The sequence below is a fragment of the Streptomyces lasalocidi genome (assembly GCF_005280215.1).
In the GTDB taxonomy this organism is placed as follows: Bacteria; Actinomycetota; Actinomycetes; order Streptomycetales; family Streptomycetaceae; genus Streptomyces; species Streptomyces longwoodensis.
In genome coordinates this window covers 2,209,706-2,265,152 of record NZ_SZNQ01000001.1, presented here as the reverse complement: position 1 = coordinate 2,265,152, position 55,447 = coordinate 2,209,706, and the positions used below count along the sequence as shown (strand labels likewise).

The 55,447-nt window shown below is 74.0% G+C and carries 54 protein-coding genes (2 of these 54 cut by a window edge); 14 read left to right on the top strand and 40 right to left on the bottom strand.

Annotated features, from left to right (window positions below):
- Together E4U91_RS10170 and E4U91_RS10165 are read right to left on the bottom strand one after the other, a co-directional pair.
- On the bottom strand, positions 1-1,829 hold the 5' portion of the coding sequence (locus E4U91_RS10170; RefSeq protein ID WP_137306552.1) for a hypothetical protein. Its footprint begins 94 nt before the window's first position; the window shows 1,829 of its 1,923 coding nt (coding positions 1-1,829); its start codon is at positions 1,827-1,829; its stop codon lies off the left edge, out of view.
- Between the two features lie 49 nt (positions 1,830-1,878).
- Positions 1,879-2,412, bottom strand: a complete 534-nt coding sequence (locus E4U91_RS10165; protein WP_404765658.1) for a tetratricopeptide repeat protein — start codon at positions 2,410-2,412, stop codon at positions 1,879-1,881.
- 97 nt (positions 2,413-2,509) lie between these two features.
- Between E4U91_RS10165 and E4U91_RS10160 the strand changes: the two genes are divergently transcribed.
- Complete coding sequence (locus E4U91_RS10160) at positions 2,510-2,938, top strand: hypothetical protein (RefSeq protein ID WP_174867783.1); 429 nt, start codon at positions 2,510-2,512, stop codon at positions 2,936-2,938.
- Positions 2,939-3,049: 111 nt separating this feature from the next.
- Here the strand turns inward: E4U91_RS10160 and E4U91_RS10155 are convergent, their stop codons facing one another.
- From E4U91_RS10155 to E4U91_RS10125, 7 genes are all read right to left on the bottom strand, one after another.
- A complete protein-coding gene (locus tag E4U91_RS10155) occupies positions 3,050-4,618 on the bottom strand; it encodes a DUF1996 domain-containing protein (protein WP_137306550.1) in 1,569 nt (522 codons plus the stop codon).
- Between the two features lie 170 nt (positions 4,619-4,788).
- Positions 4,789-5,442: a response regulator gene (locus E4U91_RS10150; RefSeq protein WP_137306549.1), complete on the bottom strand. Its 654-nt coding sequence runs from the start codon at positions 5,440-5,442 to the stop codon at positions 4,789-4,791.
- Complete coding sequence (locus E4U91_RS10145) at positions 5,427-6,704, bottom strand: sensor histidine kinase (RefSeq protein WP_137306548.1); 1,278 nt, start codon at positions 6,702-6,704, stop codon at positions 5,427-5,429. The genes E4U91_RS10150 and E4U91_RS10145 overlap by 16 nt, the downstream gene beginning before the upstream one ends.
- Before the next feature lie 52 nt (positions 6,705-6,756).
- Complete coding sequence (locus E4U91_RS10140; RefSeq protein WP_137306547.1) at positions 6,757-7,794, bottom strand: SDR family oxidoreductase; 1,038 nt, start codon at positions 7,792-7,794, stop codon at positions 6,757-6,759.
- Between the two features lie 60 nt (positions 7,795-7,854).
- A complete protein-coding gene (locus E4U91_RS10135) occupies positions 7,855-8,451 on the bottom strand; it encodes a winged helix-turn-helix domain-containing protein (RefSeq protein ID WP_137306546.1) in 597 nt (198 codons plus the stop codon).
- Between the two features lie 404 nt (positions 8,452-8,855).
- Positions 8,856-9,893: a glutamine synthetase gene (glnII, locus tag E4U91_RS10130; protein ID WP_137306545.1), complete on the bottom strand. Its 1,038-nt coding sequence runs from the start codon at positions 9,891-9,893 to the stop codon at positions 8,856-8,858.
- Positions 9,894-10,254: 361 nt separating this feature from the next.
- Positions 10,255-10,716 carry a MarR family transcriptional regulator gene (locus E4U91_RS10125; RefSeq protein ID WP_137306544.1) on the bottom strand — a complete coding sequence of 154 codons (462 nt, stop codon included), beginning with the start codon at positions 10,714-10,716 and terminating at the stop codon, positions 10,255-10,257.
- A gap of 106 nt (positions 10,717-10,822) precedes the next feature.
- Between E4U91_RS10125 and E4U91_RS10120 the strand changes: the two genes are divergently transcribed.
- The gene (locus tag E4U91_RS10120; protein ID WP_137306543.1) at positions 10,823-11,776 is read left to right on the top strand and encodes an alpha/beta fold hydrolase; all 954 of its coding nucleotides are present in this window, start codon (positions 10,823-10,825) and stop codon (positions 11,774-11,776) included.
- 3 nt (positions 11,777-11,779) lie between these two features.
- On the opposite strand, the gene E4U91_RS10115 is transcribed toward E4U91_RS10120, so the two are convergent.
- On the bottom strand, positions 11,780-12,532 hold the full coding sequence (locus E4U91_RS10115) for an RlpA-like double-psi beta-barrel domain-containing protein (RefSeq protein WP_137306542.1): 753 nt from the start codon (positions 12,530-12,532) through the stop codon (positions 11,780-11,782).
- 112 nt (positions 12,533-12,644) lie between these two features.
- The gene (locus tag E4U91_RS10110; protein ID WP_137306541.1) at positions 12,645-13,004 is read right to left on the bottom strand and encodes an arsenate reductase family protein; all 360 of its coding nucleotides are present in this window, start codon (positions 13,002-13,004) and stop codon (positions 12,645-12,647) included.
- 143 nt (positions 13,005-13,147) lie between these two features.
- On the opposite strand from E4U91_RS10110, the gene E4U91_RS10105 reads away from it, so the two are divergent.
- Positions 13,148-13,462: a hypothetical protein gene (locus tag E4U91_RS10105; RefSeq protein ID WP_137306540.1), complete on the top strand. Its 315-nt coding sequence runs from the start codon at positions 13,148-13,150 to the stop codon at positions 13,460-13,462.
- A gap of 187 nt (positions 13,463-13,649) precedes the next feature.
- On the opposite strand, the gene E4U91_RS10100 is transcribed toward E4U91_RS10105, so the two are convergent.
- A complete protein-coding gene (locus E4U91_RS10100) occupies positions 13,650-14,834 on the bottom strand; it encodes a winged helix DNA-binding domain-containing protein (RefSeq protein WP_137306539.1) in 1,185 nt (394 codons plus the stop codon).
- Positions 14,835-15,062: 228 nt separating this feature from the next.
- On the opposite strand from E4U91_RS10100, the gene E4U91_RS10095 reads away from it, so the two are divergent.
- Positions 15,063-15,344: a hypothetical protein gene (locus E4U91_RS10095; protein ID WP_137306538.1), complete on the top strand. Its 282-nt coding sequence runs from the start codon at positions 15,063-15,065 to the stop codon at positions 15,342-15,344.
- A gap of 4 nt (positions 15,345-15,348) precedes the next feature.
- On the opposite strand, the gene pspAB is transcribed toward E4U91_RS10095, so the two are convergent.
- The 6 genes from pspAB to glnA form a co-directional block, all read right to left on the bottom strand.
- Positions 15,349-15,942, bottom strand: a complete 594-nt coding sequence (gene pspAB, locus E4U91_RS10090; protein ID WP_137306537.1) for a PspA-associated protein PspAB — start codon at positions 15,940-15,942, stop codon at positions 15,349-15,351.
- Positions 15,943-16,038: 96 nt separating this feature from the next.
- Positions 16,039-16,953: a zinc metalloprotease HtpX gene (gene htpX, locus E4U91_RS10085; protein WP_137306536.1), complete on the bottom strand. Its 915-nt coding sequence runs from the start codon at positions 16,951-16,953 to the stop codon at positions 16,039-16,041.
- Between the two features lie 101 nt (positions 16,954-17,054).
- Entirely contained in the window at positions 17,055-17,672 is a 618-nt protein-coding gene (locus E4U91_RS38915) for a hypothetical protein (protein ID WP_241678544.1), read from the bottom strand.
- A complete protein-coding gene (locus E4U91_RS38910; protein ID WP_241678543.1) occupies positions 17,621-18,388 on the bottom strand; it encodes a hypothetical protein in 768 nt (255 codons plus the stop codon). The genes E4U91_RS38915 and E4U91_RS38910 overlap by 52 nt, the downstream gene beginning before the upstream one ends.
- Positions 18,389-18,390: 2 nt before the next feature.
- Positions 18,391-18,648 (bottom strand): SCO2583/SCO2584 N-terminal domain-containing protein, encoded by a 258-nt coding sequence (locus tag E4U91_RS10075; RefSeq protein ID WP_137306535.1) that lies wholly within the window; start codon positions 18,646-18,648, stop codon positions 18,391-18,393.
- Between the two features lie 132 nt (positions 18,649-18,780).
- Positions 18,781-20,190 carry a type I glutamate--ammonia ligase gene (gene glnA / locus E4U91_RS10070; RefSeq protein WP_137306534.1) on the bottom strand — a complete coding sequence of 470 codons (1,410 nt, stop codon included), beginning with the start codon at positions 20,188-20,190 and terminating at the stop codon, positions 18,781-18,783.
- Between the two features lie 207 nt (positions 20,191-20,397).
- On the opposite strand from glnA, the gene E4U91_RS10065 reads away from it, so the two are divergent.
- Positions 20,398-20,865, top strand: coding sequence for an RDD family protein (locus E4U91_RS10065; protein ID WP_137306533.1), 468 nt, complete (start codon positions 20,398-20,400; stop codon positions 20,863-20,865).
- A gap of 188 nt (positions 20,866-21,053) precedes the next feature.
- On the opposite strand, the gene E4U91_RS10060 is transcribed toward E4U91_RS10065, so the two are convergent.
- From E4U91_RS10060 to lipB, 4 genes are all read right to left on the bottom strand, one after another.
- On the bottom strand, positions 21,054-21,755 hold the full coding sequence (locus E4U91_RS10060) for a DUF4191 domain-containing protein (RefSeq protein ID WP_137306532.1): 702 nt from the start codon (positions 21,753-21,755) through the stop codon (positions 21,054-21,056).
- Positions 21,756-21,873: 118 nt separating this feature from the next.
- Positions 21,874-22,077, bottom strand: coding sequence for an SCO2195 family GlnR-regulated protein (locus E4U91_RS10055; RefSeq protein WP_137306531.1), 204 nt, complete (start codon positions 22,075-22,077; stop codon positions 21,874-21,876).
- Positions 22,078-22,347: 270 nt separating this feature from the next.
- A complete protein-coding gene (gene lipA, locus E4U91_RS10050; protein ID WP_137306530.1) occupies positions 22,348-23,313 on the bottom strand; it encodes a lipoyl synthase in 966 nt (321 codons plus the stop codon).
- Positions 23,314-23,448: 135 nt separating this feature from the next.
- Positions 23,449-24,246, bottom strand: a complete 798-nt coding sequence (lipB, locus tag E4U91_RS10045; protein WP_137306529.1) for a lipoyl(octanoyl) transferase LipB — start codon at positions 24,244-24,246, stop codon at positions 23,449-23,451.
- Positions 24,247-24,513: 267 nt separating this feature from the next.
- Between lipB and E4U91_RS10040 the strand changes: the two genes are divergently transcribed.
- A complete protein-coding gene (locus tag E4U91_RS10040; RefSeq protein ID WP_137306528.1) occupies positions 24,514-25,953 on the top strand; it encodes an NsdA family TPR-like regulatory protein in 1,440 nt (479 codons plus the stop codon).
- A gap of 19 nt (positions 25,954-25,972) precedes the next feature.
- On the opposite strand, the gene E4U91_RS10035 is transcribed toward E4U91_RS10040, so the two are convergent.
- Together E4U91_RS10035 and E4U91_RS10030 are read right to left on the bottom strand one after the other, a co-directional pair.
- Positions 25,973-27,421 carry an NAD(P)/FAD-dependent oxidoreductase gene (locus tag E4U91_RS10035; protein ID WP_137306527.1) on the bottom strand — a complete coding sequence of 483 codons (1,449 nt, stop codon included), beginning with the start codon at positions 27,419-27,421 and terminating at the stop codon, positions 25,973-25,975.
- Between the two features lie 180 nt (positions 27,422-27,601).
- The gene (locus E4U91_RS10030; protein ID WP_137306526.1) at positions 27,602-28,495 is read right to left on the bottom strand and encodes a TIGR01777 family oxidoreductase; all 894 of its coding nucleotides are present in this window, start codon (positions 28,493-28,495) and stop codon (positions 27,602-27,604) included.
- A gap of 73 nt (positions 28,496-28,568) precedes the next feature.
- Between E4U91_RS10030 and E4U91_RS10025 the strand changes: the two genes are divergently transcribed.
- Positions 28,569-29,066 (top strand): GNAT family N-acetyltransferase, encoded by a 498-nt coding sequence (locus E4U91_RS10025; protein ID WP_137306525.1) that lies wholly within the window; start codon positions 28,569-28,571, stop codon positions 29,064-29,066.
- A gap of 40 nt (positions 29,067-29,106) precedes the next feature.
- Here the strand turns inward: E4U91_RS10025 and E4U91_RS10020 are convergent, their stop codons facing one another.
- Complete coding sequence (locus tag E4U91_RS10020; RefSeq protein ID WP_137306524.1) at positions 29,107-30,291, bottom strand: MarP family serine protease; 1,185 nt, start codon at positions 30,289-30,291, stop codon at positions 29,107-29,109.
- 208 nt (positions 30,292-30,499) lie between these two features.
- On the opposite strand from E4U91_RS10020, the gene E4U91_RS10015 reads away from it, so the two are divergent.
- Positions 30,500-31,372, top strand: coding sequence for a peptidoglycan recognition protein family protein (locus E4U91_RS10015; protein WP_137306523.1), 873 nt, complete (start codon positions 30,500-30,502; stop codon positions 31,370-31,372).
- A gap of 22 nt (positions 31,373-31,394) precedes the next feature.
- Here the strand turns inward: E4U91_RS10015 and E4U91_RS10010 are convergent, their stop codons facing one another.
- The 8 genes from E4U91_RS10010 to E4U91_RS09975 form a co-directional block, all read right to left on the bottom strand.
- Positions 31,395-31,913, bottom strand: a complete 519-nt coding sequence (locus E4U91_RS10010) for a DUF4240 domain-containing protein (protein ID WP_137310749.1) — start codon at positions 31,911-31,913, stop codon at positions 31,395-31,397.
- A gap of 79 nt (positions 31,914-31,992) precedes the next feature.
- Positions 31,993-32,967: a helix-turn-helix transcriptional regulator gene (locus tag E4U91_RS10005; RefSeq protein WP_137306522.1), complete on the bottom strand. Its 975-nt coding sequence runs from the start codon at positions 32,965-32,967 to the stop codon at positions 31,993-31,995.
- 93 nt (positions 32,968-33,060) lie between these two features.
- Positions 33,061-35,763, bottom strand: coding sequence for a pyruvate dehydrogenase (acetyl-transferring), homodimeric type (gene aceE / locus E4U91_RS10000; protein WP_137306521.1), 2,703 nt, complete (start codon positions 35,761-35,763; stop codon positions 33,061-33,063).
- A gap of 350 nt (positions 35,764-36,113) precedes the next feature.
- Positions 36,114-36,737: a GntR family transcriptional regulator gene (locus tag E4U91_RS09995; protein WP_137306520.1), complete on the bottom strand. Its 624-nt coding sequence runs from the start codon at positions 36,735-36,737 to the stop codon at positions 36,114-36,116.
- Between the two features lie 186 nt (positions 36,738-36,923).
- A complete protein-coding gene (gene sucB / locus E4U91_RS09990) occupies positions 36,924-38,783 on the bottom strand; it encodes a 2-oxoglutarate dehydrogenase, E2 component, dihydrolipoamide succinyltransferase (protein WP_137306519.1) in 1,860 nt (619 codons plus the stop codon).
- 67 nt (positions 38,784-38,850) lie between these two features.
- Complete coding sequence (lpdA, locus tag E4U91_RS09985; protein ID WP_168218093.1) at positions 38,851-40,239, bottom strand: dihydrolipoyl dehydrogenase; 1,389 nt, start codon at positions 40,237-40,239, stop codon at positions 38,851-38,853.
- 343 nt (positions 40,240-40,582) lie between these two features.
- Positions 40,583-42,106, bottom strand: coding sequence for a leucyl aminopeptidase (locus E4U91_RS09980; protein WP_137306517.1), 1,524 nt, complete (start codon positions 42,104-42,106; stop codon positions 40,583-40,585).
- Between the two features lie 304 nt (positions 42,107-42,410).
- Complete coding sequence (locus E4U91_RS09975) at positions 42,411-43,205, bottom strand: adenosylcobinamide-GDP ribazoletransferase (RefSeq protein WP_137306516.1); 795 nt, start codon at positions 43,203-43,205, stop codon at positions 42,411-42,413.
- A gap of 60 nt (positions 43,206-43,265) precedes the next feature.
- Between E4U91_RS09975 and E4U91_RS09970 the strand changes: the two genes are divergently transcribed.
- Positions 43,266-44,036 (top strand): hypothetical protein, encoded by a 771-nt coding sequence (locus E4U91_RS09970; protein WP_137306515.1) that lies wholly within the window; start codon positions 43,266-43,268, stop codon positions 44,034-44,036.
- On the opposite strand, the gene E4U91_RS38425 is transcribed toward E4U91_RS09970, so the two are convergent.
- From E4U91_RS38425 to cobT, 3 genes are all read right to left on the bottom strand, one after another.
- Positions 43,928-44,728 (bottom strand): hypothetical protein, encoded by an 801-nt coding sequence (locus tag E4U91_RS38425; RefSeq protein ID WP_174867781.1) that lies wholly within the window; start codon positions 44,726-44,728, stop codon positions 43,928-43,930. The two genes, E4U91_RS09970 and E4U91_RS38425, sit on opposite strands and share 109 nt — an antisense overlap.
- Entirely contained in the window at positions 44,725-46,509 is a 1,785-nt protein-coding gene (locus E4U91_RS09960) for a phosphatidylglycerol lysyltransferase domain-containing protein (RefSeq protein WP_137306514.1), read from the bottom strand. The genes E4U91_RS38425 and E4U91_RS09960 overlap by 4 nt, the downstream gene beginning before the upstream one ends.
- Positions 46,510-46,632: 123 nt before the next feature.
- The gene (gene cobT, locus E4U91_RS09955) at positions 46,633-47,763 is read right to left on the bottom strand and encodes a nicotinate-nucleotide--dimethylbenzimidazole phosphoribosyltransferase (RefSeq protein WP_241678541.1); all 1,131 of its coding nucleotides are present in this window, start codon (positions 47,761-47,763) and stop codon (positions 46,633-46,635) included.
- Between the two features lie 186 nt (positions 47,764-47,949).
- On the opposite strand from cobT, the gene E4U91_RS09950 reads away from it, so the two are divergent.
- Complete coding sequence (locus E4U91_RS09950; protein WP_137306513.1) at positions 47,950-48,864, top strand: class I SAM-dependent methyltransferase; 915 nt, start codon at positions 47,950-47,952, stop codon at positions 48,862-48,864.
- Between the two features lie 52 nt (positions 48,865-48,916).
- On the opposite strand, the gene E4U91_RS09945 is transcribed toward E4U91_RS09950, so the two are convergent.
- Positions 48,917-50,134, bottom strand: a complete 1,218-nt coding sequence (locus E4U91_RS09945) for a bifunctional adenosylcobinamide kinase/adenosylcobinamide-phosphate guanylyltransferase (RefSeq protein WP_168218092.1) — start codon at positions 50,132-50,134, stop codon at positions 48,917-48,919.
- Positions 50,135-50,246: 112 nt separating this feature from the next.
- On the opposite strand from E4U91_RS09945, the gene E4U91_RS09940 reads away from it, so the two are divergent.
- A complete protein-coding gene (locus E4U91_RS09940) occupies positions 50,247-50,459 on the top strand; it encodes a hypothetical protein (protein ID WP_067231645.1) in 213 nt (70 codons plus the stop codon).
- A gap of 68 nt (positions 50,460-50,527) precedes the next feature.
- Here E4U91_RS09940 and E4U91_RS09935 read toward each other — a convergent pair whose 3' ends face one another.
- The 3 genes from E4U91_RS09935 to E4U91_RS09920 all read right to left on the bottom strand — a co-directional run bounded on the left by E4U91_RS09935 (position 50,528) and on the right by E4U91_RS09920 (position 53,536).
- The gene (locus E4U91_RS09935; RefSeq protein WP_137306512.1) at positions 50,528-51,622 is read right to left on the bottom strand and encodes a S1C family serine protease; all 1,095 of its coding nucleotides are present in this window, start codon (positions 51,620-51,622) and stop codon (positions 50,528-50,530) included.
- A 529-nt stretch (positions 51,623-52,151) separates the two neighbouring features.
- Positions 52,152-52,853, bottom strand: coding sequence for a class I SAM-dependent methyltransferase (locus tag E4U91_RS09925; protein WP_137306510.1), 702 nt, complete (start codon positions 52,851-52,853; stop codon positions 52,152-52,154).
- A gap of 83 nt (positions 52,854-52,936) precedes the next feature.
- Positions 52,937-53,536: a DUF3043 domain-containing protein gene (locus E4U91_RS09920; RefSeq protein WP_137306509.1), complete on the bottom strand. Its 600-nt coding sequence runs from the start codon at positions 53,534-53,536 to the stop codon at positions 52,937-52,939.
- Positions 53,537-53,847: 311 nt separating this feature from the next.
- Between E4U91_RS09920 and E4U91_RS09915 the strand changes: the two genes are divergently transcribed.
- The 3 genes in view from E4U91_RS09915 to E4U91_RS09905 are tightly spaced (at most 57 nt apart) and all read left to right on the top strand, a layout consistent with a single transcriptional unit that may run on beyond the window.
- A complete protein-coding gene (locus E4U91_RS09915) occupies positions 53,848-54,624 on the top strand; it encodes a PspA/IM30 family protein (protein ID WP_079083962.1) in 777 nt (258 codons plus the stop codon).
- 57 nt (positions 54,625-54,681) lie between these two features.
- Complete coding sequence (gene pspAA, locus E4U91_RS09910; protein WP_137306508.1) at positions 54,682-54,960, top strand: PspA-associated protein PspAA; 279 nt, start codon at positions 54,682-54,684, stop codon at positions 54,958-54,960.
- 41 nt (positions 54,961-55,001) lie between these two features.
- Positions 55,002-55,447: the 5' end (the start) of a sensor histidine kinase gene (locus E4U91_RS09905; protein WP_137306507.1), read on the top strand. The gene runs 784 nt beyond the window's last position; the window shows 446 of its 1,230 coding nt (coding positions 1-446); its start codon is at positions 55,002-55,004; its stop codon lies beyond the right edge, outside the window.

Sequence of the window (55,447 nt, the reverse complement as noted above, 5' to 3'; positions counted from 1 at the left end):
TCGCCGGAGCCGGTCACCCCGCCCGTCGCGCGGATCGACTCGGTGCCCTTGGCGCCCGCCGCGAGCAGGTACCAGGTGCCGCCCTGCGACTTCCACAGCACCCCGGCCAGCACGTGCGGGTCGCGCGGCCCGCAGGCCGGCACGTCCCCGGCCGTCGCCACCGCCGCCCCGAACAGCCCGCCCGGCGTGCGGAACTGGGCCAGCACCCGGCTGCCGTCGCCGCGCCAGGTGTCCGCCCGGGTGCACACCCAGGCCGCCGTGCCGCTCCCGTCGGGCAGCGGCTGGCGCGCGTACTGCCAGGCGTTCACCGTGCGCACGCCCTGTCCGCGCACCTCGCCCAGCGAGCAGGCGAACGGCGCCCAGGTGCGCAGTCCCTGCGCGCCCGTCGGGTCGTGCTCGGCGGTCGGCCGCCCGGACGTGAGCAGCGCCGGCACCAGTTCGCCGAGGTCGCTCAGCAGGTGCGCGCCGGAGGCGTCGGTCACCTCCAGCACGTTCCACGTCGTGCACGCCCCGCTGCGGGTCGCCGGGCTCGCCAGCGGGGAGGTGATCCCGTCGGTGAGCGTCAGGGCCATCTCCCCGGCGCCCGGCTTGGACAGGTCCCGCTCGGTCGCCTTCGTCACCCATGGCGCGGTCAGGTAGCGGACGTTGTCGTCGGACCGGCCCAGCACCACCGCGCTCGCCGCGGCACCGCTCGCGCCGTCGACCCGCGCGAAGTCCAGCGCCGCCCCGGCCGTGCCGTCCTTCGGCTCGGCGTAACGGGCGATGCGCAGCCCGTCGTAGAGGATCACCACCCGGGCACTGTCGACGCCGCCCGCGTACAGCAGCTGGGGCGGTCCGGCCGGGCCGCCCGACGGGGTCCCGGGGGTCGCCGAGACCCGCACCGACCCGCCGGGCCGCGCCCACACCGCGAGCGCCCGCCGCAACAGCTTCTTGTCGCCGGTCAGTTCGCCGCGCGCGGGCCACACCGAGAAGTCGGTGCGCGGGGACGTCCGCCAGGCCGCGGGGGAGACCTTCACCAGCCGGCCCGGGTCGAGCGCGGCCTCGGCGGCGGGGTTGCGCGCGTACGACGGGGCGGCCGCGCCGTCGGGTCCCCAGCCGTCGCCGGGCAGCGCGAGGAGCGTCCCGCACACGGCGAGCGCGGCGGCCGCGACCAGGGCCGCCCGGGCGTGCTGGCGGCGGCGCATCAGATCGGTGGGCCGCGCCTGGAGCGAGCACGGGTCGAACTCGGGCGACTCCAGCAGCGCGTACCGGGCGGCCACCGTGTCCGCCTCGCGCAGCGCCTCGTCCGGCTGCTCGACGCCGCACTCGGTGAGGATCCTGCGCACCTCGCCGTCGGTCAGCCGCTCCAGGCCGCGCAGCACGTACGCCGCGCGGGCCGGGCCGGACAGCGCGGACAGCTCCTGGTCCAGGGCGAGTTCGTCGGCGCCGCCGGAGCGCGGGAACAGCTTCAGCCCCCGCACCTGCGGCAGCAGCGGCGGCAGCTGCGCCCGCTTCGGCCAGGCCCGGCGGCGCAGCGGCAGGCCCGCCTCCAGCGCCGTGCGCACCACGCGCTGGCGGACGTAGGCGTACCCGGGGTCGCCGTCCCGGCCCGTCGACTGCGCCGGGATCACCGGGGCCGCCGCGCGGCTGCGGGGCAGGGCGCGCTGGGCGAGGGCGTGCGCGGTCAGGACCCGCCGGCTGCGGCCGAGCCCCGAGGGCAGCAGCAGATGGGCGAGCCGGACGAGGCGCGGGTAGTGCTCGACGAGCGCGGCCTCGGCCTGCTCGACGTCGACGACCCGGTCCGCGGGGGAGCCGGGGGCGGGGCGCTGGGCGACATCCTGTGACTGCACGTCCGGGAGAACGAGCGACCCGGGGCGCGGTCACCGCCGGGCGGACCAGTCACCCGTCCGTGTGCCCCGCTCCGGCGGCGGGCGGTTCCACCAGGGCGCGGGCGTAGCGGGCCATCGACCGCTGGTAGCGCGGCAGATGGGCGGCCAGCGCCTCCAGGACCAGGGCCAGGCCCTCGCGGTCGCGGCCCAGGCCCGACAGGCACAGCGCCAGCGTGGCGCGCACGGCGTCGTCCAACTCGTCCGACCGCGCGCTCAGTTCCGGCGTCAGCAGCGCGACGCCCTCTTCGGGCCTGCCGATGTTGCGCAGCGAGCTGGACAGCTGGATCTTGGCGCGCCGGCCCTTGTAGCCGCTCACCTCGGACAGGCCGCGCTCCAGGGCCTCGCGGTACAGCGGGACCGCCCGGTCGGAGTGCCCGGTGGAGTCCCAGGCGCACGCCTGCTCGAACGGCCCGAGCGGACTGTCCCCGGGCAGTTCGGCGACGAGCCGGTCGATCATCGCCCGGAAGGCCGGGGCGTCCTCCTCCGCGTAGTCGTCGAAGGTGTCCCAGGCGGCCGCCACCCGCTTCTCCCAGTCATCGTCCACCGGGGCACCTTCGCACACCCGTGCCGTCCCGCGCCGGTATTTTGAGCGCTCCGGACCCGGGAGCCGTATCGAGGGCGAGGCCCTCAGGGAGGAACAGATGAAGGTGACCCGACCGATGCTCGCGGTGGCCGGCGCCGTCGCGGTACTGACGCTGGCGGGGTGCGCGTCCGGGACCGAACAGCGGGCGACGGTGCCCGTGACGGCGACCGGCAGCCTGGAGCACCTGGCCGCCGAGGTGAAGTGCACGCCGAACATCCAGATCGACGCCGACGAGATCCGCCAGGCCGTCTGCAAGGACGCCAAGGGCGCCGGGGGCGCGGCCGCGGGGAAGTTCATCCTCGCCACGTTCGCCACGGACCGCGGCCAGCGCGAGTGGATCAACGGCGCCAAGGACTACGGCGGTCACTACCTCGTCGGCCGCAAGTGGGTGGCCGTGGGCGAGACCGGCACGGTCACGGCGCTGCGCCGGACCCTCGGCGGGGACCTCGAGGAGGGCACCGACCACTCGGCGCACTCCGGTCACTGAGGGGTCGCTGCGCCCACCGACGCGCAGGCGTGGGGAGAAAAGAAGCCGGCGGCGAGGTGTCCTCGCCGCCGGCTTCCCGCGCGGGCCTCCCGAGCGGGCCCGCTCAGTGGATCACTGGCACTTCCTGCCGCCGTTGATGCAGCTGACCATCTTGTTCATCAGGTTCGCGGAGAAGAAGTTGATGAAGTCGTTGTGGTCGGTCACCGGCTTGTGCAGCTGCTCCGGGAAGGTGTCCACCGCGTAGGGGCTGACCACCTGGCCGTTCTGGAGCTTGGGCGCCGGGACGTTGTAGACCAGCCGGACCTGGAGCTGCGGGATCGCCTTGAAGCCGTTGGCGCAGGTGCCGTCGGCCTGGACGAACGCCACGTGGGTGCGGTGGTTGGCGCTGTCGATGTTCTGGCCGTCCCAGCAGCTCTGGAAGTTGGTCGTGCGCACCACCTGGCTGCCCTGGGGGCAGATCGGGTACTTGTCGTGCAGCTGGACCTTGTTCTCGAAGCCGGTGCAGCTCCAGTTGACGTTGGCGTTGCCGAGGCCGTTGACGAAGGACTTGGCGTCACCGGTGATGATCCGCAGGGCCTGCGGCATCGCGACGACCTTGCCCCGCTTGTTGCCGACGAACTTCAGCTGGGCCTGGGCCGGCTGGAGGATCTTGCCGACGTTGCCCTCCTTGCCGCCGCCGTCGTTGTTCTGGTCGAAGTCCTTCGACCCGTCCTGGACACGCAGCACCGGCCAGAAGTACGACGACTTGTCGCCCTGGTTCTGGCAGCTGGTCTCGGCCCCGGCCAGCTCCTGGTCGTTCGCGAAGGCGTCGTTGCTCTGGTTGCCGACGTAGTCGTGCAGGTGGTGGGCGCCGTTGGTGACACCGGGCGCGACGATCACGTTGTCCGTGTTGTGGTTGTCGTTGCCGTTGGTGCCGCACCGGGTGGTGAAGGTGCCCGTGGAGCCCGACCGGCCGTTCGCGCGCAGGCCGTTGGTGCCCACGCCGAGCCGGGCGCTGCCGCCCTGGACCTTGGTGATGTCCACGAAGTCCGACGCCACCGGGCCGTTGCCGCCCTGCCCGCCGTTGCCCTGCTGCTGGCCGCCGTTGTTCTGGCCGCCGGTGTTGTTCTGCTGCCCGCCGGTGTTCTGCTGGCCACCGGTGTTGTTCTGCTGCCCGCCGGTGTTCTGCTGCCCGCCGGTGTTGCCGCCGGCGTTGGTCTGCGGCTGGGCGGACTGCGTGGTGCAGGCGGCGAGCTGCTTGAGCGCGTCGTCGAAGTTCCCGCCGACGCGCTGGATGCCGATGCGGATCCGGTCGATCGTCGCGGACCGCTTCTCCTTCAGGGGGCCGACGATCGCGTTCTGCACGAAGCTCGCGTCGTTGGTCTGCGCCTGGCGCGTGGAGGCGAGCCGGTTGTAGGCCTCGGTGATCTGCTTGTCGAGGTTCGCCAGCTCCCTGTCCACGCCGTAGCGCGCCGCCCGCGGCACATTGGTCAGCTTCTGGCCGACGTCCGGGCAGGAGATGGTCGCCACCTGCGCGGCGGCGGCCTTCGTCCGGTTCTGCTGCCACGGGTTGTTCGACTCGTGCGCAGAGGCGTAGAAGTTCGCCCAGATCAGCCCGCCCCCACCGAGCGCTAGGGCCGCCGACGCGGCTATGGCCTTGGTGGCCATCGACGAACGGCGTTTACGTGTGTTGCGTCCCATGGAACTCCTCTGACTTCCTTGCGGGGCAGCATCGAGGCGCCCGACAGGAGTGAAGCGGCGCCCTTCCATACGGACGCCGCCCCACGTGTGTTCAGCGGTCTCAGGAATTCCTCAGGGACCCACGGGCCAGGAGCGACCCAACTCGGCTGCTTCGCAGGCCGGTTGGCGCGTCACCGGTCCCGGTCGAGGTGGGCGAGCACGGCGAGGACCCGGCGGTTGTCGTCGTCCGACACCTCCAGGCCCAGCTTGATGAAGATGTTGGCGGTGTGCTTGGCGATCGCCCGCTCCGTCACCACCAGCTTCCCGGCGATCGCCGCGTTGGACCGGCCCTGCGCCATCAGCTCCAGCACCTCCCGCTCGCGCGGCGTGAGCCGGTCCAGCGGCCGGTCCTTGCCGCCGCCCCGGGCCAGCAACTGCTGGATCACCTGCGGGTCCATCGCCGTACCGCCCGCCGCGACCCGGCGCACCGCGTCCACGAACTGCTCCGCGTCGAACACCCGGTCCTTCAGCAGGTACCCCACCCCGCCCTGCCCGTCGGCCAGCAACTCCCGCGCGTACAGCTGCTCGACGTGCTGCGAGAGCACCAGCACCGGCATGCCCGGCCGCTCCCGGCGCGCCCGCAGCGCGCACTGCAGCCCCTCGTCGGTGTGGGTCGGCGGGAGCCGGACGTCGACCACCGCGACGTCCGGCTCCAGTTCCGCGAGGGCCCGCTCCAGCTCCGGGCCGGATTCGACGGCGGCGGCGATCTCGAAGTCGTAGGCCTCCAGCAGCCGCACGAGCCCGTCCCGCAGCAGGAACAGGTCTTCGGCTAGGACAACGCGCACGGAATCTCCAGGGTCACCAGCGTGGGACCGCCCGCCGGGGAGCTGACGGCCAGGACGCCGTCGAACGTACCAAGCCGGCGCTCCACCCCGGCCAGTCCGGACCCCGCCCCGACCGTCGCCCCGCCCCGCCCGTTGTCGGTCACGGTGGCGTGCAGCATGCCGTCGGTGTGGTGCAGGTCGACCCAGATCCGGTCGGCGCCGGAGTGCTTGACCGCGTTGGTCAGCACCTCGCTCACCGCGAAGTACGCCGCCGACTCCACCGGCGCCTCCGGCCGGCCCGCGAGGTCCACGGACACCTCGGTGGGCACCGGCAGCCGCAGCGCCAACGCCCGTACGGCGTCGCCCAGTCCGCGCTCGGCCAGCACCGGCGGATGGATGCCCCGCACCAGGTCGCGCAGCTCCGACAGGGCCTCGGCCGAGGACTGCCGGGCCTGCGCCAGCAGTGCCCTGGCCCGGTCCGGGTCCTTGTCGATCAGCACCTCGACGGTGCCCAGGTCCATGCCCATCGCCACCAGCCGGGCCTGCGCCCCGTCGTGCAGGTCGCGTTCGATCCGGCGCAGTTCGGCGGCCGAGGCGTCCACCGCGTCGCGCCGCGTCTCGGTCAGCACCCGTACCCGCTCGGCGAGTTCGGCCTGGCTCGGGGTGAGCACCGCCCCCGTCAGCCGGAAGTGCGCGGTCAGCAGGCGCGGGCCGTAGAGGTAGCCCAGGAACAGGAACCCGCAGGCGAGCGGGACCGCCCCGAGCGCCGAGAGCGGGCCGGACACCGGCACGAACGCGTACCAGTACGTGCCGTCCGGCGACTCGGCGTACGCCCGCCACAGGCCGAGCGCGAGCGCGAACCCCTCGACCGCGTAGAACACCAGCACCGCCGGGAGCAGCGCGGTGAAGAAGCCGGCCGTCATGTCCACCGGCAGCCACAGCACGTCCCGCCAGGTCTGCCGGTCGCGCAGCAGCGCGAAGGTGCGCGTCCACGGGTTGGCGCCCTCGGGGAGCGGACGGTACGCCGTCTCGATGCGCACCCCGCACCACTCGGCGGCGAGCCTGCGCCGGACGTCGGCGAAGGCCCGTACCGCCGCCAGCACCGCGGGGGTGGTGACGAGGCCGACGCCGATCGGGATCAGGGCGATGGACAGCAGGGTCAGCACCAGGCACAGGATGCTCACCGGCAGCATCGCCACGGCCAGCGTGAGCCCCCGGACGCCGGCCAGCACCATGGCCCGGGTGCGTGCCCGGACCTCGTCGCTCCTCGAGTGGGTGTTCATGACGCCAGTCTGCCGACCCGCCGGATTCCGGTCACGGGGCCGAGGTCCCCGGTCAGGAGGTGGTGCCAGGTACACCGCCGGGCACGTGCCCGGCCGTCGCGAGGACCTCGGCCTCGCGGTCCGGGTCCAGCCCCTTCACCGTGCGGTCCGGCCGCATCGGCGCCGTGCCGCCGATCTCCCGCAGCCACGCCCAGGTGTCGGCGACGGTCTCCTCGACGGGGCGGCAGCGCAGGCCCGCCGCGAGCGCCCGCGACACGTCCGCGGCGTGCAGGTGGTCGTGCAGCTCGCTGTCCGGCGGCACCCACACCGGCAGCTGGGTCCACGGCTCGACGCCCGCGTCGAGGATCACCCGCGGGTCGGTCCAGCACAGCTCGGCCGGCCCGCCGGTGACCGCGGCGCACGCCTCAAGGAGGGTGCCCATGGTGGCGTGCCCCGACGGCCCGGCCAGCGTGTACGGCCCGCTCAGCTCCCGCTCGGCCGCCCCGAGCGTCCACGCGGCGAGGTCCCGCACGTCGACGTACTGCAGGGGCAGGTCCCGCGGGCCCGGGGCGAGGACCCGGCCGCCGCGGGCGATCCGGGTCAACCACCAGGGCAGCCGGCCGACGTTCTCGTACGGGCCGAGGATCAGCCCGCACCGCACCAGCAGGGAACGGTCCTCGCCGAACTCCTCGACGACGGCGATCTCGGCGCCCCGCTTGTCGCGCGCGTAGTCCGTGAGGTCCGCGTCCGGGTCGGCGCCCTCCACCAGCGGCGCGTCCTCGGTGTGGCCGGCCGGGGCGGGCCAGGCGTACACCGAGCAGCTCGACACGTACACGTACCGTCCGGCGCGGCCCCGCAGCAGCCGCGCCGACGCCCGCACCGCGCGGGGCGCCGCCGACCAGGTGTCGACCACGACGTCCCAGGTGTCCGCCGTCCCGGCGAGGGCGGCCGGCCCGTCGGGCGCGGTGCGGTCACCCCGCAACGCCCGGACCCCGGCCGGCTGGTGGTGCCGACCCCGGTTGAGGACGGTCACCTCCCAGCCGCGCCCGAGGGCCGCCTCCACGACGGCCCGTCCCACGAACTCCGTACCGCCCAGCACCAGAAGTCTCATGGTGCCGACTGTGCCGGGTGCGGGCGCGGGACGGAACGGCGCTCTGCCGTCAGCAGACGCTCAGCGCCCGGCCGGCGGCACGAACTTGTAGCCGACCCGGCGCACCGTCTGGATCGACGCGCGGTGCCCGGCGCCGAGCTTGCGGCGCAGCCGCGCCACGTGCACGTCGACGGTCCGGCCGTCCCCGACGTGCCCGTAGCCCCACACCGTGGTGACCAGCTGGTCGCGGGTGTGCACTCGGTGCGGGTGGGCGACGAGGTGGGCCAGCAGCTCGAACTCCAGGTACGTCAGGTCGAGTTCGCGCCCGTCGACCCACGCGATGCGCTGCACGGGGTCGATCCGCACGAACGGCTCGGCCCCCGTCTCCGCGCCGGGAGCCCCGGGCGCGCCGGGCGCCTCCGGGGCGTCGGGGACCGCCACCGGCAGGAACGGCGGCTGCTGGTCGGCCGGGACCAGCACCAGGTAGCCGATCATCGGCGGCTGCCCCGGCAGGGTGGGCAGGGTGTGCGGGGGAGCGGGCAGCCAGGTGGCGCCCGGCGGCAGGAAGTCCGTCACGTCCACGACCTCGTCCCGGTCGACGGCGCGCAACCGGTGCCGGGCGGGGGACGGGGCGGAGGGGAGCGTGGCGGCGGAGGACAGGGTACGGGTGGTCGCCATGAGAGGTCAGCTTTCGCGCGAGAAGGTCGTCAGGGACGGACGTTCACTGCGCGCGGGCCGAAGGCCGGGCGTACGGCGTCGGAGGCCGTGGGCGGCGTTAGAGGGCCGGCGCGTTCGTCGCGCGGCAACACACCCGGTCGAAGTCGTGGTGCTGACGGGACGGCCAGAAGGGCTCGAGGTCAGCACGACGCCCCGTCGCGCTGCACCCCTGGTATCCGGTCATGGCCCCATTGAAGCAGACACCGGTGCCGGTGAGGAGCCTCCTTCCACACCCTGGACGCCGGGGGTCACCATTCGGACACCGGTCGGGAGCGGTGGGGCGCCGCCGGCCTCCACGGGCCGGACGGGACGGCGAAGGGGCGCCCGTCGTGCGGTGGGCGCCCCTGCTCGTGCGTGGTCGTGGGTCAGACCTGGCCGGCCTTCTCCAGGGCGGAGCAGCACGTGTCGACCAGGAGGCGGGTCACCACGTACGGGTCGACGTTGGCGTTGGGGCGGCGGTCCTCGATGTAGCCCTTGCCGTCCTTCTCGACCTGCCACGGGATGCGCACCGAGGCACCGCGGTCCGAGACGCCGTAGGAGTACTGGTCCCACGGGGCCGTCTCGTGCAGGCCGGTCAGCCGGTCGTCGATGCCGGCGCCGTAGTTCTTGACGTGGTCGAGCGGCTTGGAGCCCTCGCCCAGCGACTCGCACGCGGTGATGATCGCGGCGTACCCGTCGGGGCCCTCGCGCATCGCCTTGGTGGAGAAGTTGGTGTGCGCGCCCGCGCCGTTCCAGTCGCCCTTCACCGGCTTCGGGTCGAGCGTCGCGGCGACGCCGAAGTCCTCGGCGGTGCGGTACAGCAGCCAACGGGCCACCCACAGCTGGTCGGAGACCTCCAGCGGGGCCAGCGGGCCGACCTGGAACTCCCACTGGCCGGGCATGACCTCGGCGTTGATGCCGGAGATGCCGAGGCCCGCCTCCAGGCAGTTGTCCAGGTGCGCCTCGACGATGTCCCGGCCGAAGATCTCGTCGGCGCCCACACCGCAGTAGTAGCCGCCCTGCGGCGCGGGGAAGCCGCCCTTGGGGAAGCCGAGGGGGTGGCCGTCCTTGAAGAACGTGTACTCCTGCTCGATGCCGAAGATCGGCTCCTGCGCGGCGAACGTCCCGGCGACCTCGGCCAGCGCGGCACGGGTGTTGGTGGGGTGCGGGGTGAGGTCGATGTTCAGGACCTCGCACAGCACCAGGATGTCGTCGCCGCCGCGGATCGGGTCCGGACAGGTGAACACCGGCTTGAGCACGCAGTCCGAGGCGTGGCCCTCGGCCTGGTTCGTGGAGGACCCGTCGAAGCCCCAGATCGGCAGCTCGGCACCCTTGGCGTCGTCGGCCAGGATCTTGGTCTTTGAACGCAGCTTGGCCGTCGGTGCGGTGCCGTCGATCCAGATGTACTCAGCCTTGAAGCTCACGGGACACATCCTTCGGGGGTGGTCTGGGCGCGTCGTGCGGGTGCTGCGGCGCTGCGGCACCGCCCGGTGTTGCCCGTGAGCCTGTCAACAGGCGGTTTCCCGGCCATTGCCCGAGTGTGAACCCCGTGTTACCGGGGGGTGCTGTGGCGCGGCTCACCCGGTGAGGACACCGGCGGCGCGGGAACCGGCCGTCCGCACTCCGGTGACGGGGGCGGGGGCGCGCGGGCCGAACGGCTCGTATGCGATGGGGTTGGGGACCGAGCGGCCCAGGGGCCGGAGGGCCGAGGGGCCGGGCTGCGGGGCCGGCTGGGGGCTGGGGGTCGGCGGCTGGGGTGGTGGGACACGGGCTCCGGCCCGCCGCTCAGTCGGCCTCCGCCGCGGCCGCCTCCCGTACGGCCTCCAGGAACCCCTGGATCGCCGCCCGCTCCCGCTCGTCGTAGCCCTCGAACAGCTCCGCCACCCGCTGGATCAGCGGCCCGAAGTGGGCCCGGCCCAGCTCGACGGCCCGCTCCTCCACCTCGACGACCACCGTCCTGCGGTCCCCGCGTCCCCGCACCCGCCGCACGAGCCCGCTCCGCTCCAGCCGGTCGATCACCGCGGTCGTCCCGGCCGAGTTCAGCCCCAGCGCGGTCCCGAGCCGCCCGGCGGTCAGCTCCTCGTCCGCCCGGGCCGCGTCCATCAGCGCGATCAGGGCCCGCACGTCGGTGGCGTGCATCCCGTGATGATCGGCGAACCGGGCGCTGTGCAGGGCCAGTTCGGCCGTCGTCGCGCGCAGCAGGTGCACGATCCCGGTCCCCGGCCGCGTGCCGTCCCCCTCGGTCATACGACCGCCTCCTCCCTGGCCGATGTCTCGCTCACCGAGTACCTTGGCACAAAGAATCTCGCTGAGCGAGAGACCTGGACGTCGGAGCGCGGTTCGAGGGGGACTCATGGGTGGGTACGACGGCGACGCCTTCCGCACGGCGTACGACGAGGTCATGGCCCGGTGGCCGGACGACCGGCAAGTCCTGCGCGTTCCCACCGAGTTCGGCACCACGTACGTCAACGCCTGCGGCCCCCGCGACGCGCCGCCGCTCCTGCTCCTGCCCGGCGGCGGGGGAGCCACCTCCGCCTCCTGGTACGCGCAGGCGGCCCTGTTGGCGAGCGCCCACCGGGTGTACGCCGCCGACCTGTTCGGCGCGCCGGGGCGCAGCGAAGCGGCCCCCGGCCGTCCTCCCCGTACCGCCGCCGACCTCGACAGCTGGCTGGACGCCCTCCTGGACGGCCTCGACGAACTCGACGGACGCACAGGGCTCGATGGGCGCGCACGGCTCGACGGACCGGAAGGGCTGCGCGGTCCCGACGGCGGCGACGGCACCGGCGGGGCGCATCCCATCAGCCTCGGCGGTCATTCGTACGGCGGGTGGATCGCCCTGCGCTACGCCCTGCACGCCCCCGCGCGCGTCCGCCGTCTGTTCCTGCTCGACCCGACCCAGTGCTTCGCCGGGTACCGGCCGGCCTACCTGCTGCGCGCCCTGCCGATGCTGGTGCGGCCCACCCGGCGCCGGGTGCGGGCGTTCCTGGAGTGGGAGACCGGGGGAGCGGGGCTCGACCCCGGTGCGCTGCGCCTTCAGGAGGCGGCGGCGGGCTTCCCGGCGCCGAGGCCGGTGACCGGGCCGCGCCCCGACGCGCGGGCGCTGCGGGCCCTCGACGTACCGGTGCTGCTCGCCGTGGCCGCGCGGAGCCGGACGCACGACGCCCGCGCGGTGGCGGCCAGGGCGGAGGAGGCACTGCGCGACGTGGAGACGGTCGTGGTCGCCGACGTCTCCCACCACGCGTTGCCCCCTGCCGCTTCCCCCGCCCTGGACCGCCGCCTGAGCGACTTCCTGGCCGTCAGCGGCTGAGCGTCACCCCACCTTCTGGATCAGGGCCCGGCGGATCAGGAACTTGCCGGGCTCACGGACCTGTTCGAAGGCCGCGTTGTTCAACAGGACGCAGCTGCCGGAGACCGAGGTCACCTCGACCGTGGTGGACTTGTTGTTGTCCAGGTTGGTCACCTTCAGCTTGGTCCCGGCCGGGAACTGGTTGCTCGAGGCCGCGGGGGCACCGGCCTCGCCGGAGAGCGTGACGGTCGAGCCGTTGCAGACCTGCTGACCCGCGGCGGCACCGTTGTTGCCGGCGTTTCCCGCGGCGTTGCCGCCGTTGCCGGCCGGCGCGGTCTGGGCGGGCGGGGTGGTGGCCTGCTGGTTGCCCTGGCCTTGGCCCTGGCCCTTGCCGTTGCCGTTGCCGTTGGCATTCCCGTTGGCGTTGCCGTTGCCCTGCTGGCCGTTCTGCGCCGCTTGGGAGCCCTGAGCCGACTCCCCCACGACACAGCCCGACGCCTTCTGCTGGACCTTGATCTGCTCGATGACCGCCTGGCGGTTGGCGATCCGGGCCTGCGACTGGGCGTCGGGGGCGGACCGTTGGCCCTCGATGAACCGCTCGTTGTTGCCGAGGGCCGTGGCCAGCCCCTGGCAGACCGACGACTGGGCGGCCGTCTGCGGGGGCTGGGCGGCGTTGGAGGTGGACGCCATGACGAAGGCGCCGCCTCCCGCCACCGTCGCGGCGCTCACCAGCAGCGCGACCTTCTTCTTCGTGCTGAGAGTTCTCCTGCGCGACATGCGCGCCTCCTGAAGAGGTAGGGGAGCGTACGCCGCTATGTACGAGATACCGAACGCGGTGACTCAGCCGGGAGCGCGAGTCGTCGGAGTGACCTGTGTCACGCCGGCTGGGCTACCGGGACAGGGCGTCCCGCACCGCCTCCTCCGTACGGCCCACCACCGCCGTGCCGTCCTCGGCGGTGATGATCGGACGCTGGATGAGCTTGGGGTGCTCGGCGAGCGCGGTGATCCAGCGGTCGCGGGCGGCCTCGTCGCGCGGCCAGTCCTTGAGCCCCAGCTCCTTGGCGGCGGGCTCCTGGGTGCGGGTGATGTCCCACGGTTCGAGGCCGAGCCGGCCGAGGACCTCCCGGATCTCGTCCTCGGTCGGGACGTCCTCCAGGTAGCGGCGGACGGTGTAGTCGGCACCCTCCGCGTCGAGCAGGGTGAGCGCGCTGCGGCACTTGGAACAGGCCGGGTTGATCCAGATCTCCATGGGGCTCACGGTAGCGCGCGTGCGGCCTGAATGCGCCTGTGGCCAGGGGCTTTTGTCAGTGGGGGGCGGTAAAATAGAAGCAGTGTTCGAGGACCGGATCCGGGGCGTCCGGGTCCGGTCCTGACCGCGACAGGAGGATGCCTGTGCCCGCTGCCGCCATGAAGTCCACGCCGCTGCCGACCCAGTCCACCGCGAAGCGTCCCGTCCTGCTCGACCTGCCCTACGAGCCGGTGGAGAAGCGCCCGCTGCCGCCCGGCCGCCCCCGCGAGTGGTACGTCGGCCACAACCGCCGCCTGAAGGCGATGCGTCTGGCCATCGCCCTGCTCGACTCGGGCGTGTACCTGCCCCACCAGGCCCGCAACGACACGATCCGCACCACCGCCGAGATGATCGGCGTGCACCCGCCGTCCGACACCACGTGCCACATGGTGCGGGCGCTGATGAAGTACACCCGCTAGACGCTGTCGCTGTGACGGGGCCCGGTGTCGGGGGGAGCCGGGTCCTGTCCGTGTGCGGCTGCGGGCCGGCGGGGGCTGGTCGCGCAGTTCCCCGCGCCCCTGGGGGTGGGTGCGCGCGCCTGGGCTGGAATGCGCAGTGCCCTGCGCCCCTGAGGTCGGCACGCGCGTCCGTGTTCGGTCGGTGCCCTCACGCCCGGCCGCGCAGTTCCTTCTCCAGTGGGGTCGGGAAACGGGGGGTCACCCTCGTGTCGTTCAGCCATGCCCGCAGGGTCGCCGCGGCCTCCTCCACCGCGGTCTCCGCCTCCCGGCCCACCGGCTCCAGCAGCCGCCACACCACCTCGCCGGACGGACGCTGGGCCCAACTCCCCACCACCCGGCCGTCCCACCACACCGTCGGCCCCACGTTGCCGCTCCGGTCGAACAGGGCGTCCCGCAACTCCGGTGCCAGGTACCAGTCCCGCTGCTGCCAGCCCATCGCCGTCGGATCCAGCGCGGGCAGCAGCGCCGCCCAGGGCTCCCCGGCCTCCGGCACCGCCTCCTCGTCGTCCTCCGTGACGTACGCCGGTCCCTCGTCGACCATGACCTCCCGCGCCCCGATCGCCGCGAGCGCCCGCCGCACCTCCGTGACCCGCCACCCCGTCCACCACTTGAGGTCCGCCTCGGTGGCCGGTCCGCACACCGTGAGCCAGCGCCGCAGCAACTCCGCCTGCGCCACGGACGCGTCCAGCTCCGGGTGCGCGGGCGCGAGCGCCCACCGGAACTGGCTCGACGTCCAGGAACCCAGCGGCCGGCCCCGCACCACCTTGCCCTCGACGCCCAGCACCTTCAGCAGGCGCGTGCCGACGGTGTGCACGCCCTCGTAGCTCTTCCCGGCCGCGTACACGAACTGCTCCCGCAACCGCGGCTCCTCGCGGGCCAGTTCGGCCGCCGTCGCCTGCCCGAGCCGGCCCAGCGCGGCCAGCGCCGACTCCTCGACCTCCTTCAGCCACACCGCGTCCGGCGCCCCGGCCTGCGCCATGCTCTTCACCAGCATCGCCCGCTCCCGCGCCGCCACAGTGAGCCCCGTCGAGGCGTGCACGACCGCGGTCAGGTCGGTCGGGAAGACGAACACGGTGTGCCGCATGCCGTGCATCCGCACCAGCGACCGGTCCTCGTACAGCGCCCGGTCCGTGCGGGCCACCGTCGACGCCGGGTCGGTCAGCCGCGCCCCGATCGCCAGGTACACCGTCGCCGGATCGCTCCCGTGCAGCGCCACGAGCGAGTCGGCGACGTCCTCCGGGCTCCCGGCCCGCGCCCCCGCCGTGAGCCGGTGCCGCAGGGCGAGCCGGGCCCGCCGTTCCGCCGCGCCCACGTACCGCCGTCCGTCCGCCATGCCGACCTCCCAGGTCTCCCCGTCCCGCGCCGCACCGCCGGCCCCCAGTCGCCGGCCCGCCCCTCCATCGTGCCCGCCACCACTGACAACGGCCCGTCCCCACGGCTGGGGGCCCGGCCCCGTCGGGAAAAGCAGGTGCACGGTGTGTGACGAACTCCCTACGCTGGAGCCCGCGGGACGGAGGGGACCGTCACCGCCAGTCACCCACCACACCTACGGAGGCCCGTCATGGGGACCATCGTCCTGTCCGGGACCCTCGTCCTGGTCGTCCTGGGATTCGGAAACCAGCTCTACTGGCTCGCCGCGGTTGCGGTGCTCTTCCTGTACGTGCGGTACGGACGCGGCACGTCGTCCTCCGTGCCGCCCGCCACGGGACCGGCCGGCGGCGCGGCGCCGACGTCGTACAAGGCGTACCGCGACCGCCGGGACACGCAGGCCAAGTGGGAGCGCCGCTACCGTCGCGAGCGCCCCGTCGAGGCCCGCCGCCAGGCGCGCGAGAAGACCAAGTAGCGCCTCAGAGGCCGGGGGCGCCCCACACGGGGAACCACCGGCCGAGGTCCTGCTCGATGCCGAGGTCGCCGGAGAGCGCCCCCCGCACCTGGAGTTCGAGCGCGTTGTCGCGCCGTTGCCCCGGACCGGGCAGCGGCGCGAACGGGTAGAAGGTGCCCCGCTTGTACAGGTAGACCAGGGCCAGGCGCCGGCCGTCGCCCGGGTCGGCGGCGCGGAACCCCGCGAGCGAGCACAGCAGTTGCGGGCCGAAGCCGTTGACCTCCATGGAACTGTTCACCGCGTGCAGGTCGTTGACCAGGAGGGACAGTTCGCCGGGGGAGCGGCGCGAGACCAGCCAGGAGTAGCCGTGGTCGTCCCGGACGAGGTCCACCGGCGGGCCCGTGCGGTCGGTGTCGGCGTCCAGCAGCGCCCGTACCTCGCGGTGGGTCTGCTCGAAGGCGGCGCCCTCCACCGTGGCGAAGCACACCGCGCCGTGCCCGGTCGGCGTGAACCCGGTCGCGGCCTCCAGCGTGACCGCCGCCGAGGGCAGCGCGAACAGCCGGTCGAGGTCGGGCGCGACCGGCTTGGTGCGGCCGAGCAGGATGTCGAGCAGCCCCATGATCAGTCCCTCAGTCCCTCAGTCCCTCAGTCCCTCAGTCCCTCAGTCCCTCAGTCTCTCGGTCCCTCAGTCCCCCGGTCCCTCGGCCCCGGTCCCTCAGCCCCGGCCGGGCGTCGCGGCCTCGCCGAGTTCGGCGGAGATGCGGGCCAGCTGCTCGACGCGCTGCCGGAGCGTCGGGTGGGTGGAGAAGATCCGCTCGATGCCGGGCTCGCGGCCGGCGGCCGGGGTGAAGTAGAAGGCGTTGAAGGCCTGGGCGGTGCGAAGGTCACGGGTCGGGATCCGGGCGATGTCGCCGGACACCTTGGTCAGCGCCGACGCCAGCGCGGAGGGCCGGCCGGTCAGCAGCGCCGCCGCCCGGTCCGCGGCCAGCTCCCGGTACCGGGACAGGGCCCTGATCAGCAGGAAGCTGAGCGCGTACACGGCGATCGACACGCCCATGACCGCGGCGAGCACGGCGGCGGTGTTCTGGTCCCGGCGCCCGCCGAAGAGGCCGGAGTAGAAGGCGAACCGCACGATCAGCCCGGCGATCACACCGAGGAACGACGCGACGGTGATGACGGCGACGTCCTTGTGCGCCACGTGCGACAGCTCGTGCGCGAGCACGCCCTCCAGCTCGGCGGGCTCCAGCCGCCGCAGCAGCCCGGTCGTCACGCACACCACGGCGTGGTCGGGGTTGCGCCCGGTGGCGAACGCGTTGGGCATCTCCATGGCGGACACGGCGACCACCGGCTTGGACATGTCGGCCAGCGCGCACAGCCGGTCCACCACGGCGTGCAGCTCGGGGTACTCCTCCCGCTCCACGACCCGCCCGCGCATCGCGAACAGCGCGATCCGGTCGGAGAACCAGTACTGGGCGCCGAGCAGCGCCGCCGCCACGACCACCACCAGCAGCCACGACTTCAGCAGCAGCACCAGCGCGACCACGAACGCCACGTACAACAGGCCCAGCAGGAACAGGGTGACCGTCATCCGCACGGTCAGCCGCGGATCACTGCGAAAACGACTCCGCATATTCCACCACCCAGCTCTCGGGCACTCGTCCCTCCAGCCAGTGTGCCTCCGCCCCTCCCCATGAACCCCTCCCGATCGGGCCTAGGAGCAGCAAAGGTCCGTCAGCGCGCAGCCTCCCGCGCCGCCCAGGCGCGCACCACCGGATCGGGGTCCTCCCGCGCGACCCGCAGCGCCCGGGCCCGCGCGCTCCCGCCCCGGCGGAACGCCAGCCGCAACGCGCCCACGCGCACGTGCCGGGGCCGCCCGGCGTCGAGCCGTTCGCCCAGCCACTCGTCGGACAGCAGGTGCACCGAGGGCTCCACGGCGAGCACGGTCTCGCGCACGACACCGGGCGCGGGGTCGTCGAGCAGCGGGTGCAGCCGTCGTACGTCGGCGGTGTCGAGCACCCGCAGCCCGGCCACGGCGCGGGCCCGGACGGCGGCCGAGGGGTGCGCGAGCAGCGCCCACAGCGTGTCGGCGTCCGCCCGCTCCCCGCACTCCGCGAGCCCGATGACCGCTCCCGGCGGCAGCAGCGGATCCCCGGCCCGCGCGCACCGCTCCCGGTACCACGCCACCGGATCGCCCCCGGCCTGCCGTACGACGTACCGCGCGCAGGCCCGGACCACCGCCGACCGGTCGGCCAGGAACGCCACGGCCCGCTCCGGTTCCCCGGTGCGCCGCAGCGCGGTCACCCCGGCCGACCGGGCCCGCGGCGAGCGTGCCGCGAGCAGCGGACCCACGACCTCCTCGCAGGGCCCCGGCCCTCGGGCACGGCGGCCAGGGCCGCGTCCGCGCACAGGGACTGGACGACCGTGTCCGCGTCGTCGGCGGCGGTGCGGGCCAGCTCGGCGGGGGAGAGGCGGCCCGTCCCGACCGCCAGCCGGTGGACGTGACGCCGCACGGCCGGGTCGCCGTGGGACAGCAGCGCGGGCGGCCACGCCCGGGACGGGTCGCGCAGCACCTCGTCCAGCAGCGCGACACCGAAGGCCCCGCGCTCCCGCCGGCCCACGAGGAGGATCACGGGCGCGAGCCCGACGACGGTTCCGGGGCCGCCCTCGCCGACGGCGTCCCCGTCCACGAGCTCCCGCAGCACCTGCCGTGCGGCCTGCCGCACCGGCGCGCCCCAGTCGGCGGCGCGCACGACGAGCAACGGCAGGAGCGAGGGGTGGGCGGCCACGCCGCGCACGGCGGCCTCCCGCACCCGCCCGTCGCGATGGCACAGGGCGAGCGCGTACCGCGGGGCATCGAGCCCCGCCGGATCGTCGGGCAACGGGGCGACGCGTTCCCACTCGGCCCGTTCCGCCCCGGCACACCACCAGGCCACGCGCCGCACCCCCGCGTCCAGCGCGAGCCACGCCCGGGGGTCGTCCCCGTCCAGGACGCCCTGCACGGCCTCGCCCCGCGCGAGCCGCACCGCGGCGGCCTCTCCCGCACGCGGGTCGTCGTACACCGGCACGTCTAGTACGGCGCCTGGAACCGCGCGTACCCCAGCACCAGGATCACCGCCACCACGCACCCCAGCACGATCGCGGTCGACGCCCACGACGAGCGCCGGGCCGTCCTCGGCTCCGGGTCGCTCCGGAAGGGCTGGGGCCGCGGCGGGTCGTCCTTCCAGCGGGCGGCGAGCATCCGCGCCCGCGCCGAGGGCTCCTTGTGCTCGGCGGCGTCGGCCCACCGCAGGTCGTACTCCCGCTGGGTGTCGTCCTGTTCGGACATCCCCGTGTCTCCCCCGTCACCTCGTCGAACAGCTGTGCAGGCACGATACGACGGCGCCCCCGCCCTGCGGAACAGGAGCGGGGGCGCCGGCCGGCCCGGGGGAGCGGAGACCCGCTCCGGCCCGGGGTGATGTCACACGTCGAAGTACAGCTCGAACTCGTGCGGGTGCGGACGCAGCTGCAGCGGCGCGATCTCGTTCGTGCGCTTGAAGTCGATCCACGTCTCGATCAGGTCGGACGTGAACACGTCGCCCTGGAGGAGGAACTCGTGGTCGGCCTCGAGGGCCTCGAGGACGGCGCCGAGGGAGGTCGGGACCTGGGCGACGTTCGCGTGCTCCTCGGGAGCCAGCTCGTACAGGTCCTTGTCGATCGGCTCGGCCGGCTCGATCTTGTTCTTGACGCCGTCCAGGCCGGCCAGCAGCAGCGCCGAGAAGGCCAGGTACGGGTTGCCGGAGGAGTCGGGCGCGCGGAACTCGACGCGCTTGGCCTTCGGGTTGGACCCGGTGATCGGGATGCGCATCGCGGCGGAGCGGTTGCGCTGCGAGTACACCAGGTTGATCGGCGCCTCGAAGCCCGGCACCAGGCGGTGGTAGGAGTTCACCGTCGGGTTGGTGAAGGCCAGCAGCGCCGGGGCGTGCTTGAGGATGCCGCCGATGTAGTAGCGGGCGGTGTCCGACAGGCCCGCGTAGCCGGCCTCGTCGTAGAACAGCGGGTCGCCGTTGCTCCACAGCGACTGGTGCACGTGCATGCCCGAGCCGTTGTCACCGAAGATCGGCTTCGGCATGAAGGTCGCGGTCTTGCCGTTGCGCCACGCCACGTTCTTCACGATGTACTTGAAGAGCTGCAGGTCGTCGGCCGCGGCGAGCAGCGTGTTGAACTTGTAGTTGATCTCCGCCTGGCCGGCGGTGCCCACCTCGTGGTGCTGGCGCTCGACCTTCAGGCCGGACTTCTCCAGCTCCAGGGAGATCTCGGCGCGCAGGTCGGCGAAGTGGTCGACCGGGGCCACCGGGAAGTAGCCGCCCTTGTAGCGGACCTTGTAGCCGCGGTTGTTCTCCACCGCGCCGGTGTTCCAGGCGCCCGCCTCGGAGTCGATGTGGTAGAACGACTCGTTCGCCGAGGTGGCGAAGCGCACGCTGTCGAAGACGTAGAACTCGGCCTCGGGGCCGAAGTACGCGGTGTCGGCGATGCCGGTCGACGCCAGGTACGCCTCCGCCTTCTTCGCCACGTTGCGCGGGTCGCGGGAGTACTGCTCGCCCGTGATCGGGTCGTGGATGAAGAAGTTGATGTTGAGCGTCTTGTCCCGGCGGAACGGGTCGATCCGGGAGGTCGACAGGTCCGCGCGCAGCGCCATGTCGGACTCGTGGATCGCCTGGAAACCACGGATCGACGATCCGTCGAAGGCGAGCTCCTCGTCCGGGTCGAACGCCTCGACGGGCACCGTGAAGTGCTGCATGACGCCCGGCAGGTCGCAGAACCGGACGTCGACGAACTTGACGTCCTCGTCCGCGATGAACTTCTTGGCCTCGTCGGCGTTCTGGAACATCCAGCTCCTCCTACTCCCGACCGCCTGCCGGGGTGGTAGATCGTTCGTGCGGCCAGTGCGGGTGGCACACGCTTCCCCGACCCTAGGGACGGGTGATTTCTCGTGCGTGACCCATTTGTTTCGCTGAAGTTAACCGGCCTTGTTCGAGCCTAGTACCCGGACACCCCGGGTAGCAGCCGTGGCCCGCGGGCGCAGTACCGTGGTCGCGTGGACAACAGGCGAGCAATGGGATCGTGGCTCTCCGGGCCGCGCGCGGCCATGGAGGACGCCGGTGCCGACTTCGGATACCGGGGACGGCAGCTGGGTCTGCCGGAGGAGGGACCGGGCTCGATCGCCCGCCCCGGGCGCCGCCTCGGCGCGCTGGCCGTGGACTGGGCGCTGTGCGTCCTGATCGCATACGGCCTCATCACCGACGGCTACACCCCCGCCACCAGCAACTGGGCGCTGCTCGTCTTCTTCGTGATGAGCGCCCTGACGGTCGGCACGGTGGGCTTCACACCCGGGAAGCGCCTCTTCCGCATCCGGGTCCTCGCCCTGGACACCGGCACGGTCAACCCGCTGCGCGCCCTGCTGCGCACCGTCCTGCTGTGCCTGGCCGTCCCCGCCCTGATCTGGGACCGCGACGGCCGTGGCCTGCACGACCGCCTGGCCCGCACGGTCGAGGTGCGCATCTAGCGGATCGGGACGGCAGACGTACGGCGACCGCAGACGTACGGCGACCGCAGACGTACGGCGACCGCAGACGTACGGCGACCGCAGACGTACGGCGACCGCAGACGTACGGGGACCCCAGACGTACGACGAGGGGCGCCCGGAGTGATCCGGGCGCCCCTCGCCGTATACGTGTCCACGTGTGGCCGGTGTCAGCGGCCCTTGGGGCCGCCCCTCGGCAGCTTCATGCCCTTGGGCATCGGGCCCTTGGGCAGCGGCATGTTGCTCATCAGGTCGCCGAGCGCCCGCAGCCGGTCGTTGGTCGCGGTGACCTGCGGGCCGGTGAGCACGCGCGGGAATTTCAGCAGGGTGGTGCGCAGCTTCTTCAGCTCGACCTGGCCCTCGCCCGTGCCGACGATCACGTCGTGCACCGGGACGTCCGCGACGATGCGGTTCATCTTCTTCTTCTCGGCGGCCAGCAGGCTCTTCACCCGGTTCGGGTTGCCCTCGGCGACCAGGACGATGCCGGCCTTGCCGACGGCCCGGTGCACCACGTCCTGGCTGCGGTTCATCGCCACCGCGGGGGTGGTGCTCCAGCCCCGGCCGATGTTGTCCAGCACGGCCGCTGCGGCGCCCGGCTGGCCCTCCATCTGCCCGAAGGCCGCCCGCTCGGCCCGGCGCCCGAACACGATCGCCGTCGCGAGGAAGGCGAGCAGGAGGCCCAGGATGCCGAGATAGATGGGGTGACCGATCAGGAAGCCGATCGCGAGGAAGACACCGAAGGTGACGATCCCGACAGCCGCGAGTACAAGACCGATCTTCTTGTCGACCTTGCTGGTCATCTTGTAGGTCAGGGCGATCTGCTTCAGTCGCCCGGGGTTCGCAGCGTCCGCTGCGGTTTCCTTCCTCGCCATGGCACGAAGTCTACGTGGCCCCGGGAGTGCCTTCGACGGCAGTGCCCGGCCGGTGCCCGGCAGGAAGGCGGAACGGCGCCCTCCGCGGCCGGAGGTGAGTCAGGTGCCCGGCGGTGCCTCAGGAGGTGAGGGTCGCGGCCTGGTCGAGGACCCGCTGCGCCTCGACGCGGTCCTTGGCGCGGCGGCGGTCCTCCAGCACGGAGGTCCAGGCGTTGCGGCGGGCGGTGCGCTGGCCGCCGCTCATCAGCAGCGACTCGACGGCGCGCAGGGCGTCGGTGAAGGACGGGATGGCGGTGGCGCGGACGGGTGGCGCGGCCTGCATGTGGGGATCCCCCTCGTATGCGGCGTGGGCGGTACGGCCTACGTGGTGTGATGCAAGGGTCACTGTTTGGTGTTACCAGTGCGTGACCGACCGGTCAAACGGCGATGAAACCTTGATGCGCGTCACTCGACGACGGACGCGGCCCCGTCGTACCCCCTCATCTGCGAGGACGGACGGGACCGCGTCGAATCGGCCGTTACCGGCCAGTAGGTTCTTGTGCGCGAGTTCACACGGTTGGCCCCGTGGCCGACCGCGTGCGGTCGGCCGGGGTCAGACGGCCTGGACGGCCACGAAGGTGCCGCGCTTCTCGATGGCCATCTGGTAGAGCCGGCCCGCGCGGTACGAGGAACGCACCAGCGGCCCGGACATCACGCCGGAGAAGCCGATCCGCTCGGCCTCCTCCTTCAGCTCCACGAACTCCTGCGGCTTGACCCAGCGCTCCACCGGGTGGTGGCGCACGGAGGGGCGCAGGTACTGGGTGATGGTGATCAGCTCGCAGCCGGCGTCGTGCAGCTGCTGGAGCGCCTCCACGACCTCCTCGCGGGTCTCGCCCATGCCGAGGATCAGGTTCGACTTGGTCACCAGGCCGAAGTCGCGCGCGGCGGTGATCACCTTCAGGGAGCGCTCGTAGCGGAAGCCGGGGCGGATCCGCTTGAAGATCCGCGGGACCGTCTCGACGTTGTGCGCGAAGACCTCGGGGCGGGCCGAGAAGACCTCTTCGAGCTGCTCGGGGACCGCGTTGAAGTCGGGCGCGAGGAGCTCGACCTTGGTGCGGCCGCCCTCGCGCTGCGCCGTCTGCGCGTGGATCTGGCGGACCGTCTCGGCGTACAGCCAGGCGCCGCCGTCCTCCAGGTCGTCGCGGGCGACGCCGGTGATGGTGGCGTAGTTCAGGTCCATGGTGACCACGGACTCGCCGACGCGGCGCGGCTCGTCGCGGTCCAGCGCCTCGGGCTTGCCCGTGTCGATCTGGCAGAAGTCGCAGCGCCGGGTGCACTGGTCGCCGCCGATGAGGAAGGTCGCCTCCCGGTCCTCCCAGCACTCGTAGATGTTGGGGCAGCCGGCTTCCTGGCAGACGGTGTGCAGGCCCTCGCTCTTCACGAGGTTCTGCATCTTCGTGTACTCGGGACCCATTTTCGCCCGAGTCTTGATCCACTCGGGCTTGCGCTCGATGGGGGTCTGGCTGTTGCGGACCTCCAGGCGCAGCATCTTGCGTCCGTCGGGGGTGACTGCGGACACGTCGGCTCCCTGCTCATCGATGAACGAAGACTTCGATTCTTCGGCGTACACCAGGGTACGCCCGTGGGTTGTGACTCCCCGGTGGGACCGACCTCGTCGATCCGGTGGGCCTTCCGCCCGGTCCCGGGGGCGGGCTCAGGCCGACGCGCGCTCGACCGCCCGGGGCCTGAGCTCCGCGTTCTCCAGCACGTCCCGCAGGTGCCGCTCGGCGACCGGCAGGACCTCGTCGAGGGTGACGTCCCGGCCCAGCTCGTTGGCCAGGGAGGTGACGCCCGCGTCCCGGATGCCGCACGGGATGATGCGGTCGAACCAGGCGTTGTCGGGATTCACGTTGAGGGCGAAGCCGTGCATCGTCACGCCCTTGGCGACCCGGATGCCGATGGCGGCGATCTTGCGGTCCTCGCGGCGCTGGCCGGCGTTGGACGGGGCGTACTCCGGGCCGTTCAGCCGGGGGTCGAACTCCTCGTCGTGCAGCCGCGGGTCGAAGTCCAGGGAGAGCCCGCCGAGCGCGGGGCGCTGCTCGACCGGGTCGCCGAGCACCCACACCCCGCTGCGGCCCTCGACCCGGGTGGTCTCCAGGCCGAACTCCGCGCAGGTGCGGATCAGCGCGTCCTCCAGGCGCCGCACGTGCGCGACGACGTCCACCGGGCGGGGCAGCTTCTGGATGGGGTAGCCGACGAGCTGGCCCGGGCCGTGCCAGGTGATCTTGCCGCCGCGGTCCACGTCGATCACCGGGGTCCCGTCCAGGGGCCGCTCGCTGTCGGCGGTGCGCCGGCCCGCCGTGTAGACGGGCGGGTGCTCCAGGAGCAGCACGGTGTCCGGGACCTCGTCGGCGAACCGGGCCGCGTGCACCCGGCGCTGCTCGTCCCAGGCCGCCCGGTACTCGACGGCGTCCGCGCCGAACCCCATGCGGACGAACCGCAACTCACTCACGGCAAGCGCCTCCCTCGAAGTCGTCGGCACGCGGCGTCGGTGTGCGCCGGACGCCGTAAGGCATGAAACGCGCCAACGCCACTGTACGACTGCCGGTCGCGCGTCAGCCTCGGGGCCAATCCTCACACGATCGGATGAATGCCCGCCGGAACGTGCGAGCGGCTGCTCACTCTCCGCTACATTCGCGCCGTTCACCAGGCCAAAAAGGGCTGCTCAGAGGCAATCCACGCACTTCGGGTGCGCGGAAGGCAGGAGACCGCACCGCAGATGACGGAACGACCCGCGCAGCGCACCCCCAACCGCCAGCTCGCCGCGCTCATCGCAGAAGCGGGGTTCTCCAACGCGGGTCTGGCCCGGCGCGTCGACCAGCTCGGTCTGGAGCACGGACTGGATCTCAGATACGACAAGACCTCCGTCACCCGCTGGCTGCGCGGGCAGCAGCCGCGCGGCACCACCCCGGCGCTCATCGCCGAGGTCTTCACCCGCCGCCTGGGCCGCCGGCTCACCGCGCAGGACCTCGGCCTGGACGCCTGCGCGCCCGTGTACGCCGGGCTGGAGTTCGCCGGCAGCCCGGAGGAGGCCGTCGACATCGTCAGCGGGCTGTGGCGCAAGGACTCCGGCAGCCACGCCGAGCTGCGCAAGATCGCCTTCACCCCGGCGGGACTCGTGGTGCCCAGCCGGGACTGGCTGATCGGCAAGCCCGACGAGCGGGTCGCCCGCGGCGAGCAGCCCCCGCGGGTGCCCGCCCAGGGCCGCGCCGCGGTGCCCCGCCAGCGGTCCCAGACCGAACGCGCCCCCGGCCAGCGCGTCACCGGCGGCGACATCGCCGCCCTGCGCTCGGTCGGCGAGCTGTTCCGCAGCCTCGACGACAAGTACGGCGGCGGGCACGCCCGCCAGGCCCTCGTGCGCTACCTGGAGCACGAGTGCGAGCCGATGCTGCGCGGCACCTACGGCGAGCAGACCGGCCGCCGCCTGTTCGCCGCCGCGGCCGACCTCACCCGCCTCGCCGGGTGGACCTCGTACGACATCGCCGCGCACGGGCTCGCCCAGCGCTACTTCGTGCAGGCCCTGCGGCTGTCCCAGGCGGCCGGGGACCGGGCCTACGGGGCGTACGTGCTGATCACCATGAGCCGCCAGGCGGTGTACCTCGGGCACGGCCGGGAGGCGGTGCAGCTCGCGCGCGTGGCGCAGCAGGGCGCGGGCAGCCACGCGCCGCCCGGCGTGCAGGCCCTGCTGCACGCCGTCGAGGCGCGCGGGCACGGGGTGCTCGGCGAGGTCCGGGCCTGCACCGCGTCGCTGGTGCGCGCCGAGCGCGCCCTGGAGACGGCCAAGCAGGGCGACGAGGTGCCGCACTGGGCGCGCTTCTTCGACGAGGCGCAGCTCGCCGACGAGTTCGGCCACTGCCACCGCGACCTCCAGCAGTTCCGCGCGGCCGCGCAGCACGCCGAGCGAGCCCTGCAGCTGCGGCCCGCCGCGTACGCCCGTTCCCGGCTGTTCTGCCGGATCGTCCTCGCCTCCGCCCGCCTCGGCCTCGGTGAGCTGGACCAGGCCTGCCGGCTCGCCGCCGAGGCGGCGGGCCAGGCGGCCGAGATGAGGTCGGTGCGGGCGGTGGAGTACGTCAGGGACTTCGAGCGCCGGCTGGAGCCGTACAAGGACGCCGCCGCCGTCCGCACCTACCGCGACAAGGTCGCCGCGGCCCTCGGGTAGCCGGGGCCGGGCGGCCGGGTCAGGCGGCTCTGGCCGTCGTGCGGGCCGGGTCCGCGCGGTGCAGGGAGCCCGCGGCGCCGAGGTCGGTGAGGATCGCCCGGGCCGCCCGGTGGGCCGAGTGCAGCGCCCCCTGCACGGTGCTGGTGTCCCGGTGGTCGCCGCACACGTACAGGCCCGCCAGCAGCCGTACCGGACGCCGCAGGTCGTGCGGGGGACGCATCGCCGGGACGGCCCGCGGGGTGTGGTGCACGGCGAGCGTCTCCCAGCGCCCGGTGGGGACGCCGTACAGCCGGGCCAGGTGGATGCGCACCGCCGTGTCGACGTCGGCCGGGGGCGGGCCGAGCACGGTGGACGACACCAGGGCGCGGCCCGCCGGCGCCCGGCTCGGGTCGACCTCGCTGACCACCGCCGTGTGCGCGACCGGACCGCCGCGGTCGGCGTCCAGGAGCAGCGACCCGCCCGTCGCCGGCGGCTCGTCCGTGGTGTGGTGCACGACGGTCACCGGGTGGAAGTCCGGCACCCGCAGCCCCGGCAGCAGCTCCGCCGCCGTCACCCCGTCGGTGGCGACCAGCACCGCCCGGCAGCGGAACTCCCCGTGCTCGGCGGTGGTCACGGTGTCGGTGGCGACCGAGGTGACCCGCACCCCGGTGTGCACGGTGCCCGGCGGCAGCGTCCGTGCGAGCAGCTCGGGCAGCGCGTCGGCGCCGCCCTCCGGCACGCACAGCCGCCCCGCCGCGAAGGCCCGCAGCGCGAGGTCCGCGCACCGGCTGGACGTCGACAGCTCCGGGTCGCACAGCAGCGCGGCCAGCAGCGGGCGCAGGAACCCGTCGATGGTGCCGGCGGGCAGTCCGCGGGCCGCGAGGGCCTGGCCGGCCGGCAGCTCCGGGCGGCGCAGCAGCCGTTCCACCGGGGTGGTCGCGAGCCGGGTCAGCGCGCCCCCGAGCCGGGCCTGGTCCACGGCGGTGCCCAGCGGGGCGCCCGGCCGGGCCTTGGGCGCGGGCACCGGCCCGGGTGCGCCGGCCCCGCCGTGGGGGGCCGCCGGCCTCGGTGTGCCGGTGCGCGGCCGGGGCAGCCCGGCGGACCGGGGGAGTCCCGACGGCCGGGGTGCGCTCGCCAGGGCGCGCACCGCGTGGAGTGCGCCCCGTGCGCCCCCCGCACCCGGTTGCGCGCCGGCGTGGTGGTGGCGCCCGTCGCTGTGCAGCAGCACACCGGGGGCGAAGGACCGCAGCGCCAGCGCGGCCAGCGCCGGTGCCAGGGCCAGTTCGGGATACGCCGTGGACAGCAGCTGTCCGATGCGGTCGAGCCGGAACCCGTCGACCTTCTCGGTCGACATGCGGCCGCCCACACAAGGGGCGGCCTCCAGGACTGCGGTCGTTACACCTGCGCTGATCAGCCGATGGGCGGCGGAGAGTCCGGCGACCCCGGCTCCCACCACGACGACGTCTGCCTGGTACGCGGGCTGAAGCACGTGCCCCTCCTCGAGGTTGCGCGGCCGGTGGGGACGTCATGCCCCCAACAACCGTTCGGGATACCCGAGTTCGCGTCGAAGAGTAGGACCGGAACCGGTCATGGACAGTCGCGCATGAGCAGAGCACGGTCGCACGACGGTCGCATACGGGCAGAGCCGGTCGGGCCCGCGGCGGCGGGATCAGGCCAGCGCGGCCCGGATCGCGTCGTCGATCCCCGGGTACGCGAACCTGAACCCCGACTCCAGCAGCCTCCTGGGCACCACCCGCGCACTGCCCAGCACGTCCCCGGCCATCTCGCCCAGCACCGTCCGCAACACCGGCGCCGGCACCGCGAACACCGTCGGCCGGCCCAGCACCCGCCCCATCGCCTCGGTGATCTCACGGTTCGTCAGCGGTTCGGGTGCGGTCAGGTTGAACGGCCCCGACAGGTCGTCCCGGTCGAGCAGGTGCCGGATCGCGGCGACCTCGTCGTGCAGCGCGATGTACGACCAGTACTGCCGCCCGTCGCCCATCCGCCCCCCGAGCCCGGCCTTGAACAGCGGGAACAGCCGCCCCCAGGCGCCCCCCTGACGGGCCACGACCAGTCCGGTGCGCGCGAACGCCGTCCGCACGCCCGCCTCCTCGGCGGGCGCCGCCGCGGCCTCCCACTCCACGCACAGCTCCGGCAGGAACCCCCGTCCCGGCGGCGCGTCCTCGTCGGCGATCCGCTCACCGGTCTCGCCGTAGATGCCCATCGCGCTGCCGTTCACCAGCACGCGCGGCGGCTCGTCGAGGGCGGCGACGGCCCGGGCCAGCGCCCGGGTGCCCAGCACCCGGCTGTCGTGGATGCGCTTCTTGTACGCCTCGCTCCAGCGCCGGTCGCCGACCCCGGCCCCGGCGAGGTTGACGACCGCGTCGCACCCGGCGAGACCGGCCGCGTCCACGTACTCCCGCTCGGGGTCCCAGCAGACCTCCTGCGGGCCCCGGGCGGCCCGCCGGACCAGCCGGCGCACCTCGTGCCCGTCGGCCGTCAGGGACCGCACCAGGGCGTTGCCGATGAGGCCGGAAGCGCCGGCCACCGCAATGCGTCGCATGCGTCCCATCCTGCCCCGGGACCGCACGAAAACCCGTGCCCGACTTTCGGACGCACGTCCTAAGGTGGCCCCCATGCCCCTCTCGCACACCCTCCGCGTCCGTACCGCCGTCCCCGGGGACGACGCGGATCTGGCGGAACTGGACCGCCGTGTCTGGTCGACGCGGCACGCCGTGACCCCCCGGCCGCAGCCGCCGTACCCGCCCTTCTTCGATGAGCGGCACGCGCCCGGGGACCACCTCGTGGCCGAGCTCGACGGCCGCCTCGCGGGCTACGTCCGCCTCGGCTTCCCCACCCCGCTCGCCGCCAACGCGCACGTGCGCCAGATCCAGGGCCTCGCCGTCGCCGAGGAGGCACGCGGCCGGGGCGTCGGCCGGGCGCTGATCCGGGCGGCCGTCGACGAGGCCCGCCGGCGCGGCGCCCGCCGCCTCACCCTGCGCGTCCTCGGCCACAACGCCCCCGCCCGCGCGCTGTACGAGGCCGAGGGCTTCGTCGTCGAGGGCGTGCTGCCCGAGGAGTTCCTGCTCGACGGGGCGTACGTCGACGACGTGTGCATGGGGCGGTTCCTGTAGCCGGCCGGGCGGTCCACCCGACGGGGCGGGGCGCGGGCGGCTACGAGTCGATCAGGCGGCCGGTGTCCACCGGGGCCGTCGCGGCCGCCGCGCGCCGGGCGTCGCCGGCCACCTCGTCGGCGGTCAGCGCGTACCCCGTCTCCGCGTCCGAGGTGGAGCGGGCGAACACCACGCCGTAGACCCGGCCGTCGGTGGTCAGCAGCGGGCCGCCGGAGTTGCCGGGGCGCACCGTGGAGCGGATCGAGTAGATCTCCCGGGTGACGACCGCGTCGTTGTAGATGTTCCGCCCGGTCGCCCGCACCCGGTTGGCGACCGTCGCCGCCTGGAGGTCGAGGCCGCCGTCCTGCGGGTAGCCGGCCACCACCGCCCGGTCGCCGCGCCCGGCGTCGTCGTCGAAGCCCAGCACGGGCGCGGTCAGGCCCGGCACGTACAGGACGGCGACGTCCTTGCGCGGGTCGAACAGCACCACCCGCGCCGGGTACGCCCGGCCGACCCCGCCGATCTGCACCGTCGGCCGGTCGATGCCCGCCACCACGTGGGCGTTGGTCATCACGTGCTCGCGCGCGTACACGAACCCGCTGCCCTCGCGGCCCTGGGCGCCCGAGGCGCCCTCGATCTTCACCGTGCTCAGCCGGGCGGCGTCGGCCGCGCTCGCCGTGACGCTGTCCCCGGTGGGGCGGGGGACCTCGGCCGTCGACTCGTTCTCGAACGGGTTGAACACCTGCGGGAAGCCCGCCTGGGTGAGCGCGGAGGTGGCCCGCGAGAACCACGCCGGCGTGGTGTCCGGCATCGCCTCCTGCACCGTCCCCAGCAGCCGGGAGTCCCGGATCGCCGACGTGACCACCGGCGAGGAGGACGCACCCAGCACGCTCGCCGCCACCCACGCCACGATCAGCACCGCCAGCGCGTTCGCCGCGGCGCCGCCGACGCCGTCGGCCACCCGCAGCGGTCCGCGGTCCAACTCCCGGCGCAGCCGCAGCGCCAGACGCCCCGCCAGCTCGTGCCCCACCACCGCCGGCACCAGCACGGTGAACACCGCGGTCACCGTCGCCGCCGTGCTGCCCGCGGTCACCAGGTCCATCACCCACGGCAGCACCCACACGCCGACCACCGCGCCGCCCACGAAGCCGGCGAGCGACACGCACCCGGCCACCAGCCCGCGCCGGTAACCGGACGCGGCGTAGGCGAGCACGACCAGCACCAGCAGGATGTCGAGCAGGTCCACGGAGCCGCCTTTCTCTAGGACCCCTCCGTACGCGGGGGACGGACCCCTTCATACGCGGGGGACGGGCCCGGTGATCAGCACGCTCGCGTGCCGTCCGGAGCCCGTCACGCGTGTGTGTACCCCAAAAACGCCGCGGACCGGGACGATGGTTCCACCGGGTGGCACAGCACACATCGCGGACGGCGCGGAATCCCCCCAGAGTGGGACCATGCGTGCCTTCCGACCGGCCTCCCGCACCGGGCGGGGCCCCCGGGAACGGCGCCCCGCGCGGATACGCCGGCCCGGGCCACCGGGCCTCCGGGCGCCGCGCCCGGTGCTCGTCCTGCTGGGCTGTCTGCCCGGGCTCGCCGCCGCGCTGGCGCTGCCGCTGTGCGCGGGCGGGATCGACGACGCCGCCGGCTCCGCGTCCGCCGCCCGCCGCGCCCACCCGGCCGCAGCGAAGGCCGTCCCGCACACCGCGCCGCGGCCCCGCATCCTGCCCCGCAGCACCTGGCTCGACGCGCGCACCCGCCGCGCCCAGCCGCCCCCGCGCTACGACGACCGGGTCGTCGCCGTGTTCGTCCACCACACCGACACGCCCAACGACTACGACTGCGCCGACACCCCCGCCGTGATCCGCACCCTGTACACCGGCCAGACCGGCAGCCGCGACTGGGACGACATCGGCTACCAGTTCCTCGTCGACCGCTGCGGCACCGTCTACGAGGGCCGCGCGGGCGGGGTCGACCGCGCCGTCACCGGCGCCCACACCCAGGGCTTCAACCACCGCACCACCGGCATCGCCGCGATCGGCACCTTCACCGCCGGGGTGCCCGTCCCGCGGGCCATGACCGAGGCCATCGCGGCACTCGCCGCGTGGAAGCTCGGCCCGTCCGGCGCCGACCCGCGCGGCACGGTCCGCCTCACCTCCACCAACAGCCTCAGCCGGTACCCCGCCGGCACCACCGCCACGCTGCACGTCATCGCCGGCCACCGGGAGGGCTACCGGACCACCTGCCCGGGCGAGGCCCTGTCCGCCCTCCTGCCCGCGATCCGCACCGAGGCCGCCCGCCTCCAGGGCCGCACCGCGGCGGGCCCCTAGCCGGCGGGTGCCCCGGGGCGAGCTACTCGCGGAAGCGGTCCCACAGTTTCGGGTACCGGTCGGCGAGGGCCTGTTCGTCCTCGAAGTCGATCGGGGTGCCCTCCGGCTCGGCGGCCGCGGCCGGGAGGCCGAGGTCGGGCGCCACGGTCCCGGTGAGCTGCTCGTACGCCTCGTCCGCCGCGTAGCCCAGCTCCTCGCCGTCGCCGTCGATCTCCTCGTCGAAGTCGTCCAGCAGGTCGGCGAGCGAGTCGGGGTCGTGCAGGGCGCCCTCGAAGACCTCCCGGCCCTGCCCGATCAGCCAGCAGCGGAAGAAGTCGAAGGCGTCGTCGCTCGCCCCGTCCAGCAGCACCCAGGCGGCGCCCCACAGCTCCCAGCGGTAGGCGCGGTGGTAGCGGGCCTCGAAGTGACGGGCGAAGTCCAGCACCGCGTCCGGGTCCAGGTCGAGCAGCCGGGACACCAGCAGGTCGGCCTGCTCCTCGGGATCGCCCTCGGCGGCCTCACGGGCCGTGTCCACCAGCTCCCAGAACTGCGTCTCGTCCATCACGTGGTCCAGCATCGTGCCTGGACGGGGCCGACGCACGCGGAGTGCGGGGGATTGCGTGGGCGGAGCGTGAAGACTTTCAGAGGCCGTACACCTGTGCGAGACGCCGGGCGTCCTCCCGGAACCGCTCGCGAAGCGACACCGGCTCCAGGACCTCCGCCTCCGGGCCCAGCGAGGCGAGCTGGGAGTGGGCGACCTCCTCGGACTCCACCGGCAGCGTCAGCGCGGTCCAGCCGTCTGCGTCGGGCGGCCCCGCCCGCTCCAGCACCTCGCGCGCGACGGCCGGGTCGACGGCGTACGGCAGCGCGCGCACGCCCGCCGGGGACAGCCGGACGACCACCTCGGCGCGCAGGATCGACCGCCCGAACCGCTCGGCCTGCCCGGCCCAGAACGCCGGCAGGTCGAACGCGGCGTCCCGCTCGAACCGCTCCTCCCGGGCGGTCACGGCGACGAACCGGTCCAGGCGGTAGGTGCGGAAGGAACCGGCGCCCACGACCCGTGCGCACAGGTACCAGACGCCCGCCTTCAGCACCAGGCCGTACGGCTCCAGCTCCCGATCGACCTCCTCCGCCCCCCGCCGGTACCGGGCGTCCAGGCGCCGGTCGTCCCACACCGCCTGCGCGACCACGGGCAGCGGCGCGGGCGTCTCCGGGTCCCGGAACCAGGCCGGCGCGTCCAGGTGGAACCGCTGGGCCGCGCTGCGCGGCGCGTCCCGCAGCGAGGGCAGCAGGGCCGCGGACACCTTCAGCCGGGCCGCCGACGCCACGTCCTCCAACCCCATCTCGCGCAGCGCCCCCGGCACCCCGCTCAGGAACAGCGCCTCGGCCTCGCTGCGCGCCAGCCCCGTCAGCCGCGTCCGGTACCCCCCGACCAGCCGGTACCCGCCGGCCCGTCCCCGGTCGGCGTACACGGGCACGCCCGCCTCCGACAGCGCCTGCGCGTCCCGGGTGACGGTCCGCTCCGACACCTCCAGCTCCCGCGCCAGCTCGGCCGCGGTCATGGCGGGCCGTGACTGCAGGAGCAGCACCATCTTGATCAGCCGGGCAGCACGCATGGGGCCATGATGCCGACCCCCACTGACAGCACAGACAGCGAAGGGGTACGGCGGTGACGCCGTACCCCTTCGTCTCTGTCGGGACCCCAGGTCCTACAGGCCGTACTTCTCCCGGGCTTCCTTCACCGCCGCGGCCTTGACCTCGCCGCGGCGGGCCAGCTGGGCCAGGGCCGCCACGACGACGGACTCGGCGTCGACACCGAAGTGGCGGCGGGCCGCCTCGCGGGTGTCGGAGAGGCCGAAGCCGTCGGCGCCCAGCGAGGACCAGTCCTGGTCGACCCACTGCGCGATCTGGTCCGGGACCTGGCGCATGTAGTCGGACACCGCCAGCACCGGGCCCTCGGCCCCGTGCAGGGCCTGCCGGACGTATGGCACTCGCTCCTCGCCGCGCAGCAGGGCGGCGTCCGCCTCCAGCGCGTCGCGCCGCAGCTCCGTCCAGGAGGTCGCGGACCACACGTCGGCCGCCACGCCCCACTCGTCGGCCAGCAGCTGCTGCGCCTTCAGCGCCCAGTGGATCGCCGTGCCGGAGCCCAGCAGCTGGATGCGCGGGGCGTTGGCCGGGACGGTGACGCCCGCGGACTCCGCCGTGTTGAAGCGGTACAGGCCCTTGACGATGCCCTCGTCGATGCCGGGGGCGGCCGGCTTGGCCGGCTGCGGCAGCGGCTCGTTGTAGACCGTCAGGTAGTAGAAGACGTCCCTGTCCTCGCCCGGCCGGGCCTCGCCGTACATCCGGCGCAGACCCTCACGGACGATCACCGCGATCTCGTAGGCGAACGCGGGGTCGTACGACAGCGCGGCCGGGTTCGTCGCGGCGATCACCGGCGAGTGGCCGTCGGCGTGCTGCAGGCCCTCGCCGGTCAGCGTGGTGCGGCCGGCCGTGGCGCCGACCAGGAAGCCGCGGCCGAGCTGGTCGCCGAGCTGCCACATCTGGTCGGCCGTGCGCTGCCAGCCGAACATCGAGTAGAAGATGTAGAACGGGATCATCGGCTCGCCGTGCGTCGCGTACGACGTCGACGCGGCGATGAAGTCGGCCATCGAACCGGCCTCGGTGATCCCCTCGTTGAGGATCTGGCCGTTCTTGGCCTCCTTGTAGTACATCAGCTGGTCGCGGTCGACCGGCTCGTACGTCTGGCCCTTGGGCGAGTAGATGCCGAGCGACGGGAACAGCGACTCCATGCCGAAGGTGCGCGCCTCGTCGGGCACGATCGGCACCCAGCGCCGGCCGGTCTCCTTGTCCCGGACCAGGTCCTTGACCAGGCGGACGAAGGCCATGGTGGTGGCCACGTTCTGGGAGCCGGAGCCCTTGTCGAAGGACGCGAACGCCTTCTCCGCGGGGGCGGGCAGCGCCGGGAGCGGGTGCACGCGGCGGGCCGGGGCCGGGCCGCCGAGGGCCGCGCGGCGCTCCTGGAGGTAGCGGACCTCGGGGGAGTCGGCGCCGGGGTGGCCGTAGGGGACCACGCCGTCGACGAAGTCGCTGTCCTTGATCGGCAGGTCCAGGCGGTCGCGCATCGCCTTGAACTCGTCCACCGACAGCTTCTTCATCTGGTGGTTGGCGTTCTTCGACGCGAAGCCCTCACCGAGGGTGTGGCCCTTGACGGTCTGGGCCAGGATCACGGTCGGGGCGCCCCGGTGGGCGAGCGCGGCCCGGTAGGCGGCGTAGACCTTGCGGGACTCGTGGCCGCCGCGGGAGAGGTGGAAGCACTCGAGGATCTTGTCGTCGCCCAGCAGCTTCGCCATCTCGGCGAGCGCCGGGTCCTTGCCGAAGAAGTCCTCGCGGATGTAGGCGGCGTCGCGCGTCTGGTACGTCTGCACCTGCGCGTCGGGTACCTCGCGCAGCCGGCGGACGAGTGCGCCGGTGGTGTCCAGGGCGAACAGCTCGTCCCAGGCGGTGCCCCAGAGCGTCTTGACGACGTTCCAGCCGGCGCCGCGGAACTGGGCCTCCAGCTCCTGCACGATCTTGAAGTTGGCGCGGACCGGACCGTCGAGGCGCTGCAGGTTGCAGTTGATGACGAAGGTCAGGTTGTCCAGGCCCTCGCGGGCGGCCAGGGCGAGCGCGGCGGTCGACTCCGGCTCGTCCATCTCGCCGTCACCGAGGAACGCCCACACGTGGGACGAGGAGACGTCCTTGACGCCGCGGGCCGTCAGGTACCGGTTGAAGCGGGCCTGGTAGATCGCCGACAGCGGGCCGAGGCCCATCGACACCGTCGGGAACTCCCACAGCCAGGGCAGCCGGCGCGGGTGCGGGTAGGACGGCAGGCCGTTGCCGCCGGACTCCTGGCGGAAGTTGTCCAGGTGCTGCTCGGTGAGCCGGCCGTCGAGGAAGGCGCGGGCGTAGATGCCGGGGGAGGCGTGGCCCTGGATGTAGAGCTGGTCGCCGGAGCCGTTCCCCTCCTTGCCCTGGAAGAAGTGGTTGAAGCCGGTCTCGTACAGCCAGGCCGCCGAGGCGAAGGTGGCGATGTGGCCGCCGACGCCGTGCTTGGCGCCCCGGGTCACCATCGCGGCCGCGTTCCAGCGGTTCCACGCGGTGATGCGGTCCTCCAGGATCTCGTCACCGGGAACGGCCGGCTCGGCGGCGGTGGGGATGGTGTTGACGTAGTCCGTCTCGAGGAGCTTGGGCAGCGCGACGCCGGTGCCCTCCGCGCGCTCCAGCGTGCGGCGCATCAGGTACGCGGCACGGTGCGGGCCGGCCGCCTTGGCGACCGCGTCCAGCGAGGCCTGCCACTCGGCGGTCTCCTCGGGGTCGCGGTCCGGGAGCTGGTCGAGCTCGCTCGGCTGGATGGCGTTGGGGTCGGTCATGTCGCCGCCTTCCTCAGTCGAAGGGGGTTCCCTCATCGTCAAGGGTTCGGGGGTGCCCTCGGTCTTTGGCAGGACAGGGCTGGAGCTTCGGTGGAAGCCCGTCGGCGACTGTAACTCGCTGATCGATGATCGATCAAAGGGTTGAGGGGCAAAACCTCTTGATCACGAGAAAGTCGGCACGGGGTGCCTCCGGCGGTGGCACCGGGTGACGTGCTGAGGTAGGTGTTTGTGCAGGTGAGCGCGGGGGAGCTCGGGTGGTGCGGTGGGGTGGCGGGTGCGGGTCCGGGGGTGGCTGGTCGCGCAGTTCCCCGCGCCCCTTCGAGCGCGGTTCCCGCGCCGATGGCGGCTCGTCAGGCGCGGGGGGCGCAGCCCAGGACGTGGGACTTGACCAGGTCCGCGATGCGGGGGTCGCGGCGCTGGAACGCCTGGACCAGTTCCTCGTGCTCCTCCGCGTACGACTGCTGGACCGTGCCCAGCCAGCGGATCGACAGGGCCGTGAAGACCTCGATGCCGAGGCCCTCCCAGGTGTGCAGCAGCACCGAGTTGTGCGCGGCGCGCACGAGCTCGCGGTGGAAGCCGACGGTGTGCCGCACCTGGGCGGTGCCGTCGGCGTTGCGGTCGGCCTCGTACAGGGCCGACACGTGCGGCTCCAGCGCCGAGCAGTCGGCCGCCAGCCGCTCCGCCGCCAGCTCCGCCGCGATCGCCTCCAGGCCCGCCCGGACCGGGTAGCTCTCCTCCAGGTCGGCCGCGGTGAGGTTGCGGACCCGCACGCCCTTGTTGGGGGCCGACTCGATCAGCCGCAGCGACTCCAGCTCGCGCAGGGCCTCGCGGACCGGGGTCTGGCTGACCTCCAGCTCGGTGGCGATCCGGCGCTCCACGATGCGCTCGCCCGGCTGCCAGCGCCCGCTGACGATCCCCTCCACGATGTGCTCGCGGATCTGTTCGCGCAGCGAGTGGACGACGGGCGCGGTCATGAGGGCTCCTTCGGGAAGGCTGACGTTTAGACAATACGGCCGGTTCGCTCCGCCGGTGGGACGCCTGGGCGTGCTGGGGTGCAGGTGAGACGAGGCTTACACGCCGGGTGTGACGGCGGTGTGACGGCGAACGCGGAACACCCCGCCCGGAGGAGTTCCGGACGGGGTGCCGTGGGCGTCGGGGGGTTACAGGCCGAGTTCGACCTCGAACTCGCCCGCCTCCAGGATCGCCTTGACCGCGGTCAGGTAGCGGGCCGCGTCGGCGCCGTCCACCAGACGGTGGTCGTAGGACAGCGTCAGGTACGTCATGTCGCGGACGCCGATGACCGTGCCCTCCTCGGTCTCGATGACGGCCGGACGCTTGACCGTGGCACCGATGCCGAGGATCGCGACCTGGCCCGGCGGCACGATGATCGTGTCGAAGAGCGCGCCGCGCGAGCCGGTGTTGGAGATGGTGAAGGTCGCGCCGGACAGCTCGTCCGGGGTGATCTTGTTGCCGCGGACCTTGCCGGCCAGCTCCGCCGTGGCCTTGGCGATGCCGGCGATGTTCAGGTCGCCGGCGTGCTTGATGACCGGGGTCATCAGGCCCTTCTCGGAGTCCACCGCGATACCGACGCTCTCGGTGTCGAAGTAGGTGATCGTGCCGTCGGCCTCGTTGATCTTGGCGTTGATGACCGGGTGGGCCTTCAGCGCCTGGGCCGCCGCCTTCACGAAGAACGGCATCGGGGAGAGCTTGACGCCCTCGCGCGCGGCGAAGGAGTCCTTGGCCCGGGCGCGCAGGCGCATCAGGCGGGTCACGTCGACCTCGACCACCGAGGACAGCTGGGCCTGCTCGTGCAGGGCCTTGACCATGTTGTCGCCGATGACCTTGCGGATGCGGGGCATCTTGACGGTCTGGCCGCGCAGCGGGGAGACCTCGAGCGTCGGGGCCTTCTTCGCGGCGGGGGCCGGCGCGGCGGCCTGGGCCGGGGCGGCGGCGGGGGCCTTGGCGGCCTCGGCGGCGGCGACCACGTCCTGCTTGCGGATCCGGCCGCCGACGCCGGTGCCCTTGACGGAGCCCAGGTCGACGCCGTGCTCGGCGGCGAGCTTGCGCACCAGCGGGGTGACGTAGGCGCCCTCGTCGCTCGCCTGGCCGGCGGGCGCCGCGGGGGCGGCCGGGGCCGGGGTGACCGGGGCGGGCGCGGCCGGCGCGGGAGCCGGGGCCGCGGGCTGTGCCGGAGCCGCCGGCTGGGCCGGGGCCGGGGCCGGGGCGGCCTGGGCCGGAGCGGCGGGCTGCGCCGGGGCCGGAGCCGGGGCGGCGGGCTGCGCCGGGGCGGCCGGGGCCTCGGGGGCGGCGGGCTGTGCCGGGGCAGCGGCGGCGGGCTCCGGAGCCGGAGCGGCCGGGGCGGCGGCCGGGGCGGCACCCGGGGCGCCGATGACGGCCAGCTTGGCGCCGACCTCGGCGGTCTCGTCCTCGCCGACCACGATCTCCAGCAGCACACCGGAGGTGGGCGCCGGGATCTCGGTGTCGACCTTGTCCGTGGAGACCTCGAGCAGCGGCTCGTCGGCCTCGACGGAGTCGCCGACCGACTTCAGCCAGCGGGTGACGGTGCCCTCGGTGACGGACTCGCCGAGCGCGGGCAGGACCACGTCCGTGCCCTCGGCGGAACCGCCGCCGGACGCGGCCTCGGCGCTGGGCGCCGGTGCCGGGGCGGACTGCTCGGTGGAGGGCTGCGCGGCCGGGGCCGGCTCGGGGGCCGGCGGGGCGACCTCCTGGGCGGCCGGGGCCTGCTCGGCCGCGGGGGCCTGCTCGGCGGCCGGGGCGCCGGTGCCGTCGTCGATCACGGCCAGCTCGGCGCCGACCTCGACGGTCTCGTCCTCGGCGACCTTGATGGAGGCCAAGACGCCCGCGGCGGGGGAGGGGATCTCGGTGTCGACCTTGTCGGTGGAGACCTCGAGCAGCGGCTCGTCGGCCTCGACGCGCTCACCCTCGGCCTTCAGCCAGCGGGTGACGGTGCCCTCGGTGACGCTCTCGCCGAGCGCCGGAAGGGTTACGGAAACCGCCATGGTTTCGGTTGCTCCTAACGAATTGCGGAAGTCTGTGTCGTCGCTTGTGACGTGGCGCGACCGAGGGTCAGTCGTGCGCGTGGAGCGGCTTGCCGGCCAGGGCCAGGTGGGCCTCGCCGAGCGCCTCGTTCTGCGTCGGGTGGGCGTGGATGAGCTGGGCGACCTCGGCCGGCAGCGCCTCCCAGTTGTAGATCAGCTGGGCCTCGCCGACCTGCTCGCCCATGCGGTCGCCGACCATGTGGACGCCGACCACGGCACCGTCCTTGACCTGGACGAGCTTGATCTCGCCCGCGGTCTTGAGGATCTTGCTCCTGCCGTTGCCCGCCAGGTTGTACTTCAGAGCGACGACCTTGTCCGCGCCGTAGATCTCCTTGGCCTTGGCCTCGGTGATGCCGACGGAGGCGACCTCCGGGTGGCAGTACGTCACCCGCGGGACACCGTCGTAGTCGATCGGGACGGTCTTGAGACCGGCCAGACGCTCCGCCACCAGGATGCCCTCGGCGAAGCCGACGTGCGCGAGCTGGAGCGTGGGGACGAGGTCACCGACGGCGGAGACGGTCGGGACGTTGGTGCGCATGTACTCGTCGACGAGGACGTAGCCGCGGTCCATGGCGACCCCGGCCTCCTCGTAGCCGAGGCCCTGCGAGACCGGGCCGCGGCCGATGGCGACGAGCAGGACCTCGGCCTCGAACTCCTTGCCGTCGGCGAGGGTGACCTTGACGCCGTCCTGCGTGTACTCGGCCTTCTGGAAGAAGGTGCCGAGGTTGAACTTGATGCCGCGCTTGCGGAACGCGCGCTCGAGGAGCTTGGAGGAGTTCTCGTCCTCGACGGGGACGAGGTGCTTCAGGCCCTCGACGATCGTGACGTCGGTGCCGAAGGACTTCCACGCGGAGGCGAACTCGACGCCGATGACACCGCCGCCCAGGATGATCGCGGACTTGGGCACGCGGTCCAGGACGAGGGCGTGGTCGGAGGAGATGATGCGGTTGCCGTCGATCTCCAGGCCCGGCAGCGACTTCGGCACGGAGCCGGTCGCCAGCAGGACGTGGCGGCCCTGGATCCGCTGACCGCCCACGTCGACGGAGGTGGGGGAGGACAGCCGGCCCTCGCCCTCGATGTACGTCACCTTGCGGGAGGCGACCAGACCCTGCAGACCCTTGTAGAGGCCCGAGATCACGTCGTCCTTGTACTTGTGCACACCGGCGATGTCGATGCCCTCGAAGGAGGCCTTGACACCGAACTGCTCGCTCTCGCGGGCCTGGTCGGCGATCTCGCCCGCGTGCAGCAGGGCCTTGGTGGGGATGCAACCCCGGTGCAGGCAGGTGCCGCCGACCTTGTCCTTCTCGATCAGGGCGACGTCCAGGCCCAGCTGCGCCCCGCGCAGGGCCGCGGCGTAACCACCGCTACCACCGCCGAGGATCACTAGGTCGAAAACGGTGCTGGCGTCGTTCGCCACGTCACGTCCTCCATGCATGTGCGCCACGCCGGTCGTCGCTGACCGGTCGGCGGCTGGTGTCCGGCCGCTCTGGTTTCGGCCCTGTGGGTGGGGCCCTGTCCTGCCGTCGCCCATCTTCGCACTTGTCGGACCCCGACGAGACGCGGGGCCGGGGTGTGAGACGCAGCACGTCCACCGGAAATCAAGGACCCCCGGACGGCGGACACCGGCCGGAGAGGGACGGCCCCCGCCGATCGGACGCAGCCGGGGGCGCAGCGGAAAGGGGGCGCGGGGACTGCGTGAACAGCCCCTGCGCCCCCTACGGTCGCCTCGGTGCCGACCGGGCCGCGCCCTCGGGCGGGCGTCAGCCCAGGTCGCCGGCCGCCGTCAGCTCCGCCAGCCGCACCAGGGTGCGCACGGCCGTGCCGGTGCCGCCCTTGGGCGTGTACCCGAAGGGCCCGCCCTCGTTGAACGCCGGGCCCGCGATGTCGAGGTGGGCCCAGGTGATGCCCTCGCCCACGAACTCCCGCAGGAAGAGCCCGGCGACCAGGCCGCCGCCCATGCGCTCACCCATGTTCGCGATGTCCGCGGTGGGCGACTCCATGCCCTTGCGCAGGTGCTCGGGCAGCGGCATCGGCCACGCCGGCTCGCCGACCTCCTCCGCGGCCTCGTGGACCGTGGTGCGGAACGCGTCGTCGTTGGCCATGATCCCGAAGGTCCGGCTGCCCAACGCCAGCATCATCGCGCCGGTCAGCGTCGCCACGTCGACGATCGCGTCCGGGTCCTCCTGCGAGGCCGCCCACAGCGCGTCGGCGAGCACCAGCCGGCCCTCGGCGTCGGTGTTGAGCACCTCCACGGTCTTGCCGCTGTACATCCGCAGCACGTCACCCGGACGGACGGCGGTGCCGGACGGCATGTTCTCCGCGAGCGCCAGCCAGCCGGTGACGTTGACCTCCAGGCCGAGCCGCGCGGCGGCGACGACGGCGGCGAACACGGCGGCCGCGCCGCTCATGTCGCACTTCATCGTCTCGTTGTGCCCGGCGGGCTTCAGCGAGATGCCGCCCGAGTCGTAGGTGATGCCCTTGCCGACGAACGCCAGGTGCTTGTCCGCCTTGGAGTGCGTGTACGACAGCTTCACCAGGCGCGGCGTCGCGGCGGACCCGCCGCCGACGCCCAGGATGCCGCCGTAGCCGCCCTTGACGAGCGCCTTCTCGTCGAGCACCTGCACCTTCAGGCCGTGCTGCTTGCCCGCCGACGAGGCGATCGCGGCGAACGCCTCGGGGGTGAGGTCGTTCGGCGGCATGTTGATCAGGTCGCGGGCGCGGTTGAGCTCCTCGCAGACGGCGACCGCCCGGGCCAGCGCCCCCTTGTGCGCGGCGTCGCGCGACTTGGCGCCGAGCAGCACGGCGTCGGCGAGCGGCGCCTTGCCGTTCTTGCCCTTGCCGCCGCCGTTGTCCTTGTACGTGTCGAAGGAGTACGCGCCGAGCAGCACGCCCTCCGCGATCGCACCGACGTCGCCCGCGTCCGTGACCGGCAGCGCGAAGGCGGCCTTCTTGGCGCCGGTGAGGGCGCGCGCGGCCGCGCCGGCCGCCTTGCGCAGGGCCTCGGGGTCGAAGGAGGCGTCCCCCTCGGGCTCCCCGCCCAGCCCCACCGCCACCACGAGCGGTGCCTTGAAACCGGCCGGGGCGGGCACCTTCGTCACCTCGCCCTCGGCGCCGGACGCGCCGAGGGTGTCCAGGACGGCGGCGAGCCGGCCGTCGTAGGCCTTGTCCACGGCCTCGGCGCCCGGTGCGACGACCGGGCCCTTCGCGGCCTTGGCGACACCGATCACGATCGCGTCGGCCCGCAGGCCGGGCGCCGCGGCGGTGCTGAGAGTGAGAGCAGTCACGGTGGTGGGATCTCGCTTCCGATGTGAAGTTGCGTGGCCGAAAAGTGTGGGTCGACCGGCCCGGGAACCGACCCTAGAGCCGGGCCGGGGGTGCGGTCGCGGGCGGGGTGCGTCCCACCGGCGCGGCGGACCGGCGGGAACGAACTCCGCAGGAGGAGCGTACGCGCGCGTGCCCGTGCGCTGCTTCCCGGGAGTGTTCACCCCTGTGTGGCGCCTTGGCCACCCGGTGATCCTCGCACCGTCCGGCGGGTGACACGCCGTGGGGGAGACGGCCGGGGCACCGGCCGCCCGCGCCAGGAGGGCGTCAGCCGCCCAGGGTGAGGACGACCAGCGCGGTGGTGGCGGCGGTCTCCGCGACGCCGCCGAAGACGTCCCCGGTCACCCCGCCGAAGCGGCGGACGCAGCGGCGCAGCAGCAGCTCGGCGAGGACCACCCCGGCCAGCAGCGCGAGCGGCGTGCGCACGGCGTCGGCAGCACCGAGCAGGGCGCCCGTGACGGCCGCCCCGGCCGCGCAGCCCGCACCGACGGCGAACGCGCCCGGCACCGGCACCACTCCCGCGACCGCCGCCCCGAGCCCCTCCGGGCGGGCGGCCGGCACCCCGGCGCGCGCGGCGAGCGTGAGCGCCAGCCGGGCGGTGACCGCACCGACGACGGCCGCGAGGGCACCGCGCGCCCAGGAGTCGTCGTAGATCTGGGCCAGGGCGGCCACCTGGGCCAGCAGCACCAGGACGAGGGTGAGCACCCCGAACGGCCCGATGTCGGACTGCTTCATGATCCGCAGGGCGTCCTCGGCGGGCTGGCCGCTGCCCAGCCCGTCGGCGGTGTCGGCGAGCCCGTCCAGGTGCAGGCCCCGGGTGAGCGCGGCCGGCACCGCGACCGAGGCGACGGCGGAGAGCAGCGGGCCCGCGCCCAGCAGGAGCAGCAGCAGGCCGAGCCCGGCGGACCCGGCGCCGACGACCAGCCCGGCCACGGGCGCGCCGAGCATGCCCCCGCGGGCCGCCGCACGGTCCCAGCGGTGCACCCGGACGGGGAGCACGGTGAGGGTGCCGAAGGCGAAGCGGAGGCCGTCGAACGACGAGGTCGGCGGGGTCTCGGTCACCGGCGCAGGCTACCGGCCGCTCGGGCGGAGACCGCGGGGGGTCCGGACTAAAGTGCGCATATGGGACATTGGTTGCAGCGCAACATCGTCGAGCCGGGCAAGCTGCCGCTGCTCCTCGCCCTCGCCTCCTTCGTCCTGACCTTCCTGGTCACCCGGTTGATCACCCGGCTCATCCGGGCCGGCAAGGGCCCCTTCGGCAACGTCCGGGCGGGCGGGGTGCACATCCACCACGTGGTCCCGGGCATCGTGCTCACCGTCATCGGCGGCTTCGCCGCGGTCGCCGGCGGCCGGCACGGCTTCGGCTCGTGCGCCGCCGCGGTCGTCTTCGGCATCGGCGCCGGGCTCGTCCTGGACGAGTTCGCGCTGATCCTCCACCTCGACGACGTCTACTGGAGCGAGGAGGGCCGCAAGAGCGTCGAGGTCGTGGTGGTCACGGCCGCCCTCGGCGGGCTGCTGCTGCTCGGCTTCTCCCCGTTCGGCGTCAACGACCTGTCCCCCGGTGAACTCCAGGACCGCGGCTCGGTCGTCGCCAGCGTCGCCGGCAACTTCCTGCTGTCCCTGGTGGCCCTGTTCAAGGGCAAGCTCCGCACCGCTCTGTTCGGCGTGATCGTCCCCGTCGTCGCCCTGGTCGGCGCGATCCGGCTGGCCCGCCCCGGATCCCTGTGGGCCCGCCGCTTCTACGGCCGCCGCCCGCGCGCCCGTGCCAAGTCCCAGCTGCGCGCCTACCGCCACGACCGGCGCTGGGCCCGCCCCCGCCGCGCGCTGGAGGACTGGCTGGGCGGCAAACCCGACCCGGCCCCCGACCCGGACCCGCTCGACCGCGGCCGCTGACGCGCCCCGCACGGCGTGTGCCGCCGACGTGCCCTGGGCGGCGCGTACCGCCGACGTGCCCCGCACAGCGCGTACAGCACCAGCACCGCCGCGATGGCCGCCAGGTGCTCCCGGCCGGCCAGGTTCTCCTTCACCAGCACCTCCGCCACCATCGCGAGGGCCACCGCGCCGGCCGTCACCCGGGCGCCGTGGCGCAGCGCCACGACCACCGCGAGCCCCACCACCGCGGCCGACGGCCCGGTGTCCACCACGCGCGCGTCCGAGGCGGGCAGCCCCAGCGGGTGCCCCGGGCCGAGGGCGATGCCCACGCGCGCGTACAGGGTCCCGGCCAGCGTGGCGGCGTACGCCACCGCGAGCGTGCGCCACCGGCCCAGGCAGATCTCGGCGATCCCGAACACCAGCAGCACCTGGACCAGCGCCCCCCACACCGGCAGGTCGGGCGCCGGCACGAACAGCGACAGGGGTGTGCGCAGCAGGGCGAGCCACAGCGGGTCCTCCGCCCGCACCGCCCCCAGGTCCCGCACCCCGCGCATGCCCGCCGGCCACTGCTGGGCGACGTGCAGCGCGGCCGTCAGGCACACCGCGCCGAGCGTCATCGCGACCGCCCCCGCGCGCCGCTCGGCGAGCCCGGCGCGCACGGTGTCGTACAGCCGCCCCCACTCGGCGCGGGCCCAGCGGGCGGCCGTCGTCATCCGCGCCGCTCCAGGCGGCCCCGCCCCGGCCGCTCCGGTCCGCCCGGCAGTCCCGGCAGTCCCGGCAGTTCGAGGAAGCCTTCCGCGCGGGCCGACGCGAGGCCGATGCGGGGCAGGTCCGCGCTCTTCTCGAACAGCAGGAACCGCGGCTCCCAGATGGGCCGGTACTTGGCGTTGGCGCGGTACAGCGACTCGATCTGCCACCAGCGCGAGAAGAAGCTGAGCAGCGACCGCCACAGCCGCAGCACCGGCCCGGCACCCAGGCGGGCACCGCGCTCGAAGACCGAGCGGAACATCGCGAAGTTGAGCGAGACCTGGGTGACGCCGAACGCCGGACAGCCGCGCAACAGTTCGATGACCATGAACTCCATCAGCCCGTTGGCGGGGTGGGCGACGTCCCGGTCACGGCGCATCAGGTCCAGGGAGAGGCCCCGCGGCCCCCACGGGACGAACGACAGCAGCGCCTTCGGGCGGCCCTCGGCGTCGGCGCACTCGACCATCACGCACCGCCCGTCCTCCGGGTCCCCGAGCCGGCCGAGCGCCATGCTGAAGCCCCGTTCGGTGGCCCCGTCCCGCCACGCGTCGGCCCGCCGCACCAGGGCCCGCAGTTCGTCGGCGGGGATCTCCTCGTGCCGCCGGATCCGCACCGTGTACCCGGCCCGCCGCACCCGGTTGTACGCCTGCCGCACGGTGCGCATGGCGCGCCCCTCCAGGGTGAACTCGGCGACCTCCACGATCGCCTCGTCCCCGAGCTCCAGGGCGTCGAGCCCGTGCCGGGCGTAGACGGTGCCGGCCTCCTCGCCCGCGCCCATCACGGCCGGGATCCAGCCGTGCGCCCGCGCCTCGTCCAGCCAGGGCTCGATCGCCCCCGGCCACGCCTCGGGGTCGCCGAGCGGGTCCCCGGAGGCCAGCGACACCCCGCCGACGACCCGGTAGGTGACGGCGGCCTTGCCGGTCGGCGACCAGACCACGCTCTTGTCCCGGCGCAGCGCGAAGTACCCGAGCGAGTCCCGCTCCCCGTGCCGCTCCAGCAGCTCCCGCAGCCGCTTCTCGTCCTCGTGGCCGAGCGGGTCCACCGCGCGCCGGGAGCGGAACGCGGCGTACAGGACGGCCAGGACCAGGACGGTGCCCATCACGTTCACGGTCACGTCGACCCAGGTGGGCGGGGCGATGCCCGGGGTGTGCCGCTCGTCGGGGACGACCGAGACCAGGCGCAGCGTGCCGTACCACCAGCGCCCGGCGAACGTCGAACGCGCGGCGTCCGGAGCCCGGTTGGTGACCGTGACGAGCAGCGCCGCCAGCAGCGAGGTCCCCAGCAGGCCGCACCCGGCGACGAGCGCGGCGAGCCGGGGGTTGGCCCGGTCGCCCTTGGCGTAGAACTCGCCGCGCCCGGCGAGCAGCGCGGCCACGAAGCCGGCGGTCAGTGCCAGCGACACCCAGTTCTGCGGGTGGCGGCGGACCTCGGGGAACGCCATGGCGACCGCGAACAGCGCGAGGAACGCCCCGCTGAGCGCGAGGTTCAGGATCCAGGCGGCCCGCTTGCGGCGGCGCATCGTGACGGCGAGGAACGCGGCGAAGACGCCCGAGGCGAAGCCGGCCGTCAGCAGGTACGGCGTGAAGAGGTTCTCCTGGTTGTGCCGCCGCACGTCCTGCCCGAGGGAGACCCAGCCCGCGCTCAGGAAGTTGACGAAGGCGACGGCCCGCAGGTACCACACGGCGAGCGCGGCGGACCGCCTCGGGAGGGGACGGCGGTCGGGGCGGGGGGCGTGACGGTCTCCCATGGAGGGGGATCATATGGGCCGATTCGACTGATACGCCCGAATCGCACCTCCGCCGCGCCCCGCGGGCGATCGTCACGCCCTTTCGCACTCGCGCGCGCCCCGCTCCGTGGCGGACCTTCCCGGCTACTCCGCGGCAGGCTCCCCGTCCTTCGCGAAGTCCTGGGCGAGGTCCCGTGCGGGCTCCTTCGCGGGCTCATCCCCGGGTTCGTCCGTGCGCTCCGGCAGCTCCGCCGCCAGCGCGGCGGCGGCCCGCACCAGCGGGAGCGCCAGCAGGGCACCCGCGCCCTCGCCCACCCGGACGCCCTGGTCCAGCAGCGGCTCCAGCGCCATCCGGTCCAGCGCCTTGGCCTGCCCCGGCTCGCCGCTGCTGTGGCCGGCCAGCCACCAGTCCGGCGCCCGGAACGCGATCCGCTGTCCCACCAGCGCGCAGGCGGCCGCGACCACACCGTCCAGGACGACCGGCACCTTGCGCACCGCGCACTGCAGCAGGAAGCCCGTCATGGCCGCGAGGTCCGCCCCGCCCACCGTGGCCAGCAGCTGCAACTGGTCCCCGAGCACCGGCCGTGCCCGCCGCAGCGCGTCCCGGATCGCCGCGCACTTGCGCATCCACGCCAGGTCGTCGATCGCGAGCCCGCCCCGCCCGGTCACCACCGAGGCGTCGGTCCCGCACAGCGCGGCCACCAGCACCCCCGCCGCCGTGGTCCCGCCGACGCTCACGTCCCCGAGCACGACGAGGTCCGTCCCGGAGTCGGCCTCCTCGTCCGCCACCGCCACGCCCGCCCGGAAGGCCGCCTCGGCCTCCTGCGGGCTGAGCGCGTCCTCGACGTCGATCCGCCCGCTGCCGCGCCGCACCCGGTGCCGTACGACGTCCGCCGGGAACGCGTCCGGCGCGCAGTCCAGCGCCATGTCCACCACGCGCACCGGCACGTCGAGCCGCCGCGCCAGCACACCGACCGGACGGCCGCCCGCCAGGATCTCCCGCACCAGTTCGGCGGCGGAGCCGGCCGGCCGCGCCGAGACGCCGAGCTCGGCAACCCCGTGGTCACCGGCGAACAGCACCACCCGCGGCCGCTCGACCGGCCGCACGGGCACCGAGCCCTGCGCCGCCGCCAGCCACTCGCCCAGGTCGTCGAGGCGCCCGAGCGAACCGGGCGGCACCACCAGACGCTCCCGGCGGGCCTCCGCGTCGCGGCGCACCCCGCCGTCGGGGCGCTCGATCAGATCGGTGAAGTCGTCGAGATTCAGCGAGCTCATTCGCCGAACAGTACCGGCACCGGTCGAACGGCCCCGCGCCACGGCCCCGGCCCGCGACCGCGACATCTTTGCACCCGTCAGCGGCATCCCATACGTTCCTTTTTGACGCTATTCGCCTGATTGCTCTGATTACTGTGATTGTTCGGTTGTTGTGATCGCCTGCCTTCCACCTGCCGGGAGTCGCCGATGCCCGCACGGCCCATCCACGAGCCCCGCCGCGACGACTGCCCCTGGTGCGGCTCGAAGCGGCTGCGCACCCGGCTGCGCACGCCCGACCTGCGGCTCGGCCGGCCGGGCACGTTCACGCTCGACGCGTGCGAGGACTGCGCCCACACCTTCCAGAACCCGCGCCTGACCCCCGAGGGCCTCGCCCTGTACGGCAGCACGGCCGCGGAGGAGCCCGCCGACACCGGGCGCCTGCGGGCGGTGGCGCGGACCGTGCTGCGCCACGTCGCGGAACCGGAGAGCTGGCTGGACGTCGGCACGGGCGAGGGGCGCTTCCCCGAGGCGGCGCGGGAGGTGTTCCCCTACACGTCGTTCGACGGGCTGGACCTGACGGCGAGGGTGGTGCGCGCGCGGGACGCGGAACGGGTCGAGGAGGCCCACGTGGGGTCGCTGACCGACCCGCGGGTGCTCGCCGGGCTGCGCGGCCGCTACGACGTGGTGAGCATGCTGCACCACCTGGAGCACACCCGCGACCCCCGGCACGAACTGTGGGCGGCGCGCACCGCGCTGCGGCCGGGCGGCCTGCTGCTCCTCGAACTCCCCGACCCCGCCAGCGCGTCGGCGGACCTGCTGGGCAAGTGGTGGCCGTCCTACGACCAGCCCCGCCACCTGCACCTGATCCCGCTGCCCAACCTCCGCGCGGAGTTGGTCGCCCAGGGCTGGCGGATCCTCGGGACGGACCGCCGCGCGGCGCACGTCCCCCGGGACCTGACGGCCGCCACGGCGCTCTACCTGACCCGCAAGGGCTTCCTCACGCCCCCCGGGCCGCTGCTGACCCTGGCCAGGGCGGCCGACCACACCCTGTCCCCGGCGGCCCGCCGCACCCGCTTCGCCAACGCCTACCGGGTCATCGCCCGCAAGGGGACGAGCCGCTGACGGCCCGCCACCTCCTCGTGCGGCGACCGGGACGCAGCCCGCTCACCCCCGCTCACCCCCGCAGCACCAGCGCCTGACCCGCCACCACCAGCACCACCTGCTCGCACTCCGACGCCACCGCCGCGTTCAGGCGCCCCAGTTCGTCGCGGTAGCGCCGTCCCGACGCGGTCGCCGGCACGATCCCGGAGCCGACCTCGTTGGAGACGAGGACCACCGTGCGCCGGGCCGACCGCACGGCCGCCACCAGCGCGGCCACCCGCCCGCGCAGCTCCCGCTCACCGCCGTCCGCCCACAGCGCGTCGTCCCACGCCCCGACGGCGTCCATCGCGTCCGTCAGCCACAGCGACAGGCAGTCGATCAGCACCGGCGGCCCGTCCTCGGCGAGCAGCGGCACCAGGTCGCACGTCTCGCGGGTGCGCCACGACCCCGGCCGCCGCTCCCGGTGCGCGGCCACCCGCGCCGTCCACTCGGTGTCCCCGCCGCGCGAGCCGCCCGTCGCCACGTAGACCACCCCGGGGAACGACTCCAGCCGCCGCTCGGCCTCCACCGACTTGCCCGACCGGGCCCCGCCCAGCACCAGCGTCCGCCGCGGCACGTCGGGCACGGCGGCCGCGTCCTCGTGCGCGCCGGCCGTCAGCGTCGTCCCGTCCGCCACCGCCCGCGCCCCGGCGGCGGCGAGCCGGCGCCGCAGCTCCGCGCCCGGCGGCACGTCGTGGTCCAGGTGGACGGCGACCACGTCGGTGGCGGGGCCCACCGCGCCCACCGCGCGCAGCTTCGCCAGCGCGTCCGGCCGTCCCACCACGTCCAGCAGCACCAGGTCGTACCGCTCGGCCGCACCGGAGCCCTCCTCCAGGCCGGCCGGCGACCCGCCCGGCGGCAGGTACAGCAGCCGCTGCCCGTCGGGCCCGGTCACCGCGTACCCCGTGCCGCCCGCGTCCAGCGCCACCGCCCGCGCCCGATGCCCCGTCAGCACCGCCAACTCCCGCCCGTCCGGCGCCCGCCCCGGCTGCGGCAGCCCGGCCGGCACCTCCACCGCCGGACCGTCGTGCGGGTGCGACAGCAGCACCTGCCGCACGCCGCCCAGCGAGCGTCCGGCCCGCGCGGCCGCGAACGCCGCGCCCGGGGTGAGGTCGAGCAGCAGCACCCCGTCCACGAGCACCGAGGCCGCCGCCCGCGCGTGCTCGCCGGGCGAGGCCGCGCACACCGCGCAGGGACAGTCGGGGCGGGGCAGTCCCGCCGGGGCACCGGTACCGAGCAGAGTCACGTCCACGCCCCGATTTTCGCGTGTCGCCGCAGGTCTTGCGCATCCGGCTAGGCTGCCAGCAGGAGCCGGACCAAGATCCGGCTTCTGCTCTGCACGTGTTCACACCAGGGAGGCGTACATGGCGGCATGGACGTGGCGGTTCGAGAAGACCGACGGGACGGAGGTCCAGCCCGCGGTGGAGCCCGAGGAGTTCACCACGCAGGGGGACGCCGAGTCCTGGATCGGCGAGCACTGGAAGGACCTGCTGGCGGGCGGTGCCGACCAGGTGCGGCTGTTCGAGGACGCCACGGAGATCTACGGCCCGATGAGCCTGCACGCCGAAGGGTCCTGAGCCCCCGTCGGACGGCGGCGGGGACGGCCCCGGCCACCCGGGGACCGGGCGGTCACCGGCCCCGCCGCCTACTGCGTGCCCAGCGTCACGTCGACGGTCCGCCGGGTGCCGTCGCGGACGTACGTCACCTTCGTCCGCTGCCCCGGCCGGTCCGCCGCCAGCGCCTCCGACAGCGAGGTGATGTCGGTGATGGTGGTGTCGCCCAGCCGGGTGATGACGTCGCCGGGCCGGATGCCCGCCTCGTCGGCCGCGCCGCCGTCCTTCACGTCGACCACCGCCACCCCGGCGGCCTGGAACGAGCCGTCGACGAAGGTGCGGCCGGTGATGCCGAGCGCGGCCCGGCCCGAGTCGGTGACCTTGCCGTCCCGGACGATCTGGCCGGCCACCCGCTTCACCATCGACGCGGGGATCGCGAACCCGATGCCCGGCGCCGTGCCGTTGCCCAGGCCCGGGTCGGTCGCGGCGAGCGTCGGGATGCCGATGACCCGCCCGTCCAGGTCGACCAGCGCGCCCCCGCTGTTGCCGGGGTTGATGGCCGCGGACGTCTGCACCATGTTCGGGAGGGTGGCCCCCGTGCCACCGTCCGAGCCGCCCTCGCTGACGGTCCGGCCGGTCGCCGACACGATGCCCTGCGTCACGCTCGACGCGAGCCCCAGCGGCGAGCCCATGGCCAGCACGATCTGCCCCACGGCGACCTTCGCCGAGTCCCCGAACCGCGCGGCCCGCAGCCCGTCCGGCACCTTGTCCAGCTTGACGACGGCGAGGTCCTGGGCCGGGTAGGAGGAGACCAGGGTGGCGCTCAGCGGGTCCTTGCTGTTGGCGGTGGTCACCATGAAGGTCTTCGCGTCGCCGACGACGTGCGCGTTGGTGACGATGTGGCCCGCGGTGTCGTACACGACGCCGGAACCCAGGTCGGAGGCCGCCTGGATCTGCACCACCGACGGCAGCACGTCCTTGATCACGCGCTGGTAGTCGCCCTGCAGGTCGTCACCGGACCGCGCGACGGGAACGGCGGCCTGCTGCGTGGTGTCCTTCGGCGCCCCCGACGACGGCCCGGACCCGGAGCACGCGGACAGCAGCGCCAGCGAGCAGACCAGCGCGACGGCGGCGGCGACCGGCCGCGGACCACGCGGGCGAGCGGTGCGGAGGCGAGGAACGTCCATGCCCCGAGTCTCCCGGCGGCCACCCGGCCCGTCCCCCGGGGTTCACCCGGACGAGGGGCCGGGGACGGCGCCCCCGTGGCCGCGCTCACCCGGCATCTCGTACGACTGCTCCCCGCCCGGCCCGGCACCCCGCGCGCGGCTGCGTCCTGGGGGGTGTCTCGTCGATCAGGCCGGGCTCGCGGCGTCTGGCACCGCACCTCGCCGCGTTGTCGTCGGTCCCCGATGCTCCGCATCGACTCCCTCCTCCGCCTTGCGATGCACGGCACCAGACGCCGCTCCCTGATCCGGCCTGATCGACGAGACACCCCCTAGGGCCTGTCGTTTGGATCATTCCGGCGTCGCGGCATCTGGCACGCGCATCTGCGGCGTTGTCGTCGGTTTCCCCCACTCTCGGCTTCGCTCGAGCGGGAGGGGCCCCCATCGCTCCGCGTCGCCGCCCTCCTCCGCCTTGCAGCTGCACGCACCAGACCCCGCTCGGGTCGGCGACAAGGCGCCGTGGACCGGGCCGGACTGATCCAAACGACAGGCCCTAGCCCCGTACCCCGCACAAGTGCAGCAGTGCCGCCACCCCGCGGTAGGGATCCGTCTTCCCCGCCCGTTCCTCCGCCGCCAGCAGCGTCTCCAGGTCGGCCGGCGGCTCGGTGCCGTCCGGCGCGGTGTCGGTGAACACCCGCACCCCGTACCAGGCGTGCAGCGGCGCGCCGATCCCCGCGAGGGTGTCGGTCAGCGCGGCCCTCCGGTCGGCCCGGGCGTCCACGCCCAGCCGGTTCCGGTAGGAGACGCTGTCGAAGGCGGCCAGGGCGCCCGCCCAGTCGCCGGCCAGCCCCGGACGCATCGCCAGCGCGTCACCGTTGCGCACCAGCAGCGACAGCAGGCCGCCGGGCGCGAGCACCCGGGCCAGCCCCGCGAGCAGGGCGTCCGGGTCCTGGAGGTACATCAGCACCCCGTGGCAGAGCACCACGTCGAAGCTGCCCGGCAGGAAGTGCGCGCCCGTCTCGCGGCCGTCGCCCTCGATGATCCGCATCCGCTCCCGGATGCCCTCCGGCTCCCCGGACAGCGCCGCACGGGCCGCCGCGATCATCGTGGCGTCCTGCTCCAGCCCGGTCACCTGGTGCCCCAGCCGGGCCAGCCGCAGCGCCTGCGTGCCCTGGCCCATGCCGACGTCCAGCACCCGCAGCCGCTGCCCCACGGGGAACCGCCCGGCTATCTGCTCGTCGAGCTGCCGGGCCACCAGCTCCTGCCGTACGACCTCGCGCAGCCCGCCGAGACCGTTCAGCCAGGCGTCGGCCGCACCCCCGGTGAACGACGTCGTGCTCAGGGCCGCTCTCCGCGCTTGACCTGCGGCTTGGGCAGCCGGAGCCGACGCATCTGGAGCGAGCGCATGAGCGCGTAGGCGATGACGCCCTTGCGGTTGTCGCTCGGGAAGCGCTCCGTGAGCGCCTTGCGCAGCCGGAAACCGCTGAGGATCGAGTCCAGCACGATGAGGACGATCACCACGAGCCACAGCAGCAGCGCGATGTTCTGCAGCGAGCCCACCGGCACGATGCTGAGGACCAGGATCACCACGGCCATCGGCAGGAAGAACTCCGCCATGTTGAACCGCGAGTCGATCCAGTCGCGCGCGAACTTGCGGACCGGGCCCTTGTCGCGGGCCGGCAGGTACCGCTCGTCGCCGCCCGCCAGTGCCTGACGCTGCCGCTCCAACTGGGCGCGGCGCTCCTCGCGCTGACGCTTGGCGGCGTCCTTGCGCGTCAGCGACGTGTTGGCGACGCTGCGGCGCTGGGACTGGGCCTGGTTGCGCTTGGGTGTGGGCCGGCCCTTGGGGGCCTGCGGGTCTCGGGTCTGCTTGGAGTCGGTCACCGTCACCTTGTCGGCGAGCGGGGCCTTCTCTTCCTTGGCGCGGCTACGGAACACAAAACCCAAGGGTAAGCGCTCCCGGGCATGGACCCCAGCCCCCCGGGGAACGATCCGGCAACGCCGGTCGTCGTAAAGGGACAGAGCGGATGGAGCGGATGGAGGGGACCCGTCACTCGGGGCCACTCGGGGATCACCTACTCCTCACGCCGGAGCAGGGACCCACCGCAGTCGTCCTCGGGGATGAGCGCATCCGCCCCGAACAGTGCGTCAATGGAAGCAGGGCCCGTACTGTGGGTTCTGTCGCAGAGCTGGAGCCGGAGTCCGTCAGAAGGGGGCGCGCGAAGCCCATGAGCGGTGTCATGAAGCGTATGGGGATGATCTTCCGCGCGAAGGCGAACAAGGCCCTTGACCGGGCCGAGGACCCGCGCGAGACCCTCGATTACTCGTACCAGAAGCAGCTGGAGCTGCTCCAGAAGGTCCGCCGCGGCGTCGCCGACGTGGCCACCAGCCGCAAGCGCCTGGAACTCCAGCTGAACCAGCTCCAGCAGCAGTCGTCCAAGCTGGAGGACCAGGGCCGCAAGGCGCTGGCGCTGGGCCGCGAGGACCTGGCCCGGGAGGCCCTGTCCCGCAAGGCCGCGCTCCAGCAGCAGGTCACCGACCTCGAGACGCAGCACGCCACGCTCCAGGGCGAGGAGGAGAAGCTCACCCTGGCGGCCCAGCGGCTGCAGGCCAAGGTCGACGCCTTCCGCACCAAGAAGGAGACCATCAAGGCCACCTACACCGCGGCCCAGGCGCAGACCCGCATCGGCGAGGCGTTCTCCGGCATCTCCGAGGAGATGGGCGACGTGGGGCTGGCGATCCAGCGCGCCGAGGACAAGACGGCCCAGCTCCAGGCCCGTGCCGGCGCGATCGACGAGCTGCTCGCCTCCGGCGCCCTGGACGACCCGTCCGGCATGCACAAGGACGACATCCAGGCCGAGCTGGACCGCCTCTCCGGCGGTACGGACGTGGAGCTGGAGCTCCAGCGCATGAAGGCCGAGCTGGCCGGGGGCACCTCCGCCGACCGCCAGGCCATCGAGGGCGGCCAGGGGCAGCAGCAGCCCCAGCAGCAGCCGCAGGACACCCCGCGCTTCGACAAGCAGTAGCAGCCACGCAGCACCCGAGCACAGGCCTGACAGCAGGCCCACGCCGAGGAGGGCGTCATGATCGTACGGATCATGGGGGAGGGGCAGGTGGAGCTGGACGACTCCCGCCTCACCGAGCTGGACGAGCTGGACGACGAGCTCCTGGCCGAGCTGCAGCGCGGTGACGAGGCCGGCTTCCGCCGCACCCTCACCGCGCTCCTCGACGCCGTCCGCCGGCTCGGCACACCCCTGCCGGACGACTCCCTGGAGCCCTCCGGGCTGATCCTGCCGTCCCCGGACGCCGGCCTGGAGGAGGTCCGGGAGATGCTCGGCGCCGACGGGCTGATCCCGGGCTGACGGGGCCCCGGGGAGCGGGCGCCGGGACGTACTGTTCCTCCGTGAGCACTCTGGACCGCGCCCGGTGCACCGTCAGGGCCCACCCCCTCGCCCTGGACGCGGCCGTCGCGGCGGGCGTCCTCGTGTGCATGGTGGCCGGCTCCTTCGTCGACCCGCGCGGCGACAACGGCTCCGTGTGGGGCGTGCGCAGCCCCGCCCCGCTCAGCCTGCTCCTGATCACCGTCGGCGCGGCGGCCCTCGTCCTCCGCCGCAGCGCCCCCCTGACGGTCCTCGCCGTCACCGGCGCCGTCTCCGTCGTCGAGTGCGTCACCGGCGACCCCCGCGCCCCGGTCGCGATGTCCGCGGTGGTCGCCCTCTACACCGTCGCCTCCACCACCGACCGGGCCACCACCTGGCGGGCCGGCCTGCTCACCATGATCGTGCTGACCGGCGCCGCGATGCTGTCCGGGCCGCTGCCCTGGTACGCGCAGGAGAACATCGCGATCCT

Excerpts from the sequence above, each read along its gene's own strand:
- htpX (WP_137306536.1), bottom strand. The coding sequence starts at position 16,953 with ATGCGGAGTCGTTTTCGCAGTGATCCGCGGCTGACCGTGCGGATGACG.
- E4U91_RS38425 (WP_174867781.1), bottom strand. The coding sequence starts at position 44,728 with ATGACGACGGCCGCCCGCTGGGCCCGCGCCGAGTGGGGGCGGCTGTAC.
- E4U91_RS10155 (WP_137306550.1), bottom strand. The coding sequence starts at position 4,618 with ATGGGACGCAACACACGTAAACGCCGTTCGTCGATGGCCACCAAGGCC.
- E4U91_RS10095 (WP_137306538.1), top strand. The coding sequence starts at position 15,063 with ATGGGGACCATCGTCCTGTCCGGGACCCTCGTCCTGGTCGTCCTGGGA.
- E4U91_RS09995 (WP_137306520.1), bottom strand. The coding sequence starts at position 36,737 with ATGACCGCGCCCGTCGTCCACTCGCTGCGCGAACAGATCCGCGAGCAC.
- E4U91_RS10075 (WP_137306535.1), bottom strand. The coding sequence starts at position 18,648 with ATGTCCGAACAGGACGACACCCAGCGGGAGTACGACCTGCGGTGGGCC.
- E4U91_RS10055 (WP_137306531.1), bottom strand. The coding sequence starts at position 22,077 with ATGCAGGCCGCGCCACCCGTCCGCGCCACCGCCATCCCGTCCTTCACC.
- E4U91_RS10110 (WP_137306541.1), bottom strand. The coding sequence starts at position 13,004 with ATGGAGATCTGGATCAACCCGGCCTGTTCCAAGTGCCGCAGCGCGCTC.
- E4U91_RS10125 (WP_137306544.1), bottom strand. The coding sequence starts at position 10,716 with ATGACCGAGGGGGACGGCACGCGGCCGGGGACCGGGATCGTGCACCTG.
- cobT (WP_241678541.1), bottom strand. The coding sequence starts at position 47,763 with ATGAGCTCGCTGAATCTCGACGACTTCACCGATCTGATCGAGCGCCCC.
- E4U91_RS09935 (WP_137306512.1), bottom strand. The coding sequence starts at position 51,622 with ATGGACGTTCCTCGCCTCCGCACCGCTCGCCCGCGTGGTCCGCGGCCG.
- E4U91_RS10030 (WP_137306526.1), bottom strand. The coding sequence starts at position 28,495 with ATGCGACGCATTGCGGTGGCCGGCGCTTCCGGCCTCATCGGCAACGCC.
- E4U91_RS10060 (WP_137306532.1), bottom strand. The coding sequence starts at position 21,755 with ATGGCGAGGAAGGAAACCGCAGCGGACGCTGCGAACCCCGGGCGACTG.
- E4U91_RS09940 (WP_067231645.1), top strand. The coding sequence starts at position 50,247 with ATGGCGGCATGGACGTGGCGGTTCGAGAAGACCGACGGGACGGAGGTC.
- E4U91_RS10100 (WP_137306539.1), bottom strand. The coding sequence starts at position 14,834 with ATGGCGGACGGACGGCGGTACGTGGGCGCGGCGGAACGGCGGGCCCGG.
- E4U91_RS09960 (WP_137306514.1), bottom strand. The coding sequence starts at position 46,509 with ATGGGAGACCGTCACGCCCCCCGCCCCGACCGCCGTCCCCTCCCGAGG.
- E4U91_RS10025 (WP_137306525.1), top strand. The coding sequence starts at position 28,569 with ATGCCCCTCTCGCACACCCTCCGCGTCCGTACCGCCGTCCCCGGGGAC.
- E4U91_RS10160 (WP_174867783.1), top strand. The coding sequence starts at position 2,510 with ATGAAGGTGACCCGACCGATGCTCGCGGTGGCCGGCGCCGTCGCGGTA.
- pspAB (WP_137306537.1), bottom strand. The coding sequence starts at position 15,942 with ATGGGGCTGCTCGACATCCTGCTCGGCCGCACCAAGCCGGTCGCGCCC.
- pspAA (WP_137306508.1), top strand. The coding sequence starts at position 54,682 with ATGATCGTACGGATCATGGGGGAGGGGCAGGTGGAGCTGGACGACTCC.
- E4U91_RS10015 (WP_137306523.1), top strand. The coding sequence starts at position 30,500 with ATGCGTGCCTTCCGACCGGCCTCCCGCACCGGGCGGGGCCCCCGGGAA.
- E4U91_RS10120 (WP_137306543.1), top strand. The coding sequence starts at position 10,823 with ATGGGTGGGTACGACGGCGACGCCTTCCGCACGGCGTACGACGAGGTC.
- aceE (WP_137306521.1), bottom strand. The coding sequence starts at position 35,763 with ATGACCGACCCCAACGCCATCCAGCCGAGCGAGCTCGACCAGCTCCCG.
- E4U91_RS10005 (WP_137306522.1), bottom strand. The coding sequence starts at position 32,967 with ATGCGTGCTGCCCGGCTGATCAAGATGGTGCTGCTCCTGCAGTCACGG.
- E4U91_RS09950 (WP_137306513.1), top strand. The coding sequence starts at position 47,950 with ATGCCCGCACGGCCCATCCACGAGCCCCGCCGCGACGACTGCCCCTGG.
- E4U91_RS09915 (WP_079083962.1), top strand. The coding sequence starts at position 53,848 with ATGGGGATGATCTTCCGCGCGAAGGCGAACAAGGCCCTTGACCGGGCC.
- E4U91_RS10115 (WP_137306542.1), bottom strand. The coding sequence starts at position 12,532 with ATGTCGCGCAGGAGAACTCTCAGCACGAAGAAGAAGGTCGCGCTGCTG.
- E4U91_RS09970 (WP_137306515.1), top strand. The coding sequence starts at position 43,266 with ATGGGACATTGGTTGCAGCGCAACATCGTCGAGCCGGGCAAGCTGCCG.
- sucB (WP_137306519.1), bottom strand. The coding sequence starts at position 38,783 with ATGGCGGTTTCCGTAACCCTTCCGGCGCTCGGCGAGAGCGTCACCGAG.
- E4U91_RS10010 (WP_137310749.1), bottom strand. The coding sequence starts at position 31,913 with ATGGACGAGACGCAGTTCTGGGAGCTGGTGGACACGGCCCGTGAGGCC.
- E4U91_RS10140 (WP_137306547.1), bottom strand. The coding sequence starts at position 7,794 with ATGAGACTTCTGGTGCTGGGCGGTACGGAGTTCGTGGGACGGGCCGTC.
- E4U91_RS10040 (WP_137306528.1), top strand. The coding sequence starts at position 24,514 with ATGACGGAACGACCCGCGCAGCGCACCCCCAACCGCCAGCTCGCCGCG.
- E4U91_RS10135 (WP_137306546.1), bottom strand. The coding sequence starts at position 8,451 with ATGGCGACCACCCGTACCCTGTCCTCCGCCGCCACGCTCCCCTCCGCC.
- glnA (WP_137306534.1), bottom strand. The coding sequence starts at position 20,190 with ATGTTCCAGAACGCCGACGAGGCCAAGAAGTTCATCGCGGACGAGGAC.
- E4U91_RS10145 (WP_137306548.1), bottom strand. The coding sequence starts at position 6,704 with ATGAACACCCACTCGAGGAGCGACGAGGTCCGGGCACGCACCCGGGCC.